The organism is Arthrobacter alpinus, assembly GCF_900105965.1.
GTDB classification, from domain to species: Bacteria; Actinomycetota; Actinomycetes; order Actinomycetales; family Micrococcaceae; genus Specibacter; species Specibacter alpinus.
In genome coordinates, this window is sequence record NZ_FNTV01000001.1 from 1,493,339 (window position 1) to 1,550,797 (window position 57,459).

General features: G+C 59.9%; 53 protein-coding genes, 1 tRNA gene and 1 pseudogene (2 of these 55 only partly in view). 21 read left to right on the forward strand and 34 right to left on the reverse strand.

Annotated features, from left to right (window positions below; all coding sequences use genetic code 11):
- From BLV41_RS07055 to BLV41_RS07110, 12 genes and pseudogenes are all read right to left on the reverse strand, one after another.
- On the reverse strand, nt 1–1,392 hold the 5' portion of the coding sequence (locus BLV41_RS07055) for a helix-turn-helix transcriptional regulator (RefSeq protein ID WP_170835436.1). The gene continues 669 nt to the left of window position 1, outside the view; the window shows 1,392 of its 2,061 coding nt (coding positions 1–1,392); its start codon is at nt 1,390–1,392; its stop codon lies beyond the left edge, outside the window.
- Between the two features lie 137 nt (nt 1,393–1,529).
- Nucleotides 1,530–1,925, reverse strand: coding sequence for an FKBP-type peptidyl-prolyl cis-trans isomerase (locus BLV41_RS07060; protein ID WP_074711160.1), 396 nt, complete (start codon nt 1,923–1,925; stop codon nt 1,530–1,532).
- Between the two features lie 22 nt (nt 1,926–1,947).
- Entirely contained in the window at nt 1,948–2,919 is a 972-nt protein-coding gene (locus BLV41_RS07065; RefSeq protein WP_074713160.1) for an FKBP-type peptidyl-prolyl cis-trans isomerase, read from the reverse strand.
- Between the two features lie 126 nt (nt 2,920–3,045).
- Nucleotides 3,046–4,419 (reverse strand): Pup--protein ligase, encoded by a 1,374-nt coding sequence (gene pafA / locus BLV41_RS07070; protein WP_074711161.1) that lies wholly within the window; start codon nt 4,417–4,419, stop codon nt 3,046–3,048.
- Between the two features lie 44 nt (nt 4,420–4,463).
- The gene (gene prcA, locus BLV41_RS07075) at nt 4,464–5,210 is read right to left on the reverse strand and encodes a proteasome subunit alpha (RefSeq protein ID WP_074711162.1); all 747 of its coding nucleotides are present in this window, start codon (nt 5,208–5,210) and stop codon (nt 4,464–4,466) included.
- A gap of 1 nt (nt 5,211) precedes the next feature.
- On the reverse strand, nt 5,212–6,027 hold the full coding sequence (gene prcB, locus BLV41_RS07080; protein WP_044575883.1) for a proteasome subunit beta: 816 nt from the start codon (nt 6,025–6,027) through the stop codon (nt 5,212–5,214).
- A gap of 6 nt (nt 6,028–6,033) precedes the next feature.
- Complete coding sequence (locus BLV41_RS07085; RefSeq protein WP_044575880.1) at nt 6,034–6,234, reverse strand: ubiquitin-like protein Pup; 201 nt, start codon at nt 6,232–6,234, stop codon at nt 6,034–6,036.
- Nucleotides 6,235–6,374: 140 nt separating this feature from the next.
- Entirely contained in the window at nt 6,375–7,973 is a 1,599-nt protein-coding gene (gene dop / locus BLV41_RS07090) for a depupylase/deamidase Dop (RefSeq protein ID WP_074711163.1), read from the reverse strand.
- A pseudogene (gene arc, locus BLV41_RS07095) lies at nt 7,970–9,649 on the reverse strand (proteasome ATPase); the annotation flags it as partial. The pseudogene arc and the gene dop, both read right to left, overlap by 4 nt.
- Before the next feature lie 171 nt (nt 9,650–9,820).
- Nucleotides 9,821–10,918, reverse strand: a complete 1,098-nt coding sequence (locus BLV41_RS07100) for a tRNA (adenine-N1)-methyltransferase (RefSeq protein WP_074711164.1) — start codon at nt 10,916–10,918, stop codon at nt 9,821–9,823.
- A gap of 131 nt (nt 10,919–11,049) precedes the next feature.
- Nucleotides 11,050–12,222: a site-2 protease family protein gene (locus tag BLV41_RS07105; protein ID WP_074711165.1), complete on the reverse strand. Its 1,173-nt coding sequence runs from the start codon at nt 12,220–12,222 to the stop codon at nt 11,050–11,052.
- A complete protein-coding gene (locus BLV41_RS07110; protein WP_074711166.1) occupies nt 12,219–12,953 on the reverse strand; it encodes an HAD family hydrolase in 735 nt (244 codons plus the stop codon). The genes BLV41_RS07105 and BLV41_RS07110 overlap by 4 nt, the downstream gene beginning before the upstream one ends.
- Before the next feature lie 106 nt (nt 12,954–13,059).
- Between BLV41_RS07110 and BLV41_RS07115 the strand changes: the two genes are divergently transcribed.
- Nucleotides 13,060–13,941, forward strand: coding sequence for a PAC2 family protein (locus tag BLV41_RS07115; RefSeq protein WP_074713161.1), 882 nt, complete (start codon nt 13,060–13,062; stop codon nt 13,939–13,941).
- A 46-nt stretch (nt 13,942–13,987) separates the two neighbouring features.
- Here BLV41_RS07115 and mshC read toward each other — a convergent pair whose 3' ends face one another.
- Nucleotides 13,988–15,322, reverse strand: coding sequence for a cysteine--1-D-myo-inosityl 2-amino-2-deoxy-alpha-D-glucopyranoside ligase (mshC, locus tag BLV41_RS07120; protein ID WP_074711167.1), 1,335 nt, complete (start codon nt 15,320–15,322; stop codon nt 13,988–13,990).
- A 71-nt stretch (nt 15,323–15,393) separates the two neighbouring features.
- Nucleotides 15,394–16,230, reverse strand: coding sequence for an undecaprenyl-diphosphate phosphatase (locus tag BLV41_RS07125; RefSeq protein ID WP_044575861.1), 837 nt, complete (start codon nt 16,228–16,230; stop codon nt 15,394–15,396).
- 91 nt (nt 16,231–16,321) lie between these two features.
- On the opposite strand from BLV41_RS07125, the gene BLV41_RS07130 reads away from it, so the two are divergent.
- Nucleotides 16,322–17,263, forward strand: coding sequence for an aldo/keto reductase (locus BLV41_RS07130; protein ID WP_074711168.1), 942 nt, complete (start codon nt 16,322–16,324; stop codon nt 17,261–17,263).
- Between the two features lie 101 nt (nt 17,264–17,364).
- Here the strand turns inward: BLV41_RS07130 and BLV41_RS07135 are convergent, their stop codons facing one another.
- On the reverse strand, nt 17,365–17,643 hold the full coding sequence (locus BLV41_RS07135) for a hypothetical protein (protein ID WP_074711169.1): 279 nt from the start codon (nt 17,641–17,643) through the stop codon (nt 17,365–17,367).
- A gap of 130 nt (nt 17,644–17,773) precedes the next feature.
- Between BLV41_RS07135 and BLV41_RS07140 the strand changes: the two genes are divergently transcribed.
- A complete protein-coding gene (locus tag BLV41_RS07140) occupies nt 17,774–18,013 on the forward strand; it encodes a DUF5703 family protein (protein WP_044575850.1) in 240 nt (79 codons plus the stop codon).
- Nucleotides 18,014–18,043: 30 nt separating this feature from the next.
- Here the strand turns inward: BLV41_RS07140 and BLV41_RS07145 are convergent, their stop codons facing one another.
- Both BLV41_RS07145 and BLV41_RS07150 read right to left on the reverse strand, forming a co-directional pair.
- Nucleotides 18,044–19,201 (reverse strand): acyl-CoA dehydrogenase family protein, encoded by a 1,158-nt coding sequence (locus tag BLV41_RS07145; protein WP_074711170.1) that lies wholly within the window; start codon nt 19,199–19,201, stop codon nt 18,044–18,046.
- A gap of 11 nt (nt 19,202–19,212) precedes the next feature.
- Entirely contained in the window at nt 19,213–20,517 is a 1,305-nt protein-coding gene (locus BLV41_RS07150) for a M20/M25/M40 family metallo-hydrolase (RefSeq protein WP_074711171.1), read from the reverse strand.
- Nucleotides 20,518–20,705: 188 nt separating this feature from the next.
- Between BLV41_RS07150 and BLV41_RS07155 the strand changes: the two genes are divergently transcribed.
- Nucleotides 20,706–20,788 (forward strand) — tRNA-Leu (locus BLV41_RS07155).
- A 246-nt stretch (nt 20,789–21,034) separates the two neighbouring features.
- On the forward strand, nt 21,035–21,823 hold the full coding sequence (locus BLV41_RS07160) for a DUF2786 domain-containing protein (RefSeq protein ID WP_139244242.1): 789 nt from the start codon (nt 21,035–21,037) through the stop codon (nt 21,821–21,823).
- A 105-nt stretch (nt 21,824–21,928) separates the two neighbouring features.
- Here BLV41_RS07160 and BLV41_RS07165 read toward each other — a convergent pair whose 3' ends face one another.
- The 3 genes from BLV41_RS07165 to BLV41_RS07175 are packed head-to-tail and all read right to left on the reverse strand — an operon-like array spanning nt 21,929 to nt 25,607.
- Entirely contained in the window at nt 21,929–22,834 is a 906-nt protein-coding gene (locus BLV41_RS07165; protein ID WP_074711173.1) for a MaoC/PaaZ C-terminal domain-containing protein, read from the reverse strand.
- Entirely contained in the window at nt 22,831–24,207 is a 1,377-nt protein-coding gene (locus BLV41_RS07170; RefSeq protein ID WP_074711174.1) for a 3-oxoacyl-ACP reductase, read from the reverse strand. The genes BLV41_RS07165 and BLV41_RS07170 overlap by 4 nt, the downstream gene beginning before the upstream one ends.
- A gap of 5 nt (nt 24,208–24,212) precedes the next feature.
- Nucleotides 24,213–25,607: an acetyl-CoA C-acetyltransferase gene (locus BLV41_RS07175; protein WP_083360639.1), complete on the reverse strand. Its 1,395-nt coding sequence runs from the start codon at nt 25,605–25,607 to the stop codon at nt 24,213–24,215.
- A 65-nt stretch (nt 25,608–25,672) separates the two neighbouring features.
- Between BLV41_RS07175 and BLV41_RS07180 the strand changes: the two genes are divergently transcribed.
- Both BLV41_RS07180 and BLV41_RS07185 read left to right on the forward strand, forming a co-directional pair.
- Entirely contained in the window at nt 25,673–26,428 is a 756-nt protein-coding gene (locus BLV41_RS07180) for a TetR/AcrR family transcriptional regulator (RefSeq protein ID WP_244516776.1), read from the forward strand.
- Between the two features lie 2 nt (nt 26,429–26,430).
- A complete protein-coding gene (locus BLV41_RS07185) occupies nt 26,431–28,506 on the forward strand; it encodes an acyl-CoA dehydrogenase family protein (RefSeq protein WP_074711175.1) in 2,076 nt (691 codons plus the stop codon).
- A gap of 69 nt (nt 28,507–28,575) precedes the next feature.
- Here the strand turns inward: BLV41_RS07185 and BLV41_RS07190 are convergent, their stop codons facing one another.
- Together BLV41_RS07190 and BLV41_RS07195 are read right to left on the reverse strand one after the other, a co-directional pair.
- Nucleotides 28,576–29,208, reverse strand: a complete 633-nt coding sequence (locus BLV41_RS07190) for a hypothetical protein (protein ID WP_244516777.1) — start codon at nt 29,206–29,208, stop codon at nt 28,576–28,578.
- A gap of 293 nt (nt 29,209–29,501) precedes the next feature.
- The gene (locus BLV41_RS07195) at nt 29,502–30,284 is read right to left on the reverse strand and encodes a DUF6318 family protein (RefSeq protein WP_074711176.1); all 783 of its coding nucleotides are present in this window, start codon (nt 30,282–30,284) and stop codon (nt 29,502–29,504) included.
- Between the two features lie 300 nt (nt 30,285–30,584).
- On the opposite strand from BLV41_RS07195, the gene BLV41_RS07200 reads away from it, so the two are divergent.
- A complete protein-coding gene (locus BLV41_RS07200) occupies nt 30,585–32,651 on the forward strand; it encodes an HNH endonuclease signature motif containing protein (RefSeq protein ID WP_083360641.1) in 2,067 nt (688 codons plus the stop codon).
- A gap of 120 nt (nt 32,652–32,771) precedes the next feature.
- Here BLV41_RS07200 and glgA read toward each other — a convergent pair whose 3' ends face one another.
- Nucleotides 32,772–33,974, reverse strand: coding sequence for a glycogen synthase (gene glgA / locus BLV41_RS07205; protein WP_074711178.1), 1,203 nt, complete (start codon nt 33,972–33,974; stop codon nt 32,772–32,774).
- A 106-nt stretch (nt 33,975–34,080) separates the two neighbouring features.
- On the opposite strand from glgA, the gene glgC reads away from it, so the two are divergent.
- The 5 genes from glgC to pepN all read left to right on the forward strand — a co-directional run bounded on the left by glgC (nt 34,081) and on the right by pepN (nt 41,202).
- Nucleotides 34,081–35,511 (forward strand): glucose-1-phosphate adenylyltransferase, encoded by a 1,431-nt coding sequence (gene glgC, locus BLV41_RS07210; protein ID WP_074711179.1) that lies wholly within the window; start codon nt 34,081–34,083, stop codon nt 35,509–35,511.
- Nucleotides 35,508–36,947, forward strand: coding sequence for an SDR family NAD(P)-dependent oxidoreductase (locus BLV41_RS07215; RefSeq protein WP_074711180.1), 1,440 nt, complete (start codon nt 35,508–35,510; stop codon nt 36,945–36,947). Before glgC ends, BLV41_RS07215 begins: the two co-directional genes overlap by 4 nt.
- A complete protein-coding gene (locus BLV41_RS07220; protein ID WP_280138580.1) occupies nt 36,941–37,993 on the forward strand; it encodes a YeiH family protein in 1,053 nt (350 codons plus the stop codon). Before BLV41_RS07215 ends, BLV41_RS07220 begins: the two co-directional genes overlap by 7 nt.
- Before the next feature lie 61 nt (nt 37,994–38,054).
- Entirely contained in the window at nt 38,055–38,525 is a 471-nt protein-coding gene (locus BLV41_RS07225) for a GNAT family N-acetyltransferase (protein WP_083360643.1), read from the forward strand.
- Between the two features lie 58 nt (nt 38,526–38,583).
- Nucleotides 38,584–41,202 carry an aminopeptidase N gene (pepN, locus tag BLV41_RS07230; protein WP_074713167.1) on the forward strand — a complete coding sequence of 873 codons (2,619 nt, stop codon included), beginning with the start codon at nt 38,584–38,586 and terminating at the stop codon, nt 41,200–41,202.
- Between the two features lie 94 nt (nt 41,203–41,296).
- Here pepN and lplAB read toward each other — a convergent pair whose 3' ends face one another.
- The 6 genes from lplAB to BLV41_RS07260 form a co-directional block, all read right to left on the reverse strand.
- The gene (gene lplAB, locus BLV41_RS07235; protein ID WP_083360644.1) at nt 41,297–42,358 is read right to left on the reverse strand and encodes a lipoate-protein ligase LplAB; all 1,062 of its coding nucleotides are present in this window, start codon (nt 42,356–42,358) and stop codon (nt 41,297–41,299) included.
- A 152-nt stretch (nt 42,359–42,510) separates the two neighbouring features.
- On the reverse strand, nt 42,511–42,765 hold the full coding sequence (locus BLV41_RS07240) for a type B 50S ribosomal protein L31 (RefSeq protein ID WP_044572184.1): 255 nt from the start codon (nt 42,763–42,765) through the stop codon (nt 42,511–42,513).
- 137 nt (nt 42,766–42,902) lie between these two features.
- A complete protein-coding gene (locus tag BLV41_RS07245) occupies nt 42,903–43,361 on the reverse strand; it encodes a peroxiredoxin (protein WP_074711181.1) in 459 nt (152 codons plus the stop codon).
- A gap of 9 nt (nt 43,362–43,370) precedes the next feature.
- Nucleotides 43,371–44,177: a TrmH family RNA methyltransferase gene (locus BLV41_RS07250; RefSeq protein WP_044572180.1), complete on the reverse strand. Its 807-nt coding sequence runs from the start codon at nt 44,175–44,177 to the stop codon at nt 43,371–43,373.
- Nucleotides 44,174–44,953, reverse strand: a complete 780-nt coding sequence (locus tag BLV41_RS07255; RefSeq protein ID WP_074711182.1) for a sulfite exporter TauE/SafE family protein — start codon at nt 44,951–44,953, stop codon at nt 44,174–44,176. The genes BLV41_RS07250 and BLV41_RS07255 overlap by 4 nt, the downstream gene beginning before the upstream one ends.
- Nucleotides 44,954–45,016: 63 nt before the next feature.
- Nucleotides 45,017–45,802 (reverse strand): ABC transporter ATP-binding protein, encoded by a 786-nt coding sequence (locus tag BLV41_RS07260; protein ID WP_074711183.1) that lies wholly within the window; start codon nt 45,800–45,802, stop codon nt 45,017–45,019.
- Nucleotides 45,803–45,916: 114 nt separating this feature from the next.
- Here BLV41_RS07260 and serB point away from each other — a divergent pair, with 114 nt between their 5' ends.
- Nucleotides 45,917–46,840 carry a phosphoserine phosphatase SerB gene (serB, locus tag BLV41_RS07265; protein WP_074711184.1) on the forward strand — a complete coding sequence of 308 codons (924 nt, stop codon included), beginning with the start codon at nt 45,917–45,919 and terminating at the stop codon, nt 46,838–46,840.
- Between the two features lie 84 nt (nt 46,841–46,924).
- Here the strand turns inward: serB and BLV41_RS07270 are convergent, their stop codons facing one another.
- Nucleotides 46,925–47,665, reverse strand: coding sequence for an SDR family oxidoreductase (locus tag BLV41_RS07270; protein WP_044572172.1), 741 nt, complete (start codon nt 47,663–47,665; stop codon nt 46,925–46,927).
- A gap of 126 nt (nt 47,666–47,791) precedes the next feature.
- A complete protein-coding gene (locus BLV41_RS07275) occupies nt 47,792–48,526 on the reverse strand; it encodes a beta-ketoacyl-ACP reductase (RefSeq protein ID WP_074711185.1) in 735 nt (244 codons plus the stop codon).
- A gap of 163 nt (nt 48,527–48,689) precedes the next feature.
- Here BLV41_RS07275 and BLV41_RS07280 point away from each other — a divergent pair, with 163 nt between their 5' ends.
- From BLV41_RS07280 to BLV41_RS07295, 4 genes are read left to right on the forward strand one after another with little or no spacing between them, the layout of a single operon-like run.
- Entirely contained in the window at nt 48,690–49,163 is a 474-nt protein-coding gene (locus BLV41_RS07280; protein WP_074711186.1) for a DUF3099 domain-containing protein, read from the forward strand.
- A complete protein-coding gene (locus BLV41_RS07285) occupies nt 49,150–49,413 on the forward strand; it encodes a hypothetical protein (protein WP_074711187.1) in 264 nt (87 codons plus the stop codon). The genes BLV41_RS07280 and BLV41_RS07285 overlap by 14 nt, the downstream gene beginning before the upstream one ends.
- A gap of 3 nt (nt 49,414–49,416) precedes the next feature.
- Nucleotides 49,417–50,310, forward strand: coding sequence for an SURF1 family cytochrome oxidase biogenesis protein (locus BLV41_RS07290; RefSeq protein ID WP_074711188.1), 894 nt, complete (start codon nt 49,417–49,419; stop codon nt 50,308–50,310).
- Between the two features lie 50 nt (nt 50,311–50,360).
- Nucleotides 50,361–50,858, forward strand: coding sequence for a YbaK/EbsC family protein (locus tag BLV41_RS07295; protein WP_074711189.1), 498 nt, complete (start codon nt 50,361–50,363; stop codon nt 50,856–50,858).
- Nucleotides 50,859–51,017: 159 nt separating this feature from the next.
- Here the strand turns inward: BLV41_RS07295 and abc-f are convergent, their stop codons facing one another.
- Entirely contained in the window at nt 51,018–52,616 is a 1,599-nt protein-coding gene (abc-f, locus tag BLV41_RS07300) for a ribosomal protection-like ABC-F family protein (RefSeq protein WP_044572161.1), read from the reverse strand.
- A 151-nt stretch (nt 52,617–52,767) separates the two neighbouring features.
- Here abc-f and BLV41_RS07305 point away from each other — a divergent pair, with 151 nt between their 5' ends.
- Genes BLV41_RS07305 through BLV41_RS07315 form a run of 3 tightly spaced genes read left to right on the forward strand, consistent with a single transcriptional unit; the run spans nt 52,768 to nt 54,805 of the window.
- Nucleotides 52,768–53,409: a biotin transporter BioY gene (locus BLV41_RS07305; RefSeq protein ID WP_083360645.1), complete on the forward strand. Its 642-nt coding sequence runs from the start codon at nt 52,768–52,770 to the stop codon at nt 53,407–53,409.
- Between the two features lie 56 nt (nt 53,410–53,465).
- A complete protein-coding gene (locus BLV41_RS07310; RefSeq protein ID WP_425284289.1) occupies nt 53,466–54,155 on the forward strand; it encodes an energy-coupling factor ABC transporter ATP-binding protein in 690 nt (229 codons plus the stop codon).
- The gene (locus BLV41_RS07315) at nt 54,155–54,805 is read left to right on the forward strand and encodes an energy-coupling factor transporter transmembrane component T family protein (protein ID WP_074711190.1); all 651 of its coding nucleotides are present in this window, start codon (nt 54,155–54,157) and stop codon (nt 54,803–54,805) included. Before BLV41_RS07310 ends, BLV41_RS07315 begins: the two co-directional genes overlap by 1 nt.
- Nucleotides 54,806–54,808: 3 nt before the next feature.
- On the opposite strand, the gene BLV41_RS07320 is transcribed toward BLV41_RS07315, so the two are convergent.
- Nucleotides 54,809–56,026 carry a thiolase family protein gene (locus BLV41_RS07320; protein ID WP_074711191.1) on the reverse strand — a complete coding sequence of 406 codons (1,218 nt, stop codon included), beginning with the start codon at nt 56,024–56,026 and terminating at the stop codon, nt 54,809–54,811.
- A protein-coding gene (locus BLV41_RS07325) for a class I adenylate-forming enzyme family protein (RefSeq protein ID WP_083360646.1) crosses the window boundary here: on the reverse strand, nt 56,007–57,459 show its 3' portion. It continues 47 nt past the right edge of the window; 1,453 of the gene's 1,500 nt are visible here — the last part of the coding sequence; its start codon lies off the right edge, out of view; it ends in the stop codon at nt 56,007–56,009. Before BLV41_RS07325 ends, BLV41_RS07320 begins: the two co-directional genes overlap by 20 nt.

Sequence of the window (57,459 nt, forward strand, 5' to 3'; positions counted from 1 at the left end):
CCGCGCTTGTTGACTGTCGGGGATGGCCGTGAGAGCTCGAAGCCCAATGAGCACGGAAGAAGCTTCCTCTTGCGTTAGTCGCAGCGGGCTGGCGAGCGTTTCGGCGTCACGGATGAAGACCTGACCGGCCTCGGTGGTGACATCCATGAGGTCACCGTGGTAGTAACCGGGCAGGCCGGTGACGTTGAGTGTGTCCTTGTCTTTGGCCCATTGTGCGGCCGTGATGGCAAATTCGGCCATGACTTCGGCTTCATCCACACCGGGATTAGCCACCAGGAAGGGAACCATGGACAGAAGCCTGATGAGCCTGTCCCGAGTGTCCTTTTTCTTGGCCGGGGACGGGGCCATTTTGGTCCCCCAGTTGAGATCATCCATGCCGTCGGTTGAAATCGCCGCTGCGGCGGCGGCGTGCAAACGCATAACGACTGCCTCACGAAGATCGGCTGGGTCTAGAACCAACGCCTGGTCACCTAGGGACGCAACGTCGTCGGCCATGAGTTCCGGTTCCCGGTAACTAACACGCAGCACATCCCACCCCGGCCGGCTCCAGGCTGAGCCTGTCTGGATTTCGGTCCCGCTGCGTCCGCGTAAGGCATGGGCCGCATCCTGGGGAACGGCAATCTGGGCGGTGTGCAGTTCTCCGGTTCCGAGCTTGTCCAACACGCTGGCAATGGTAAATCCGGCGGTCCTGACAAAGGTGTCAGTTGCATGAACCTGCACCTTGGAGGTGATGCGTGAGAGCCGGAAACTTCGCTGCTCGGACTTGCCCAGATCCCATGCCGCAAGGTACCACTGACCGTATTTGTTCCCTAGACCCAGTGGCTGCACTGTCCGCGGACTGCTCTGCGTTGAACCGGAACGGCGGTAATTGAACGTTACCGGGTGACTGCTGCGCAGTGCCGTCCACATGGGCTCGAAGGCTGGCTCCGCCGTGCGAATGCGCGACTGGGAGGTGGTTTCATCCTCGTACCAACCAGTTCCGGATCGCACCGCAATCTTGCGTAGTGCCGACTGTGCGGCGGCACCAAGAGTTGCCTCCACCCAAAGGTTGGCGGCAATGGACACAAGATTCATGGCGACCTGGTCGAGCCTGATTTCCGGCACCCGGTAGTCAACAGGATCAATCCTGTAAAGCACCTGTTCGGCGGCGTCGTCGCCTTGAACCTCGGATTGCCGGATGGGGATGCCCAGTTCCAGCAATGTCTTCTTGTCTCGCTCGAACATCCGCTCAAAGGCGGGCTGAACCTTGGCTTCCTCCGCGGCCGTGGCGGCGACGGCTGTGTAGCCGTTGATGTTTTCGCGGATGTATCCCTTGCTGCGTCCCAACCGGGTCCCGAGCAGGGCTATGACAAGGTTCAGGAGACGTTCGGTGGCATCAATTTTTGTGGACACATGGCCCACAGTACTAGCCAGCCGCCAAGTTGTTGATTCGAGCGCAGGTCTGTGAAGCCTTCGGCGAACGATCTCCGCTGTTAAAGAGTTTTGGCCTCCAAGCATGTGCTTGGAGGCCAAAACAAAAGTACTGCGTGTTAGCGAACTGCCACCAGGTCAACAACGAAGATCAAGGCCTCGTTTGGGCCGATTGCTCCACCGGCGCCACGTGAGCCATAGGCCAGTTCGGAGGGGATTTCCAGACGACGGCGGCCGCCCACCTTCATGCCCAACAGGCCCTGGTCCCAGCCCTGGATAACCTGGCCGATTCCGGCCTTGAAGTCCAGCGGAGTACCGCGGCCCCAGGAGGAGTCGAATTCTTCACCCGTGGAGAAGGCAACGCCCACATAGTGGGTGGATACCGTGCTGCCGCGAACTACCTCGGTGCCGGTGCCTTCGATGAGGTCTTCGATCACGAGTTCCGTGGGGACCTCGTGTGCCGGGAAGTCGATTTCCGGCTTGGTGCGGTCAAAGTTGCGTGCGCCAAAAGACATGGTGCTCCTTTAGTGGTTGTATCTAGCTCTTGGATTCAATCTTAACAACAAATACCAGTGCGCCGGCCGGCTTGCCCTGTGCAGCCGCATTTTCGCCATAAGCCAACTCCGACGGGATGCTCAGCTGCACGGTTGAGCCAACCTTCTGGCCGGCGAGTCCCTTGGTCCAGCCCGGGATAACGCCCTGGAGGCTGAAGGATGCTGCCTTTCCGCTGTCAAAAGTGGAATCGAACTGCTTGCCATCGGACCAGGTCCAGCCCGTGTACAGAGCGGAGATGGAATCGGATTCCTTCAGAACTTCGCCGGTGCCTTCCGTGAGAACCTGAACAGCCAAGCCAGCCGGCGGATCGTTCTTGGGGATGGTGACGCTGGGAACGCCCTTGTCATTGAACTTGGCTACCGGAAGCTTTCCGTCCTTCTCCAACGCCGCAACGTCGTCGGCGCTCATCAGGCTCGGAGCTGCCTTGACCGCGGTGACATGGAATACGCTGAGTTCAGCGGGGACAGCAGCCGCAGACGGCGCCGCGGTTGACCCCGTCACGGCCGGTGTTCCGGGAATTCCGTAGGCAATGTACGAACCAACTTTGGCGCTGGTGAAGGTGCTGTAGACCATGGGGAACTGTGTCTTGAAAGAGTCATTGAGCGTGATGGTGTTACTGGCGCCCGTGGTAAAAGTTTCTCCTGTGACGGTTCCGTCTTCGGCGTTGAGGGCCACCTGCTGGAAGGACACGATCTGGCCGTCCTTGATCTGTTCGCCATCCCCCTGGGACAGAACCTTCATTGACTCCGCAGCAATGGCGAGCGGCTTGTCAAAGGTGACAGTGGGCGCCTTGCCCTTGCCCTGATCCGCCACCTTGACCGAGGCCAAGGCTTCGGCGTTCGCCGGAGGAATTGAAACGGATGCAGAGTCCGTTGCGGAGGTATCACTTGGCCCTTGTGAACAAGCTGTCACAAGGAGCAGCAGGGGAAGTAGCAGTGCAAGTAGTCGGCGCACAAAATCACTTTCGATTGCGGGAGTATGAGGCAAATAATTCGCGGCCCATTCAGCATTGGGAAGCCGTGGGCCGCCTACAGCCTAACGAACGAATCTGTACGGAAGCTGTTGATTTGGTCGACAAGTTCAGTATGTGGACCCAAGGGAAGCTATGAGTTCATCCACGCGGGGGTCCTGGTTCTTGAACGGGTCCTTGCACAGAATCGTTTGGTGGGAGCGGTCGTTGAGCTTTAGGTGCACCCAATCAACTGTGTAGTCGCGTCCCGAATCGCGGGCGGCGCTGACGAATTTCCCTCTCAAATGAGCGCGTGTGGTAACTGGAGCGGTCCGTGTAGCGGCGGCAATATCCTCCGGTGTTACCACCGTGGCCGTCTGGCCGCGACGGGTCAACATATTAAAGAGACCCCGCTCGGGGGAAATATCGTGATAGCGCAGATCCAACTGGGCCACTTCCGGGGAGATCCATTCCAGATTGTGTCGCTCGGCATAGGCGCCCAGGAGCTTGGCTTTGATGGCCCAGTCAATCTCCGTGTCGATCCCCGAGTAGTTCTCGCTTTCGACCGCGTCCAAGGTGCGCTCCCAGAGGTCAAGGATCTGCGGCACCATGTCATGGTGTGCGCCATGGGAGCGAACAAAGTTACTGACTTTTTCAAGGTAGTGACGCTGGATGTCGATGGCTGTCATGGTCCGGCCGTCGGCCATTTTCAGTGGGTGCTTGCCCGTGATGTCATGCGAGATCTCACGGATGCTCCGAATGGGGTTTTCAAGGCGCATGTCGGCCATGATGGTTCCGGCTTCGATCATCCGCAGGATCAAGTCAACGCTTCCCACCTTGAGCATGGTGGTGGTTTCAGACATATTCGAGTCACCAACGATGACGTGCAAGCGGCGGTACAACTCAGCATCCGCATGGGGCTCGTCGCGTGTATTGATGATGGGTCGGGACCGGGTTGTGGCCGAAGAAACGCCCTCCCAGATGTGGTCGGCACGCTGTGAGAACGCGAACTTGCCGCCCTGGTGGGCTGGCAATACCCGTCCGGCACCTGAAATGAGCTGGCGGGTGACAAGGAACGGAATGAGGATATCGGCGAGCCTGTTGAACTCCCCCTTGCGGGTGATCAAGTAGTTTTCATGGCTGCCGTACGAGTTGCCGGCAGAATCAACGTTGTTCTTGAACAGGAAAATCTTTCCCGCATAGCCTTCGGCATGCAGGCGGCCCTGAGCTTCCTCGACGAGTTCCTGCAGGATCAGCTCCCCGGCCCGGTCGTGGGCGATCAGCTGGGCAATGCCATCACACTCAGCCGTAGCGTATTCCGGGTGGGACCCAACATCCAGGTACAGCCTGGAGCCGTTAGGCAGGAAAACGTTGGAGGACCGCCCCCAGCTGACAACCTTTCGGAAAAGGTACCTCGCTACTTCTTCAGGTGACAGCGGCCGCGAGCCAGGCGCCGAAAAAGTCACACCAAACTCAGTTTCAATGCCAAAAATCCGCCGGTCCACCAGTTACTTCTCCTTAGTTGTTTTCAGCATTGTGCATTCGGGTACTAGTTGTCTTGGGAGCCATGTTGATCGGGCGCCAGTTCTTGAGCCACTTGGGCATCTGTTAGCCTCCTGAACGCCCTGTGCGAACCACGCACGCGTGTAGCATTGCGGTCCAGGATGGCGACCTCAAGAAGCGGGGCTTCAAGAGGCACAGCAGCCGAAGATCCGGCAGCATCCTTCCGCGGCGATTCCAATGCGGTCACCGCCCAGCGCAGGGCCGCTCCAAGGCTGGCTCCGGGTGTCCAGACCGTCTCCAGGACCGCCTGAACCAGGTCGGCCTTTCCACCCATGGCGAGGAAGCCGGATTCATCGGAAATGGAGCCGTCAAAGTTGAGGCGGAAGATGTGGTCATCACCTTGCCGCTCCCCCACCTCGGCAACAGCAAGCTCCACCTCAAACGGTTTTTGTTCGGCCGTGAACACGGTCCCCAGGCTTTGAGCGTAGACACTGGCTAAGCCACGTGCCGTCACATCCACCCTGTCGTAGGAATATCCGCGTACATCCGCGTAGCGAACCCCCGCCTGGCGCAGGCTCTCAAATTCGTTGTATTTTCCAACGGCGGCAAAGGCGATTCGGTCATAAATTTCGCCGATCTTATGCAGTGTGGGCGAAGGGTTTTCGGCCACCAAGGCAATGCCGTCGAGGCAACTAAGCACCACAACTGATTTGCCCCGGGCAATCCCTTTACGGGCAAAATCGGCCCGGTCCTTCATGACTTGTTCGGGGGAAACGTAAAATTGCTGAGCCATGCTAAGCCTCCCTGCGCTCAATCGTGCGTCGCGTCACAATGGTCTCCACCACGGCGGCCAACGCGTCAGGAGCAACCCGGGTGGCGCCGTCGTGCGTCACCACATAGACCACCGGCCACAACTGGCGCACCAGGTCCGGACCTCCCGTGGCCGAGTCATCGTCTGAGGCATCAATGAGCGCCTCCACGCCAACGGCGACAGCCTCGGCGCTGCTGAGCTCGGGACGCCAGAGTTTTTTCAGGGCACCGCGTGCGAATACGGCGCCGGAACCCACACTGTGATGCTCGAGCTCCTCGTAACGCCCTCCCGTGACATCATAGGAGAACAAGCGTCCGGCCGGCTCACCAGGCTCAATTCCGGCAAACAAAGGCACCACCGCGAGTCCCTGCAACGCCATGGGCAGGTTGGCACGGATCATGGCGCCAAGCCGGTTCGCCTTGCCTTCAAGGCTGAGCAGCGTGCCTTCAATTTTTTCGTAATGTTCAAGTTCCACCTGGAAAAGCCGAACAATATCGATCGCCAAACCGGCTGTGCCGGCAATTCCCAGGACGGAATAGCGGTCCGCCGGGAAGACTTTCTCAATGTGCCGGTTGGCGATCATTGAACCCATGGTGGCGCGCCGGTCCCCTGCCATTAACACGCCCCCGGCAAACGTCAGGGCCACGATGGTGGTGCCGTGCGGGGTGGCGGGCATGGCCCCTGCCGGAAGGTGGGCGGCAAACGGCAACAGGCCCGGATGACTGCGGCTCACGTGGTCAAAGAACGACGACGAGCCAGCCGCATCCAGCGCCGGAAAGTCACTCCCGTGGGCCCCCATGGCTGCTTACTGTCCGCCCTTTTGGACGAACCCGCGGACGAACTCTTCTGCGTTGACTTCCAAAACGCCGTCGATCTCATCCAGCAGATCGTCAACTCCGGACGTGGAATCCTGCGCAGCAGCCGGGGCGGGAGTGGGAAGCGGCAGTTCTTCGACCTGCTCCTCTTCGGTTCGTGAGGAGACGTTCTTCTGTTCCTGTGAAGCCATGATGCAACCTTCTAACCTGGTTCTCAGATACCTGCACCGGTACCTGCTCCCATCCTGCCACGGACGCGCCCTGATTGTGCGTTGGGCGCGGTAATCGGCTGCCTAACCGTAATGCTCGCCGCCGACAAGAACGCCGTCTTTTAGTGAACGCGGGCCGGGCCCGCCAAGAGATGGTTTAGGAAATCCTGCAGGTCATTACTCTGATCGAAGAGCTTGGCGGTCAATGCCGCCGTTCCACGCAGGGGCTCCTTGGTGGACACGCGCTGCAGCCTGCGGAGCTCAGGCAACTCAAAAATGACCGAGTCCCAGCTGGCACCCACCACGTGCGCCCCAAATTCCTGGATGCAACGGCCCCGGAAATAGGCGCGAGTATCTGCTGGCGGCTGCTGGACGGCGTGGACAATCGATTCGTCGCTGACGACGCGCTGCATTCGGCCGTGCTGCAAAAGTTTGTAGTAGAGCCCCTTCTCGGGACGGATATCAGACCATTGCAGGTCAATAAGTCCAAGCCGGGGATCGTTCCATGCCAGGTCGTCCCTGCTTCGATACTGCTGCAGCAAATTCAGTTTTGCCACCCATTCCAGTTGGTTGGCAAGGCTCATGGGGTCGCTGCCCAGTGCGGAGAGAACCTCCTCCCATTTCGCCAGCAGCGCCGCCGTGTGTCCGTCCCCTCTTTCTGGATGGCTTGAGCCATTGGCTGTGGCGTGGGCCTGTGCGGCGTTGAGGTAGAGCCATTGCACATCGAGGGCGCTGATGCGTGTTCCATCGGCCAGCAGGTGGGTTTCTTGCAATTGCCAGTCATGGCTGACGCTGCGCAAGGTGGCTACGGGGTCGGCAAATCTCAGCACCGGCGCGGTGCCGTGTTCAATCATGTCCAGCACAATGGCGGTAGTGCCGAACTTGAGGTAGTTCGACACCTGGGCCAGGTTGGCGTCACCAATGATCACATGGAGGCGGCGATACTTCTCCGCCACGGCGTGGGGTTCGTCGCGGGTGTTGATGATGGGTCGGCGGATGGTGGTTTCCAGGCCTACCTCGGCCTCAAAGAAGTCAGCCCGCTGGCTGATTTGGAAGCCAGCGCCGGAGCCGTCTTGACCGATCCCGACCCGGCCGGCACCACACATGATGGCGCGAGTGACAAAGAATGGCGTCAACCCCGCCACAATATGCGCGAAGGGTACCGCGCGCGGCATGAGGTAGTTCTCATGGCTGCCGTATGAGACGGCTTTATTGTCCGTATTGTTCTTGTACAGATTAATCGCCGGGACGCCCGGTGTTGCGGAGATGCGGCGCACGGCGGCCAGCGCCACCAAGTCTCCGGCAGCATCCCAGCGAACGGCGTCGAGCGGGTTCGTCACCTCTGGCGAGGAGTATTCCGGATGGGCGTGGTCAACGTAGAGGCGCGCCCCATTTCCCAGCACCATGTTCATCAAAAGCGGGATCGAGGAGTCGCCACTTTCGCCGCCGTCGAGGGCAATCTGCGCAGCTGTGAGCTCGGTGTCCGTGAGCTGGCTGGGGTGCGCGTCGACCCGTGGCATGGACCAACCGCGGGCGTCAGCCAGCGGGTCTTCATCCGTGTAGTCCCATCGAGTCTCGCCACCAGCGGCCGCACGGTGATTGGTCTCCCGGGAGTACGCGTTCACAACCTGCGTGGACAACCACGTTGCATTGAAAGACGTGGTTGCCGGAGCATGGATGCCGTACTCGGTCTCGGCACCCATGACTCTTACAACACTCATAGATACTGTCCGGTGTTGGGCAGCGTTTCCAGTGTCTTGCCGGGCACTTGACCTTCTTTACTTTGCACAATGGTCCGAATGTAGGTGATGCGCTCACCCTTCTTGCCCGAAATGCGTGCCCAATCATCCGGGTTGGTGGTGTTGGGCATGTCTTCATGTTCACGGAACTCATCCACCACGGCGCGGAGCATGTGTTCAATCCGGATACCTTTTTCGCCGCTCGTCAACAGATCCTTGATGGCGTATTTCTTGGCACGGTCAACCACGTTTTGAATCACGGCGCCGGAGTTGAAGTCCTTGAAGTACAGCATCTCCGTGTCACCGTTGGCGTACGTCACCTCGAGATATTCGTTGGACTTGTCCGTTGCATACATCGCCTCAACGGTGCGCTGAATCATGGCATCAACAGTTTCCTGCAAATTGCCATGGTTTGCGGACAGGTCATCGGCATGGAACGGCAATGTGGTGGTGACGTACTTGGCGAAGATGTCCGCGGCCGCTTCGGCGTCCGGACGCTGAATCTTGACCTTTACGTCCAACCTGCCCGGACGAAGAATCGCCGGATCGATCATGTCCTCACGGTTGGATGCGCCAATGACAATCACGTTGTCAAGACGTTCGACGCCGTCAATCTCACTAAGGAGCTGGGGGACGATCGTGGTTTCAACGTCCGAGGATACGCCCGTGCCGCGGGTGCGGAACAAGGAATCCATCTCGTCAAAGAAAACCACCACGGCACTGCCATCGGATGCCTTTTCCCTGGCGCGGCTGAAGATCAACCGGATCTGCCGCTCGGTTTCACCCACGTACTTGTCCAGGAGCTCTGGACCCTTGATGTTCAGGAAGTAACTCTTCTGGTCCTTCACACCTGAGCGTTCAGCAGCTCGCTTGGCCAGCGAGTTGGCAACAGCCTTGGCGATGAGCGTTTTTCCACACCCCGGCGGACCGTAGAGCAGAATGCCCTTGGGTGGCTTTAGGCCATGTTCGCGGTACAGGTCCGGGTGCAGGAAGGGAAGCTCCACGGCGTCCCGAATTTGCTCAATTTGTGACGCCAGTCCGCCAATGTCGGAGTAGGAGATGTCCGGGACCTCCTCGAGGATCAGGTTCTCCACCTCCGAGCGCGGAATTTTTTCCAGGGCGTAGCCTGTGCGTCCGTCGACGCTCAGGGCATCACCAACCTTGACCAGCCCACCCTGGAGGACACTGGCGAGTCTAACCACACGCTCCTCATCGGCCCTGCCAATCACCAGAACTCGCTTTGACCCCAGCAGTTCCTTCACCGTGACCAACTCACCCACCTGTTCAATGCCCAGGGCGGCAATGATCGTGAACGATTCGTTCAGCAGGACTTCCTGCCCCACGCCGAGGTCATTCATCCGCAGCAATGGGCTGAGCCCTACCCGCATTTTGCGTCCGGACGCGTAGACGTCAACACTCTCGTGGGTCGCAGCTGTGCTGACACCGGTGGCTGTGCGGGCCGGGTTGAGCGTAAGGACGGTTCCAAAGCTGTAGGGAGGTTCGCCGTCGTTCTCCAACGCCGAACGCAGCTTCATAATCTCGCTCTTGGCAGTCTCCAACATGGCCACGAGCTTGGAGTTGTTCTGCGTGGCCGAGGCAAGCTGGCGGTCCAGATTGCGCGATTTATCACGCAGGACGTTGAGCTGGCGCTCGAGCACAGCCTGCTGCGCGGGGCCCGTGCTGTAACGGTCCCCGGCAGTACCGGGCACAGGGTTGACCGAGGGAGGTGCGACGCCGTCGCTCGCCTCATCGGGGGTGGAGTGCGTTGAGTCGTTCATGACCTTGTATCCTTCCGCAGCCGTGGCCTGCTGGTACTGCCGATCTTAGTGCTACTGGTCGCCGTTACCGTCGTGGCGGGCTTCCGTTTCCTCGGACTGTTCCTGGTTTCGCTTAGTCTGCACCGTAGAGGAGGCATCCCGGGCGGCGCGGCGCAATTTCTTGTCCGAAACCGAACGCTCGCCCACGGCCGCAGGTGTCCAGGCATCAAGATCTTCCTGGGCAAAATCGGTCTTGGATGCGCGGCGCTTGGGCGACATGCCCGTCACGCCATCGGCCAAACGGCGGGTCACCATGAGGAAACCGGTGTGGGCCACCATGCGGTGGTCCGGGCGTACTGCCAGGCCTTCGAGGTGCCAGCCGCGGACCATGGATTCCCAGGCGTCAGGCTCGGTGAAGCGACCATCGGCACGAATGGCCTCGGCGGTGCGGGACAGCTGGGTGACCGTTGCTACATAGTTGATCCAGACACCTCCGGGAGCCAGTACGGTGGCTACGGCGTCAAGGCATTCCCAGGGGGCAAGCATGTCAAGGACAACGCGGTCGATGCTGCCAGGTTCCTCCTGCGCAACAACCTGATCCTGGAAATCCCCGAGAGAGATCTTCCAAGCGGGGTGCGGTCCACCGAAAATGGTTTCTACGTTCCCACGGGCAATATCGGCAAATTCCTGACGGCGCTCAAAGGAGTGCAGGTACCCGTTGTCGCCAACTGCGCGCAGCAGCGAGATGGAAAGTGCACCGGAACCAACGCCGGCTTCTACAACACGGGAACCGGGGTAAATATCACCCATCGTGATGATCTGGCCGGCGTCCTTGGGGTACACCACGGCAGCACCACGGGGCATGGAGAGGACAAAGTCGGAGAGCAGGGGGCGCAGAGCCTGGTACTGCTGGCCAACATTGCTCTCGACCATGGAGCCTTCCGGGGCGCCAATGAGCAGATCGTGATTCAAGAAGCCCTTGTGCGTGTGGTAGGCCGTGCCCGGTGTCAGGGTGATGGTGTTCATGCGGCCGCGCTCGTCCGTGAGCTGCACTCGCTCCCCAGCCCTAAACGTTCCCCGGCGAGCTGCCGCCCCATGTGGTGCTGCGGAGTTGATGGCTGAAGTGGCTGCGCCGGGCGTTTTCTCGGCGTTGGAATCCTGGTGATTCATGGCTGGTCCTGTCGTTTTGGTACTCAAGATTATATGGACGGCCGGAACGTGTCCGCAGGTGGGAACGTTGGCCGCAATGGTTATTGCTTGTGGTCCGGTATGTCATGGACCGGTAAAAACTCAGTCGGCCATCAATGAAGAGGCTTGCCGGTAATGGCTGCAACCACTTTTGCTTGGCTCAGAAGCCCGGTGATCTTGCCTTCAAGGTTGATCACCGCATACTCACTGTCCGGAAGCTGTGACAGATACTGCACCAGCTCTGCCCCGGCTGCTACATCAGGCACATAGGCTCCCTGTGAGAGCTGGCGCGCCACCGCCGTGGCCGCAGTGCTGGCCGCAGACTCTGGCGGTACGTGCGCCAAGGCGTACTCATCGACCACAGCGGCGGGCCTGCCGTCGGGACCAAAAAGCACTATCGGCTCGTTGGGGTACTCGCCCCGCAGGGTCCAAAGCTGGGCCACGGTGCACGCACTTGACGCGCTCACGGCTGGAGTGGCCAAGGTACCGGCTGAAATCTCTGGAAGTCGCAGGCGGATGCCGGCACCCTTGATGGATGCAGTGGCTCCCATCCACAGAAATCCGGCCAACAGGATGACAATGAATGAGGTTGTGAAATCCGGAGTTGAGCCTGTCAGGTACGGTCCACCCAGTGCCACGGCGAGGATGATGATGACGATGACCCGCCCGGCCCAGCCTGCGGCCACCGTGCCCTTTTCCTGACTGCCCGTTGATTTCCAGACGATGGACTCCACCAAACGTCCCCCGTCGAGGGGCAGTCCTGGCAGCACGTTGAAGAAGCCGATGAGCAGGTTCGCCCAGATAAAGATATTTGCCAGCAACATGGCAATCGCCATGCCCAAGGAAACCGGTCCTGCCTCGGAGTTGGGCAGTCCCAACGTCACGAGCCAGCCCAACCCGGCGAGAACAAAGTTCGCGATTGGTCCGGCAAATGCCACGACGAGCGCCTTGCCCGGCGTTGCCTTGCTGAAATCAAACTCGGTGTGTCCACCCCACAGGTTCAAGACGATCTTGTGGGTTGTCCAACCAAACATCTTGGCCGCCACGGCGTGTGCCAGCTCGTGCATGAGCACCGAAAAAAGTAGCAGCAGCGCATAGGCGAAGGCCACGGCATAGGCCCCTGCGCCAAGAGTCGGGTAGATGTTTTGCAGCTGGGGTCCAAAAATCAAGACCGTGACCGTGGCGATGAGAAACCAGGAGTTGGCCAAAATAATGGGGGTGCCCCGCACCGAGCCGAGAACCAGCCCCTCGCGACGGGTCTTGGCGCCCTGGGCAGGACCGCTCACAGAGCAGCCCCGGCGGAACGGGAGTGGGCGGCGATAACGTCGGTGACGTCATCGCCGGTCTTCCCGGCAAGGGTTTCCCAGGTGGTCCAGCGGGCGTCCTCTGCCAGTTCAACGGCGTTCGGGATGGCGATCGTGGCTACACCTGAGGCAACTGCTGAAGCAACCCCTGGAACAGAATCTTCCAACGCGGCGCAATGGGCAGCGGTGATGGCCGGATCGTTTTCACGTAGCAGTTCAATGGCTGTGAGATACGGCTCGGGGTGGGGCTTGCCGTTCGTGACTTCATCACCGGTCACAAGGAATTCAAAGTACTCAGCCTCAAGGGAATTTACCACCTCGGTGGCGAGTGCGCGTTCGCTCATCGTCACCAACGCACAACGTACTCCCCGTCCGTGCAAGTCGGAGAGTAATTCTCGAGCTCCTGGCCGCCACGGAATCTCCCTGCGGATACAGGCAACAACCTCAGCGGACAGGTGATCGATGATCTCGCGCACCGAAAGTTTCACACCGGCACCTTGAAGAATTTTTGCGGAATCGCCAAGTGCGTTGCCCACCAAGGTGTGGGCCATGTCTTCATTCCAGTAACCGCCGTGGGCGGTAACAAGGGCAATTTCGGCGGCAATCCAGTAGGGCTCGGTGTCCACCAGGGTCCCGTCCATATCCCACAGGACGGCCTTGAGGACGGGGGTAGTCGAAGTCGCAGGGTTCACAGCGGAAGAAGGAGCAAGCATGCCACCAGTCTACGTGGAGTGAAAGGTGCAACCGTTTACCGGCCGCGGGCGCGCGTGGTGCATAGTGCCACACGCCAAGTCGCCGTAGTGTGGGACTGTGAGCAGAATCAATCAAGGAGAATCAGGAAAAACCGGGCCGTTGTTGCAACCGGCACCCGGCGAGGACCGGGTTACGGTCATGCTGGCCGCGTTCGAGGGCTGGAACGACGCCGGCGAAGCCGCCAGCGACGCGCTCAAATACCTCCACAGATTGTGGGACGCCAAGAGGGTTGCCGTCATTGAGCCCGATGAATACTACGACTTTCAATTCACCCGGCCTGAGGTACGGCTGACGTCCACAGGCGGCCGCAAGATTAAATGGCCAGTCACCAAGATTGCCAGGGCCGCAATTCCCGGAACCAACATAGATGTGGTGCTGGTCCACGGCATTGAGCCTTCATACCGCTGGCGCGCCTACACGGCCGAGATCCTCGCGAAGGCCGCAGCCTTGAATGTCAGCCACGTGGTGCTGGTAGGTTCGCTGCTGGCCGATGTTCCACACTCCCGCCCACTCCCCGTCACGGCAACGTGCGACGACGAGGAACTCGCCGCGAGCCTGGATTTGGAAGCCTCCCAGTATGAAGGCCCCATAGGGATTGTGGGCGTGTTGAACGAGGTGGCCCTGTTGGCCGGACTGCCCACCATTTCCCTGTGGGCGGCCGTGCCGCACTACGTTGCCCAGGCCCCCTCCCCCAAGGCTGAGCTTGCGCTGCTGAACAGGATCGAAGACTATCTTCATGTTCCGCTGTCAACAGATGAAATGGCCGACGACGCTCAGGCGTGGGAACGCGGCGTGAACGACCTCGCGGCGGGCGATCCCGAAATTGCCGCTTACGTCAAGCAATTGGAAGAAGCCAAGGACACGGCAGAGCTTCCGGAGGCCACAGGAGAATCGATCGCCACCGAGTTTGAACGGTATCTGCGCCGCCGCGGTCACGAACAGCCGTAGCCTCCGCTTGCATGTGTGGAGCCGCATCAGCGGCTCCACACATGTTCTACAGCTCGATGCCCAGCAAGGCCTCGACAGCGTCGGATACCAGGTCTGAGTCCCGCGCAGATACCTGCTCCGGCACACCGTCCACCACGGCGACGGGAACGTTGATTGACGCCGCCAATGCCGCCGTCAGTGACGCGGTGGCCCATGCGTCAATTGCTGCGACGGCGCGGGGTGCATCCAGATCCTGCGAAAGTGCCGATCGTAGTTCCGACAGCAACGGCTTGGCCGAACCTTCAGGGGCAACGTGTCGGGCTTTGCGCCAGCGCTCCAGGCGGTATTCGGAATCGTCCAACAATTCTTGGGTCCAGAACCAGTCGCTGCGGTAGTGGTGGGCGAGGATGGCCAACCGGATAGCGGCAGGCTCAACACCGGCTGCACGGAGCTTGGACACGAGGACTAGATTTCCGCGGGACTTGCTCATCTTTTCGCCGTCGAGGCCAACCATGCCCGTATGGGTGTAGTGGCGCGCCATCGTGGTGTCTTCCAACGCGAATGCGTGGCCGGCGCCCATTTCGTGGTGAGGGAACACCAGATCGCTGCCGCCGCCTTGCACCGTGAACGGCTTCGGCAGGAAGCGTTGGGCAATGACGGTGCACTCGATGTGCCAGCCCGGCCGGCCTTCGCCCAAGGAGGCACCTTCCCACGACGGTTCGCCATCGCGGGCAACCCGCCAGAGGAGGGCATCGAGTGGGTGGCGCTTGCCGGCCCGAAGGGGGTCTCCGCCGCGTTCGGCGAAGATGGGGACCATTTCTTCTTGGGTGAGACCGGAAATCTGTCCCAGCCACCAGGGCGCGTCGGGGCCGCTGACCTTAGCGGCAGACGAGGCGGCCTCCACGGAGAAGTAAATATCGCCGTCGGGCTCCCCTTCGCTGCCGACAACCGGGTAGGCAAGGCCTGCTGCGATGAGCTTTTCGACTTCGGGAACAATCCAGCTGATGGATTCGACGGCACCGATGTAGTGCTCGGGAGCAAGGACGTTCAGGGCTTCCATGTCAGCATGGAAGAGTTCGGTCTGGGCGATGGCCAGCTCTTGCCAGTCCACGCCGTCGCGAATGGCGCGCTCCAGCAATGGGTCATCAATGTCTGTGACATTTTGCACATAATTGACCGTGCGATCCTGGTCGCGCCAAGCGCGATTGAGAAGATCGAAGGCCACGTAGGTGGCTGCATGGCCCATGTGGGTGGCGTCGTAAGGGGTGATGCCACAAACGTAGAGGCTGGCCGGTTCTGTCTCCGGCAACAAAACTACGCGCTGGGCGGTAGTTTCATGCAGATGGATGGCCGGCATAACGCCTGGCAGCTGAGGGAGGGCATGGGACTTCCAAGTTTTCACAGAGCTAAGCCTAACGGGCGAGGGACCCGGAATGCGCGAAACGTGTTCCAGACCCCTCGACGCCCAGGACTTTACGGCGTGATCACATTGGTGCCGAGGAGAATATAGAGAAGGAGACCCAAGCCGATCCGGTACCAGACGAATGGCAGGAAACTCTTGGTGGAGATGAACTTCAGGAACCAGCCGATGATGAGGTAACCCACCACGAAGGCCACGACGGTAGCCAGGGCGGTCTCGCCGACTCCGAACTGCCCACCCGCGGATTCATGCCCGGACAGAATCTTGTAGAGCTCGAAAAAGCCACTGGCGAACACGGCTGGAATGGCTAGCAGAAAGGAGTAGCGGGCAGCCGATTCACGCGTGTATCCCATGAGGAGCCCTGCCGTAATGGTGCCTCCGGACCGCGACACACCGGGGATCAACGCAAGTGCTTGGGCGAATCCGAAGATGATGCCGTGTTTGAGGCTGAGATCTTTCAGTTCCCGCTTCTGGCTGGCCACGGTGTCGGCAACGGCCAAGATGAGGCCAAAGACGATCAATGTTGTGGCCACGATCCACAGATTGCGCAGGGTGGATTCAATGTGACTTTGGAAGACTACGCCCAGGATGGCAATGGGCACGCTGCCCAGGATCACCAGCCAGCCCATGCGTGCGTCGGGGTCGCTGCGCGGAATTCGTCCCCGTAGGGAGCCCCACCAGGCCTTGATGATGCGGACAATATCGCGCCAGAAAAAGACCAGCACGGCCGTCTCGGTGCCTAGCTGGCTGACAGCTGTAAAGGCTGCTCCAGGATCGGCGCCGGAAGGCAGGAATTTGCCGACAACAAAGAGATGGGCACTAGACGAAATCGGGAGGAATTCTGTCAAGCCCTGGACTAGGCCTAGGAAGGCTGCTTCAAACCAGTTCACGCGTTTTAGCCTAAAGCATGTCTGAGCCCGAACTTTCCAGAGGTGCCCGCGACGCGCATTGAGAGGCGGAAGTCACCGTAAGCTTGCAGCTATGGAACAACGATTCATGGGCACTAGCGGGCTGCGCGTGTCTGCCCTGACTCTGGGCACAATGACCTGGGGCAGTGAGACGGACGCCGAAACGGCGAGGGCGCAACTAAGAGATTTCGTAGACGCCGGCGGAACCACCTTGGACACCGCGGTGAGCTATGTGGAGGGACGCAGTGAAGCCATCTTGGGCGAACTGTTAGGAGATGTGGTGCCGCGCAGCGATGTGGTGCTGGTCTCCAAGGCCGGAATTAGCCACCGGCACGGCAAGCGCATGGTGGACACCTCGCGCCGCTCCATGCTGGCGGGGTTGGACGCATCACTGGCGAGGCTCGGGACCGATCACTTGGATCTGTGGCTGGCTAACATCTGGGATGAGAACGTTCCCCTGGAAGAGACGCTGGGTGCACTGGAATTTGCCGTTAGCAGCGGACGGGTTCGGTACGCGGGCGTGTCCAATTACAACGGCTGGCAATTGGCCCGGGCCGCGTCTCTTTGCGACGCCCCTATTGTGGCAAACCAGGTCGAGTATTCATTGTTGGCCCGGCGCGTGGAGCAGGAAGTAGTTGCCGCGGCCGAACACGTGGGTGCTGGCCTGTTGTGTTGGGCTCCGTTGGGCCGCGGCGCGTTGACCGGCAAATACCGCGGTCAGATTCCTGGTGATTCCAGGGGCGCAAGTTCCACGATGGGCGGTTACGTGGAGAAGTACCTCCAGGGTCGTCCTGCCCGCATCACAGAAGCACTTATTACGGCCGCCAAGGGTTTGGGACGTTCTCCTTTGGATGTTGCCCTGAGTTGGCTCCTTGAACACCACGGAGTTTCCGGAGCCGTTGTGGGTCCGCGAACCCAAGGGCAATTACAGGAAATCTTGACGTCCTCACTGGCACCCTTGCCGGAGCAAATTGTGACGGTGTTGGACGAAGTCTCTCACCTGAAAACCAACTAGGCACCTTGCGCGGCGGCCGCCAAGAGGCGGCTAGAACAGCAAAAGGTACGTCAGGCTCTCTTCAGGGGCCTGACGTACCTTCATTCGAAAGATACTAGTTATTACTGCTCGTTGGCAGCTTCAGATTCCTCATCCGATTCGATTTCGTCTTCGTCATCTTCGTCAATATCCTCGCCGTCCTCGCCGTAGATAACCAACGGGGTCACCTCGTCAAAGGCGTCAAACAAGGCTTCCTCGTAGGCCTCAAAAGCATCGATAATGCCCAGAAAAGTGGCTTCTACGATCGGGTCTTCTTCACCCCGGCGCGCGGAGGCGGCCACGAGGTGTTCTTCTAAGGCTGTGGTCAATGCACTCAGTGCTGCGCGGGGATCAATGCTCATGCGATTGACGGTACCAGTGTGCGTGCGAACTTGAAAGTCCTTTTGCGGTGCAGGTCCTCAGCAGGGCCGGCACGCGGTAGCTTTGGTAGTGAGCGCAGGGTTTGAAGGCCATTTGCAGAAGGGACAGTCAATGCGAGAAACGTTGAAACCGGCAGCGTCCGGCCGTGGGGCACCCATCCGGCAATTCGAGTATCTGGTCATCACTGTCAGTCCCGGTGAGTCCGTGCCAGGAGCCTACCAACGCCTTCGAGAACACGCAGAATACGGAAAATGGGAACTCGAACGCAGCACCTTGTACATGGGCGGCGAACGTAAATACCTCATGCGGCGCAAAGTCCTGCGTGTGGAGCGGACCCTGGACATCTACTAGAGCGGCCTCCGCAGATCGGTCTTACTTCATCTACGGTTCCAGCGGCCCCAGCCACGCCGAAGCGATAGTTGAGTGGGCCGATTCGTCATCGGACGGGTGGAACATTCCTGCCAGGACGTCACGGTACAACCGGCCCAGCTCATTGCCGGCAAAGTAACTCCCGCCGCCGCTGACGCGAATCATGAGGTCCACCACGGTGCGGGCCGTCTCGGTGGCACGGACCTTCAGTCCCACCAACTTGGGGAACCATTGCCCACCGTGATCCACCAACTCATCAATATCCCGCACCACCGATTCCAGCTGCGGGTAAAGCCCGTCCATGGCCATCGCAGCGTCGGCAATCCGCCATCTGATGTCCGGATCCTGCGCGTAGCTCTTGCCAGTCTTCTTGGACGTGCGTTTGTGAACGGTGGCCACACCAATCTGCAGCGCCCTTTCTCCCAGACCCGTGTACACGGCGGCCAGAAGCGACTCGAAGCAGGCAAAGATCGCAAAAATCAAGGGATCGGCATTAGGTCCCACGGGCAACTTTCGAAACACTCGATCAGCCGGCGCAATGGCGCCGTCTAAAACAGTGGTGTTCGATTGGCTTGCCCGCATCCCCAGGGTGTTCCAGTCGTCCTTGATGGAGTATCCGGGTGTTTCGCGCGTGATGAAGGCATGGACCAGCAGCGGGTCCTGCCCCGACGAGTCCTTGCCAAAGACGCCCAGCCGGGTCCAGGCCGGGGACAACGAAGTGAAAATCTTGGTTCCCGTAAAGGAATAGCTGCCACCGCCCAAGGGTTCGGCCACGGTGTTGGAATCAAACAGCACGGAGTCGTTTCCCGCTTCCGAGTTGCCGAAGGCAAAAACCTCACCCGCCACGGCCTCCGTCAAGACAAACCGCAGCGAGTCATCCCCGCGCTGCCCCAAGAGATGCGCGACACCGGTCCACACCAAATGCATGTTGATCGCCAAGGCTGTGGCCGGGGCCGCCGTCGCCAGCCTTCGCTGCGCGGCGGCCACCTGGGCCAGGCCAAAGCCGAGTCCGCCGTCGTCCGTGGAAGCAAACATGCGCAGGTACCCCTGGGACTTAAGCTCCTCGAGATCCTCAAAGAAGAACTCATTGCGCTCGTCATAGCCCTTGGCACGGGCCCGGAAACGCTCAAGCAACTCATCCGGGAGGAGCTCGCTCAATTCAACACTCATGACCCGAACCCTTAGTAGTTGCTCAACAAGCGGTCCAGGACGCGGACACCAAATTTCAGTGAGTCAACAGGTACACGCTCATCAACACCGTGGAACATTCCGGTGAAGTCCAGATCGGAGGGCAGCTGCAGCGGGGCGAATCCGTATCCTGTGATACCCAAACGGCTCAATGACTTATTGTCCGTGCCACCGGACAAGGTGTAGGGCAGGACTGTGGATCCCGGGTCCTCCGCATGAAGTGAATCGATCATCGCGTCCACGAGGTTGCCGGTGAAGGGTGTTTCAAGCGAAACATCGTTATGGATCGTGGAGATGTCGATTCCGTCGCCCGCAAGCTCGCGGACAAGCTCCAGAACCTGCTCGTGTTGGCCCGGGAGCGTCCGAATATCAATCATGGCCTCAGCCGTGCCCGGGATGACATTGGCTTTGTAGCCGCTCTTGAGATACGTGGGATTGGCTGTGTTCTGCAAGGTGGCGCCAACAAAACGGGACACGGTGCCGAGCTGGCTCAGCAGGGTGTCGGGGTTTGATTCGTCGAACTCAATTCCGGTCAGTTCGGAAACACCTTCAAGGAAGGCCCGAGTGGTGTCCGTGTACTCAATGGGCCACTCGTGATCGCCGATTCGAGTTACGGCGCGGGCCAGGCGGGTCACGGCGTTGTCCGTGTTGATGTGTGAACCGTGCCCTGCGCGTCCGTGAGCCGTCAGGCGAAGCCACGCCAACCCCTTTTCTGCGGTTTGCAGAAGGTAGGCGCGCTTGCCGTTGATGTCGGTGGAGAAGCCGCCCACCTCGGAGATGGCCTCGGTGGCGCCCTCAAAGAGATCGGGCCGGTTGTCGACGCTCCAGCGCGCACCGTAAGTGCCGCCGGCTTCCTCATCGGCGAAGAACCCGAAAATAATGTCCCGCTTGGGCCGCCGGCCTTCCCGTCCCATGGAGCGCATGACGGAGAGGATCATGGCGTCCATGTCCTTCATGTCCACGGCCCCGCGGCCCCAGATCAAGCCGTCACGTTCCTCCCCACCGAAGGGGTCAACACTCCAGTCACTGGCTTGGGCTGGAACCACGTCAAGATGGCCGTGCACAACGAGAGCCGGCAAGGAGGAGTCGGTGCCTTCAACCCGGGTGACAACATTGGCCCGGCCCGGGGCGGACTCATACAACTCCGGTGAGAATCCAACTTCAGAAATCAGTGCAGCGGTGTGCTCGGCGATCGCCCGCTCCCCCGGCCCCTCATTGTCTGCATAGTTGCTGGTGTCGAATCGGATGAGATCTGCACAGATACCGGCAACTTCGTCCTGTGGCCTGACGTTATTCACGGGAAACTCCTTTGTGGGATGACGTACAACCCACCCTACCTTTCGGGGTCTTTGACCGCCTTTGGGAGGTAAAGAATGTACCCCTTTGCCTCAATTTTTGTTTCTGGGAAAACTCGTGTATTGTTTTCATCGCTGCTGCGGCGGACAACGGTTCAACCGAAAGGAAGAATTGGTCCGCTGTGATCACTGCGCGAGTGGCGGAATGGCAGACGCGCCAGCTTGAGGTGCTGGTCCTGGAAACGGGGTGAGGGTTCAAGTCCCTTCTCGCGCACTGACAGACTCCCTGAGAACTTCGGTTCTCAGGGAGTCTTTTGTTTTTCCAAATATTTCTCTCCAATGAAATTCATTAAAATGTGATTGAAATCACCAAAGCCGAGATTCAAGGTTAGCTGCCAGAATGTCGGAGCCCCGCGCTACTCTACAAACCACAGCATGAAAGTATCATCACGTGGCGCTGGCCCGTTTTCTTCAGTTCACATCCCAGCATTCCAGTTTCACGGGTAAGGAGCACAGCGTCATGGATCCGAGCAGCGCGTCCACAACAGCACCCACTGCCCACAAAGCGAAGAAGACGCTCAGACTCATCACTGCACTGCTGGCGAAAGCAGAAAATACTCCTTTCCCCGCCGAAGCTCAAGCGTTCCAGGAACACGCCGAACGGCTCATGGTCCGCTACGGGATTGAACAGGCAATGATTGACGCCGAGGCTGGCAAGGCGGGCAAGCCGCAGGAACCCATGATCGAGGAACGGTTCGAACTCACGGGTGCCTACCGCGTAGGGCAGGCTCGTGGATTCACGGCCATTGCCTTGGCGTTCAGCACGGTCAGGGTTCTCCACGCAACCGGCAGCAGCAAAAAGATCCTGTACCTGATCGGGGCGGACTCTGATGTAGGGCAGATTGTGCGGCTCTTCAACTCCTTGCAGGTCCAACTCGCCGCTGCCATGCAGACATGGTGGCTGAACTACCCGTACAAGCCCTACCTTTCGACGCACGAAAAGACTCTGGAACGCCGGCAATTTCAGCTCGGCTTTCTCACCACCGTGGCCGATCGCATCGAGGCACTCTACAATCTCGAATCCGTCCAGGGCGCGTCAGGAAATGAGCTGGTCCTCACGGGGCGCCGGGAGCGGGCCGACGATCATGTTAGGCTCCTCCACCCGGCACTTCGCAATGCCCGCCCCCAAACAATCTCACAAGGATCAAGCACAGCGCACGCGGCTGGAAGCTACGCGGGCACCCAGGCCACCGTCAATAGTGAGGTTCAGGTAGCGGCCCGTCCCGCCCTGCCGGGCTGGCAACAGTGATCTGCGGGGTGGCCTGCACCTAAGAAGAATCCACGACCGACTAAGTCCAACGGCAAAAAGGGACGCTCCCGTAAGGAATCGTCCCTTTTCCCTGCCTGTTGGCACTCAGCTTGCCGAGACGGTTCCGCTGAAGAACTTCCTGGCGGTTCGCACATTCCAGGCGGTAAATGCCGAACTCAGCCAAACGCCGTCGTCCGTCCTGCGGTCCACAACTTCCAAGGAAACCGAAGCCGGAAGGAAAACTGGGGAATCGAAGGAGATGTCCCAAGCGAAAGATTCCGGTTTGGACTGCGGCACGGTAGCCAGGACACGAGATGCGGCATACATACCGTGGGCTATGGAGCGACGCATACCCAACGCCTTTGCAGTCAAGACACTGAGGTGGATCGGATTGAAATCACCCGAAACAGCAGCATAGGCCCTGCCTGTGTCGACGCCCAGCTTCCACTGTGCGGTGGGAGTCGGGGGCACAAAATCAAGCCGTTGCGCCGCAGCTGTTGGCTTGTCCAGACCGGGAAGGAACACTCCCTTGGCCAGATACGTCGAGACCCCACGCCACAAGAGTTCTGTGCCGTCAGCGCTGTGGATCTCGGCCACAATTTGCACCTGGGTGCCGCTGCGGTGCCCCGTCAGATCCCGCGCCCAAGCCCGCAAACAAAGCTCATCCGTAAAGAGCACCGGTGAAAAATGCTCCACCTGGTTGCGCAGGTGAATCATGCCAAGCAATGGCAGCGGAAAGTCATCCTGAACCATGACACTCATTCCCACGGGAAACACCAAGGCATGCAGGTAGCCCGAGGGCAATACATCGCGGGCTGGCTCACCCATGAGGTGAGCAAACTCCGTAACCTTCGCCAAGTCAGCCCGGACTCCGCGCACCTCAACTGCCCGTGATGGCAACGCCACCACGGGCGCACTGCGCAGGAGCCTGCCCTTGGCTGCACTTGCCGCCGCATTGACATAAAGCTTTGACAGTGAGGGCATCTCTGTCAACAACGTGGCGTCCGTCATTGCCCCACCAGGTTCTGGCCGCAGACGCGCAAGATATTTGCAGTCACTCCCGCCGCAGCCGGCTGGGCAAAGAAGGCAATGGCCTCGGCAACGTCAGTGGGCCGTCCGCCCTGTTGGAGGCTATTGAGCCGGCGGGCCACCTCCCGCGTGGCAAACGGGATCTTTGCCGTCATGTCCGTTTCGATAAAGCCGGGTGCGACGGCGTTGACCGTGCCACCGCGTTCGGCCAGCATCGGCGCGGTGGATCGCACCATGCCGATGACACCAGCCTTGGAAGCGGCGTAGTTGGTCTGCCCTCGATTACCGGCAATGCCACTGGTTGACGCCACGCTGATGATGCGTGGGTTCGTGACAAAGTCGTTGCTGGCCAAGAACGCCTCATTCATGCGCAGCTGAGAGGCAATGTTGACGGCGATGACCGAATCCCACTTGGCGTTGTCCATGTTGGCCAACAATTTATCACGCGTGATTCCCGCGTTGTGGACAACGATGTCGAGGCGGCCATAGCGCTGTCGTGCATGCTCCAGAATCCGCTGGCCCGCATCAACATTGGTGATGTCCAGCTGTAATGCGGTGCCCCGGATCTCGTTGGCAACAGCCGCGAGATGGTCCCCGGCCGCCGGAACGTCAACGGCGATGACGGTTGCCCCATCCCTTGCCAAGGTCCGGGCAATAGCCGCGCCAATTCCTCGCGCCGCTCCGGTGACGACGGCGACACTCCCCTGCAGCGGCTTTGCCCAATCAGGCTGTTCGGACAATCCTGCAGAAGAAGCCGTCAGGAATTGTCCGTCAACGAAGGCGGAACGGCCAGAGAGGAAAAATCGCAGTGTGGACACTGCACTGGGATCCGCGGCGGAGACTCCATTCGCCAAGAGGATGCCATTTGCTGTGGCTCCGGCCCGCAATTCCTTGGCAAGAGAACGCACAATCCCATCAATTCCGTTGCGCGCTGCCGCAATCGCGGGCGCATCGGCGGCCACGGCAGGACGGGAGATCGTCACAACTCGGGCGTTCTTGTTCAGGTCGCGCAATGCAGCGCCGATGGTAAGCATTGTTTCCGAGAGTTGCTCTGGATGACCTAGCTCATCGAGCACCGCCACAATAGCGCCGAGTTTTTCCTTCGGTGTTGCATGCCGGCGCACGTCTTGGTGCCAATCGAGCAGCACCTTGGCAACGCCGTCGGCCCCGGCACCTTGGCCAAGGACCAAGATGGGCCCGTCCACCAAGGGAGCCTGAGGGCTGTACCGGCGAAGGATGACGGGCTGGGGCAGGCCCAGCCGCTTGGCCAAATCCTTGCCGAAGCCCCGACTCACGAATTCCGTGTATTTGTCTGCCTTCTCGCGCAGGCCGGCAGCCGCATTTTGAGTTGTCATAGGGATTACCGTGCTTCCAGGATTGCCACGACGCCCTGGCCACCAGCGGCGCAGACCGAAATCAGGCCACGAGCCGGACGGCCGTCAACGTCACCGCGTTCATGGAGCATTTTGGCAAGTGTTGCAACCAGCCGGCCGCCCGTAGCGGCGAAGGGGTGGCCAGCAGCTAGAGAAGAGCCATTGACGTTGAGCTTCTGGCGATCGATGGAACCCAATGCTCCATCCAAACCCAGCCTGGTGGTACCAAATTCCTCGTCTTCCCATGCAGCCAGCGTGCTCAACACTGTGCCGGCGAAGGCTTCGTGGATCTCGAAGTAGTCGATGTCATCCAGCGTCAGGCCGTTGCGAGCCAACAACCGCGGAACCGCAAAAGCCGGTGCCATGAGCAGCCCGTCCTTGCCATGAACAAAGTCCACTGCCGCAGCCTCGCCGTCCAAAACCTCGGCAAGAATGGGCAGGTCACGTGCCTGTGCCCATTCCTCGGAGGCCAGCAGAACCGCAGACGCACCATCGGTCAAGGGGGTGGAATTGCCGGCAGTCATGGTGGCGTTGTCACCCAACGACTTACCAAACACAGGCTTGAGTGTGGCCAACTTTTCCAGGGATGTGTCAGCCCGAAGATTCGAGTCACGTGTCAGCCCGCGGAACGGCGTCACGAGGTCATCAAAGAAGTTGCGGTCGTAGGCGGCGGCCAGGTTCTTGTGGCTGGCCAAGGCGAGTTCGTCCTGGGCTTCGCGGCTGATCTTCCATTGCGCCGTGGTCAAGGCCTGGTGCTCACCCATGGACAATCCAGTTCGCGGCTCGCCGGTAGACGGCGCATCCGGGGTGAGGTCCTTAGGGCGGATGCGGCTGATGATCTTGGCCTTCTGGCCCACGGTCTTGGCCCGGTTCAGGTCCAGAAGGATGGCCCGCAGGCCCTCACTGACAGCAATCGGCGCGTCCGAGGCAGAGTCGACTCCACCAGCAATGGCCGACTCAATCTGACCCAGCTTGATCTTGTTGGAGAGCCCCACAACAGCTTCCAAGCCCGTGGCACAGGCCTGCTGCAAGTCATAGGCCGGAGCAGTGGCTGCCAGCGCCGAACCAAGGACGGCTTCGCGCGTGAGGTTGAAGTCCCTCGAATGCTTAAGGACGGCTCCGGCGGCGACTTCGCCGATTTCTTCATCCGCGAGGCCGAAACGGGCAACGAGACCATCCAGCGCGGCAGTCAGCATGTCCTGATTGGAGCAATGCGCATAGGCGCCACCGGATCGTGCGAAGGGAATGCGATTTCCACCAACAATGACGGCCTTGCGAATACCTGGGTTCTTAGGGGCGGCATTTGCTGTTGAAATTGGCTGCGTCAGAGTACCGGACTGATCGGATACGGATTCGTTGCCTGATGTTGTGGGGGTGGTCATGAAGCTCTCTCCTTCGGGAACGCCTTGTGTTACTGATACTCAGCGTACCTGATACGCTGAGTATCGTGAACACGTTACAACGAGAGTCGGCCACGCCAGTTCCTTCTTCCATGCCCGGCCAGCCGCTTGGCTCTCATGATGCCCCGCTAAGTGGTGGCCAACAGCCCAGCGAACCCACTGTGGACGGGCGTTCGGCGCGATGGGAAACCCACCGGGAGGAGCGACGTCGTGCCTTGATCAAAGCCGCACGACGCGCCATTCACAAGCTCGGCCCGGATGCATCCATGGAAGACATCGCCGCCACGGCAGGAACGTCAAAGTCTGTCTTCTACCGCTACTTTGGTGACAAATCGGGACTGCGGCAGGCTGTGGGCGCCGTCGTCATCCGGAACATGCAGGACACCATCGCGGCAGCTCGGAAAAATGCCACCCAGCCCAGGGAAGGCGTGACGGCAATGGTTGCCGCCTACCTTGAAATGGCGCAGACCTCACCGAACGTGTACTTTTTCTCGACCATCCCGGCCGACGGTGAAGGACGGCCATCTGGCGAACTCAGCGGATTCTTCGACTCCGTGACCAGCATGCTCACCGAGCCATTGCGCCATCTCTTGGGTGACCCTGAGTCCACACTGCTGGGATATTGGCCCACGGCCGCGATCGGCCTAGTCCGCACCACCGGTGAACTGTGGCTGCAGGCCCCGGACGATCCCGCAAAACCAGACTCCGCGGCAATGGCGCAACAGATTTCCGCTTGGCTATTCGACGGCGTGGGGCAGCTGCTCTCCGCCTCCCCCATTTCAACAACCGCAGCAGAAGGATAATCATGACCAATGTATTGACTCCGGTTTCTTCGGCAGCGCAACACGATGGCGCCACCGTTGACGTCGCCGCGTTGGGCGAACTCTTACTGGGCAAATGGTCCCAGGTCCGTTTGGCGGCCCGCGAGTTGGCAGGAAGGCCGGAACTCCACAAGGTTGAAGGGTTGAGCCACACGGAACACCGCCGTCGTGTTTTCGAGCAGCTCGGCATCTTGGTAAAGCAAAATGGCGTCCACCGTGCGTTCCCCACCCGGCTTGGCGGAAGTGACGACCATGGCGGCAACGTTGCTGGCTTTGAGGAACTAGTCCTCGCCGATCCTTCACTGCAGATCAAAGGTGGCGTTCAATGGGGCCTCTTCGGCTCTGCGGTTCTGCACCTTGGGACCGAGGAACACCAGAACAAATGGTTGCCGGGCATCATGAACCTGGATATCCCGGGCTGCTTTGCCATGACCGAGATCGGCCACGGCTCCGACGTAGCCTCGATTGCTACAACGGCCACCTACGATGAGGCAACGCAGGAGTTCGTCATCAACACTCCATTCCGCGCAGCGTGGAAGGAATTCATCGGCAATGCCGCCGTCGACGGGCTCGCTGCCGTGGTGTTTGCCCAACTCATCACGAGAGGCGTCAACCACGGTGTCCACGCACTCTACGTCGAGTTGCGCGACCCGGAAACCAAGGAATTCCGCCCTGGTATTCAAGGCCTTGATGACAACATCAAGGGTGGCCTGAACGGGATCGACAACGGCCGCCTTGCCTTTGATAACGTGCGCGTCCCACGAACGAATCTGCTCAACCGGTACGGCGATGTAGCCGCAGACGGCACCTATAGCTCCACAATTTCGAGCCCGGGACGCCGTTTTTTCACCATGCTCGGCACTTTGGTTCAGGGCAGAGTCTCCCTAAATGGTGCCGCCGTCGCCGCGTCCAAGGTGGCTTTGAAAATTGCCATTCAGTACGCCACCGAACGCCGGCAGTTCAACGCCGCCTCGGATATTGAGGAAGTTGTCTTGCTGGACTACCAGCGCCACCAACGCCGGTTACTCCCCCTCTTGGCCACCACCTACGCGGCTGCTTTCGCCCACGAGGAACTTCTTGTGAAGTTCGACGGCGTATTCTCCGGTGAGCATGACACCGACGAGGACCGCCAGGATCTGGAAACGCTGGCAGCAGCATTGAAGTCACTGACCACATGGCATGCTTTGGATACCCTGCAGGAATGCCGCGAGGCTTGCGGCGGATCCGGTTTCATGGTGGAGAACCGATTCACGTCACTTCGCGCCGATTTGGACGTTTACGCAACGTTTGAGGGCGACAACACGGTCCTGCTGCAACTTGTGGCCAAGCGGCTTCTGGCTGACTACAGCAAGGAGTTCAGCAACCTTGACTTCGGTGTCCTGGCACGGTTTGTGGTGGGGCAGGCGGCCGATCTGACCTTGAACAAGACAGGGCTGCGTCAAGTTGTTCAAGCCCTTGCCGACACAGGTTCTGCCCAGAAGTCAGCCAAGGCACTCAAGGACGAAGATACCCAGCGCCAATTGCTGGCAGACCGCGTCCAGACCATGGTGGCCGAGACTGCCAGCGCACTTAAGGAAGCCGCCAAACTACCCAAGCACAAGGGTGCGGCAATCTTCAATGACAACCAAAACGCTCTCATCGAGGCCGCCCGGGCGCACGCCGAACTCTTGCAATGGGAAGCATTCACCACCGCTTTGGCCCGGATCGAGGACGCAGGAACCAAGAGAATTCTGACCAAGCTGCGTGACATATTTGGTCTGGGCTTGATCGAAAAGCACCTGGATTGGTATCTGATGAATGGCCGCATCTCGATGCAGCGTGCACGCACCCTGGCGCCATACATCAATCGACTCCTCGCAAACATGCGCCCCCACGCCTTGAACCTTGTGGACGCATTTGGCTATGGGCCCGAACACCTTCGCGCCACCATCGCTTCCGGCATTGAGCGTGAGCGCCAAGACGAGGCCCGCGACTATTTCCGGAATCTTCGAGCCAGCTCAGATGGTCCTGTTGACGAAAAGATCCTGATTCAAAGGGCCAAGGCGTCCGCGAAAAAGTAGTCCCTCTTCGGTAATGTTCGACGGCGGCACCCTCATCCGGGTGTCGCCTTCGTGCGTTTCTGCGTTGGTTTAGCAGCCGGTGCCTTGTGGGTTTTGGATGCAGTTGTCGGCGTAGAGGTTGGTTTTTGCCCGCCAGACGGTGAGGGGTAGTGGCGGTGAGGCGATGTTGCCTTGGCCGGGGATGGGTAGTTGTGGTCCGTTGTTGACGGTGTAGCTGCCGTTGAAGTGGGTGGTGAGGTTGATGGTGAGGTGGCCGGTTTCGGTATAGATGTGGCTGGTTTGGGTTTGTTCGCCGATGCGGTCTTGGTGGAGGGGTGCTCCGTGGGTGGGGGTGGGGCCCCAGATGGTGCCGTCGCCGTAGTTCCAGGTGTAGGCGGTGGGTGTGGCGGTGATGGTGACTTGCTGGCCGAGCATGGTGAGGTTGAAGGTTTGGGTGGTGGCTTCGGCCCAGACGTTGGTTTCCTTGCCGCGGAGGGTGTGGGGGCCGGGTTGGCTGCCGATCGTGGCTGCGACGATGGGGCTGCGTTGAAACTCGTGAGCTATTGAAGCGGCTATTTCAGCCAGGATGTCACGAGGCTTCTCACCATGGATGCACTCGGGACCAGAATGAAAAGCCCAAACAGGTGGAGTCTTGGAGGCTTCTGCGACGTACCAGTAAACGACAGTGCCGGGCTTACCGTCAGGACTATCGATATTGGACATACATGACGGCATCACTTGGGCACATTCTTCGAATATCCTGCTGTCACCAGAGGTGCAAGCCACACGCGCATCGTAAATGAGTGGATCTGAAGTTCCTTGCGACGGTGACCGTCCGTACTCATCGTCAGTGCCCGGAATCGACACCCACCCGCTTGTCTCAATTCCTGAGTCAATCCACTCCGCGATAGGAGGATCATTCGCTTCCGCCACCGATGCGGACGCCACTCCACTTTGAAGAATTGTGGCAAGACTGACTGCCCCAATAATTCCACCCAAGCTGGGTTGTCGCCGACTCACGCCCCACTCCCCTGTAGGTGTTCCACCGTGATAGCAGTCCAACGGCCGGAACCATAGGTCGCAATAAGAATGTCAGCCACCGTTGGCTTCACGCCACGATCTTCAGCCAGCGTTTTATCGCCGCGGTAGTACTTAACATTTTGCTGCCTGACCATCAGCGTTACCTGGTAGTTTCCATCCGCGGCCGGAGTGAATGGAGTGTCTGAACTTAGGACATGCATCTGTCCCCCGACAATCCATCTGCCTTCCTCGTGCCATGGAACAACGGCCTCTTTCATGGCGTTGCATGTTCGACATCCGGGGTCGGTGATGGTCATCATGGGTTCGGGATCGCCTGTTTCGAAGGCGTAGCCCAGGGTGCTGTACCAGTATTCGGTGAAGGCGATCAGGCCTTCCTTGCTGAATTCTTGGGCTTTCGCCGGTAACACGGGTTTGGGTACATTTTCGGCTGGACCGGTATCGCTCGCGGGCTTGTAGACCGCGGCCGTGGGCGGCGGCACGGCCGTGGTCGTGGTGGGGGGTGTGGTTTCTCCTGCTGTGCCCGCCGGTGAGGTGACTCCTGGGCTCGGATCATCACCGGAACTGGTGCACCCAGACAGGACAAGCATCACGCTAAGGAACACCACCACCCCTGGAACCACCCACCCACGGCGCCCGCTTCGATACCCATACCCGTCGCCGTGCCGGTGCTGATGCCGGTCGCCGTGGTGGTGTTGGTGTGGCTGGCCCTGTCCCTGCATGGTTATGGCGTGTGTGGTTGTGGTGTTGCTGTCCATCATCACCGGCCCCCAGAGGTGCTGTAGGAGTAGCAGGCCTCCTCGTTGAGGCCCGCCGCGTGTGGCTTCCTTCCAAAATACACACAGCCACCAGATCCTGCCAGAACTTATCCACACCCCCGAACCACCACGGACCGAACCTTATCCAAACGGACAAGACACCCCACCACCACCCAGCAGGTCAGCAAGGGCTTATCGCTACGGGCGGGGTTGATTCCTCCACAGCCCCTCACCGGTGGATACTTGTGCAGCAATGGGCCAGGGGCTGGGATGAATGTCAGAGCCCTGTTTTAGAATATATGTATGAGTACAACGGCAAGACAGCCGGAACACCGTTCACCGGTGGGAGGCGATACACGGGTTGGTGAACACATTCATCAACTCCTCAATCTTGCCCACGCCCTCGTCCACGCCACCACCACATCCGCTGTTGGCGACACCACTGTTGGTGAGACTGCCACCACCGCCACGGCTGCTGCGGGTGGGGTGGTGTGTGGTGTTCAGCTGGGTGGGTTGAGTGATCAGGAATTAGTGGGCTGGGCTCAAGACCTAGAACATCTGGCCCGGTTCCAGCAAGCCCTCAACGTCCAGGCCGCAGCCGAAATAGCCCACCGCACCAGTGCCGGCCGCTACACGGCCCTCGGGACCCGAGGACCCAAGGAAATGCTCGTGCAATCACTACAGATCAGTACCGGTGAAGCCGCCCGCCGGCTCGGGCTAGCCGAGGCGATCCTACCCACGATCGATACCATCACCGGGACCCCGACCCCACCGACTCAACCCGTCCTGGGCCAAGCGTTCCTCACCGGAACAATCGGTCAAGAACAAGCCATCATGGTCTCTAAATTCGTCACCGACGCTCAAACCCTGCTCCACGACGGACGAATCAGCGCCACAACCCTGCACGAGGTCCAAAGCACCCTCGTCACCTCGGGACAAAACGAGAACCCAGACTTCCTACGCCGCATCGGTACCCGCGTCATGAGCCTTCTAGACCCCGATGGTCAACAACCCGGCCCCGCCGAACTCCGCGCTAAACAAGGCATCACCTTCCGCCAACCCCGCCGCGGACTCGTCGGCTTCAACGGCTACCTCACCCTAGAACAACACGAAACCATCATGACCATCATCAGCCGCTTCACAAACCCCAACCACCACAAAAACATCAACCCCACCACCACCACCAATGCAGGCGATACAGACACCACAGCTGCGGCAGACTCGGCGGGTCTGGCAGGTGGCGTGGGGAGGCTCCAGGAGCAGGAACTCACAGAACAAGCGACCTTATTCGAGGAACTCGCCGAATTCGCCACCCTGTTCACCCCCACCAACCCCACACCACCCGATCACTCCCCAACTCAATCCCCAGCTCAATCCCTGGGTGAATCCCCAGACGATTCCTCGGGTGCATCGGCGCCGAAAGCTTCTACCCAACCCCCGGAACCCCGAGAACCCATTGATCCCTCTGATCCCTCAGGTGCGTCAGGTTCTTTGGATCCCTCGGGGCCAGGCGATGCTGGGTGGGATCCGATCTGGGACGACACCGGACCCCTCACCCCACCAGAGGCCACCACCGCTCCACCCACCACCACAACCAACACTGGAACTGGCACAACGGATGGTGGGGTGCGGGTACCGCCCCCGGGCTCAGAAGAGATGGTCGCGGGTCTAGACCCGATCGATCCGAACAATACCGACCCGGCCGTGAAAGATGATCGGAGCTACGCGCAGAAACTCCTCGATGGCGTCATCGACTGCCTCAAACTCGCCGCCCGCACCGACACGCTCCCGCTCAACGGCGGACTGAAAGCTCAACTCATCATCACCACCCGCCAAGAAGACCTCGACCGCAACGACAACCAAGGCCTCGCCTTCACCGTTCACCACGGCCCCGTACCACTAACCCTGTTCGAGCAATCCCTGTGCGATCCCGACATCACCCGCATCACCCTGGGAACCGGTCAAGACATCCTCAACGCCGCCCGCACCGAACGACTCTTCACACCCGCCCAACGCAAACTCCTCCTCGCCCGCGATCTCGGCTGCACCTTCCCGGCCTGCACAGCATCAGCCCTCTGGTGCGAAGCCCACCACATCATCCCCTGGCACCAAGGAGGCGAAACCAACCTCAACAACGCAGCCCTGCTCTGCAGCCACCACCACACCATGATCCACACCACCGACTGGACCATGGAACTCATCCACGGCACCCCACACTTCACCCCACACTTCACCCCGCCCTACCTCATCGACCCCACCCAAACACCACGCCACAACACCTACCACCACGGCCTCCCCACACCCACCTACCCCACCACCTACAACCAAGGCTGGAACACCCAAAACAACACAAACACCACCAAACAATAAAAAACAACGGACCCCGATCCAAAGATCAAAGCCCGCTGTTCAACTAGTCAAATCATGCAGTTCAACTAGAATATGACATCTAAATGTCACATTTCATTTATGAATTTTTTACAAACACTATTAGTCCTGGGGAAGAACACTTTTGTAGACATCCAAAGTCTGATCAACAATGGATTCCCATGAAAAATGATCCGTGGCGCGTTGCCGACCCTTTTCACCCATGGAACGTGCCCGGGCGGGATCGTTAACCACCTCGATCATTGCCGCGGCAAAGTCAGCAACGAACTTATCCGGATCAAGAGGAGTCCCGGTTCCATCGGAAACCTGTTCAAGGGGAACCAGTAAACCAGTCTCACCGTGGGCTACCACTTCAGGAATACCGCCGGTAGCACTGGCAACAACAGCTGCACCGCAGGCCATAGCTTCCAGGTTCACAATTCCCAAGGGTTCATAAATGGACGGGCAAGCAAAGACAGTGGCGTGGCTGAGAACCTGAATCAGTTCGGCCCTGGGCAACATCCGTTCGATGACCACAACACCGTCACGCTCAGCCTTGAGACCCTCAATCAGGGCGTTGACCTCTGCACCCAAAGCTGGAGTATCGGCCGCACCGGCGCAAAGCACCAGCTGAACCTCGGGCGGCAGTGCTGCGGCGGCCTTCAACAGGTACGGCACACCCTTCTGACGCGTCACTCGACCAACCCAAACAACGCTGGGACGGTCCGGATCGATGCCAAGTGCTCGGACGGCGTCATCCTTCTCATCGCGCTGCCATGAGGCAACGTCGATCCCGTTGTGGATTACCTTGACCTTCTCGGGGTCCACATCCGGGTAGCTGCGCAGGATGTCCTGACGCATACCATCGGACACGGCAATAATGGCGGCTGCGCCTTCATAAGCAGTCTTCTCCACCCACGAGGAAACGGCATAGCCGCCGCCGAGCTGCTCGGCTTTCCAAGGGCGCAGCGGCTCCAAACTATGGGCGCTCAAGACGTGCGGAATGCCGTGCAGCAACGCCGCCATATGGCCGGCCATGTTTGCGTACCACGTATGTGAATGCACAAGGCTGGAGCCTGCGATCTCGGGAACTATCTGAAGATCAACGCCAAGAGTTTGCACAGCGGCGTTAGCGCCATCGAGTTCGGGCAGGTTTTCATACGAGCTGACCGTCGCTCCGTGAAAGTCCGCATCTCGAGGTTTGCCAAAGGCGTGAACCCTCAAATCGACCTTCGCTGCGAGGACACGGCTAAGCTCGGCAACATGGACACCGGCGCCTCCATAAATCTCGGGCGGAAATTCTTTCGTCACAATATCTATACGCACATACTCAAGGTAGTCTGTCCGGACGAAATTGTTCTAGTGTGAAGTTGTTGTGACCCGCACATGGCGCAACGAAGCGCATCTATACCAAGCTGTCGGAGGTTGGATCATGTCAGTAAAGAAAGTTCTGGCGATCGTATTAGCAGGCGGTGAGGGCAAACGGTTGATGCCCTTGACAGCAGACCGTGCAAAACCAGCCGTTCCCTTTGCGGGTTTTCGGTTGGTCGACTTTGCCTTGTCTAATTTGGCAAATTCTGGATATTTGAAGATTGTGGTGCTGACTCAATACAAGTCGCATAGTTTGGACCGTCATATTTCTGAGACATGGCGTATGTCAACACAGTTGGGGAATTACGTGGCCTCCGTACCCGCTCAGCAGCGGCGCGGAAAGAGCTGGTTCCTAGGCAGCGCAAACGCCATTTATCAGTCCATGAACCTTATTGTCGACGCCGAACCGGACATTGTTGTTGTGGTCGGCGCGGACCACGTGTACCGCATGGACTTTGAGCAGATGGTTCAAAGCCACATCGCGTCTGGCGCCCGCGCCACGGTAGCCGCCGTCCGCCAGCCGTTGGAAATGGCGGACCAGTTCGGTGTTATCGAGGTTGACGGCGAGGAAGTTGCCGGCGCAATTGGCGCCCACAAGATTTCCGCTTTTGTCGAGAAGCCCGAATCAACTCCGGGCCTGCCCGATGCCCCGAACCAGTTCCTGGCTTCCATGGGCAACTACGTCTTCGACGCCGATGCCCTCGTTGAGGCGCTTGAGAAGGACGCGGTCAAGGAAAACACGAAGAATGACATGGGTGGCGACATCATCCCGTACTTCGTAGACCGAAACGAAGCCTACGTCTATGACTTCTCCACCAATGACATCCCGGATGCAACAGATCGGGACCGTAACTACTGGCGTGACGTTGGGACGATCGATTCGTACTACGACGCCCACATGGACCTGATTTCCCCCGTGCCCGTCTTTAACCTGTACAACAGGGCTTGGCCGATCTTCACCCGTGGAACCACCTCACCGCCGGCGAAGTTCGTTCGTGGGGAGCACAACTCTGTTGGAGCCGCACTGGACTCCATTGTTGCCCCGGGTGTTGTGGTTTCCGGTGGCGTCGTGGAAAACTCGGTGCTTTCCAATGACGTCTTCGTTGCCACGGGTGCCCGTGTCCAGGACTCTGTCCTTATGGACAAGGTAAGCGTCGGCGCTGGCGCCGTCGTACGCAGGGCCATCATTGACAAGAACGTCAAAATTCCAGCCGGGGCCACCATTGGCCTTGATCCCGCACTGGATTTGGCTCGCGGCTTTGCCGTGACGGAGTCGGGATTGACCGTCTTGAGCAAGGGCCAAATTGTCCCGGTCCCGGATGAGGCCGAACGGGCCTTGTCGTTGGCGGCAGCTGCTGAAATTCCAGAAGCCCTTGCCCTTGCAGTCGGCAACGACGACATTGCTCAAGATACCCTCGACCAGGTCGTGGAAAACCAGATCATTGCCATTGGGTCGGCGGTGTCCGTCGAAGAGGCTAAAATTGCGAGGTGACTGCCCCTGACTTAACCCCCGAAGAAATCCAAAATTGCATCAAGGTTTTGGAAAGCATCCATGTCTATGACGAAGAACATCCCGACTATGTCCTGGTTCGCCGGGCAACAGGAAAGATGTTTAAAGCAGTCAAGCGATACCGCCGCAATGTAAAGCGCGACGCTATCAATGACGCAGACAAGGCCGTTCTTGCCAAAACAGCAACAGCGGCACCGGATCGCATCGACGATGAAACTCGGGGCAACAAGCTCAAGCCGTCAACCACAGGTGCTACGGCGGGAACGCTTCTGCGTTCCCGCCCCTGTTACATCTGCAAGCAGCACTACACGCAGGTGGATTCGTTTTACCACCAGTTGTGCCCGGAGTGCGCCGCCTTTAACCACTCCAAACGAGACGCCCGCACGGACCTGACCGGCAAACGTGCCTTGCTGACCGGTGGGCGCGCCAAGATTGGCATGTACATTGCTCTGCGTCTCCTGCGAGACGGGGCTCATACCACCATCACCACGCGATTCCCGAAGGACGCCGCCCGCCGGTTCGCGGCAATGGAAGACAGCGCTGATTGGCTCCACCGGCTGCGCATAGTTGGAATCGACCTCCGCGACCCCACTCAGGTGGTGGCCCTGACCGACTCACTTATTGAGGCCGGACCCATCGACATCATCATCAACAACGCCGCCCAGACGGTTCGTCGCTCGGGCAATGCCTACAAGCCGCTGGTCGACGCCGAGCTTGAGGAACTGCCCACCGATTCCCCCATGCCGGAGCTGGTGACTTTTGGTCACGCGCATGACAAGCACCCGCTGGCGCTGGCCACCCAGATGATGGACAAGCCCCAACTTGCGGGCGATGAAATCGCTGCCTTGGCCCTCTCAATGGGCTCCGCATCGTTGGAACGCATCGAGGCTGGAACTGCCATTGACGCCGGTGGCCTGGTCCCGGACCTGGCCACGATCAATAGCTGGACGCAGGTTGTCGACCAGGTTGATCCCCTGGAAATGCTGGAAGTTCAGCTCTGCAACGTCACCGCCCCTTTCTTGCTGGTTTCGCGCCTGCGACCGGCCATGAAGGCCTCGGATGCCAATCGCAAATACATCGTGAACGTTTCCGCCATGGAAGGCCAGTTCTCCCGCGCTTACAAGGGCCCCGGTCACCCACACACCAACATGGCCAAGGCAGCATTGAACATGCTGACACGCACCAGCGCCCAAGAAATGCTGGACGAAGACGGAATCCTGATGACAGCGGTGGACACAGGTTGGATTACCGATGAACGCCCGCACTTCACAAAGGTGCGTTTGGCCGAGGAGGGCTTCCATGCCCCCTTGGACCTGGTCGACGGCGCGGCCCGCGTTTACGACCCGATCGTGATGGGCGAGTCCGGAGAAGACCAATTCGGGGTATTCCTGAAGGACTACAAGCCCAGCCCGTGGTAAAGCCCGACGGCGCCAGCCCCGCCTTTGGCGCTAGGGTGCGAACCCTGGCGCCGGGCCTCGCCGCTGCCCTACTGGCGGTTGCCGTTTCTCTCATGGTCCATCGCTTGGTGCCGATGCTGCCTGCCATGACAGTCGCCGTCGTCCTTGGCATTGCGGCTGTGAACCTGCCTGGCAGTTCTGCCCTGTGCCAGGGTCCATGGCGGGCGGGGCTGAATTTTGCCGGCAAACACCTCATGCGGGTGGGCATTGTGTTCCTCGGCCTGAAGCTGAGCCTCAGCGACATTATGAATCTCGGCTGGGTCAGTGTGCTGCTGGTGGTAGCCGTGGTGGTGCTCAGTTTTGCCGGAACCTTGGCCTTGGGAAGGCTGTTTAGGCTCAGTGGAGACACACCGCTGTTGATCGCCACTGGCTTTTCCATCTGCGGGGCCTCGGCCATTGGGGCCATGGCAGCCGTGAAGGGAACCCGGCACGAAGATACCGTGCTCCCAGTTGCCCTCGTGACCCTGTGTGGCACACTCGCGATTGGCATCCTGCCGCTGCTGATGACCCCGTTGGGGCTATCTCCCCTGCAATTTGGCCAGTGGGTTGGCGCAGGCGTGCATGATGTGGGTCAGGTGGTGGCCACGGCACAGACGGCCGGAGCGGTTGCCTTGAGCGCCGCCGTGGTGGTCAAGTTGACGCGCGTGGTGCTGCTGGCTCCAATTGTTGGCGTTGCCGGTGCGATCGAACGCAAACGGCAAGCCCGCGCGCACCTGCTCACAAATGCGGGCACGGCCCCGAAGTTTCCGCCCTTGGTTCCCCTATTCGTAGTGGGATTTCTAGTCATGGCTGCACTGCGAAGCACCGGCTGGCTGGCTGACGGTGTCATCGAAGGCGGCGCGTTGATCCAGGACATTGCATTGGGTGCTGCCCTGTTTGGTCTCGGCTCCAGTGTGCGGGTGCGGGATCTATTGGAGACGGGTCTGCGCGCAACCGTTATGGCGTTGTGCTCGTGGGCCCTCATTGCCTCGTTGGCGTTCGGTGCCGTGCACCTCATGGCCGGCTAAACGCCGCACGGTCTCGTGCGATGTCGTAGATTCTGCAATAAAGGCATGGCATGATCGACCCATGGTGGAGATCCGACGGCTGCGCCCCGGCGACGAGACCGTGGCTGCCCAAATGATTGCGATGATGGCCGCCGTGTTTGAGGAGGGCCTCCAGGACCTCCCCGGCGGATACGTTCAGGAGCTTCTCAGCCGTGATTCCTTCTGGGCGATTGCGGCCTTTGACGGTAAGGAGGCGGTAGGTGGACTCACCGGACACACATTGCCCATGACCCGCTCCCCTTCGTCAGAGATACTTATCTACGATCTGGCGGTGCGGGAAGACCACCAACGGCGCGGCATCGCGGCCAGCCTGATACAGGAACTGCGCGCCGCCGCAGCATTGGAAGGCATCCACGAAATATTCGTCCCAGCTGACGACGCAGATGTGGGGGCACTAGCGTTCTACCGCGCGCAGGGCGCCACAGCGTCGCCGGTCACCCACTTCACATTTGGCACTCAGGCCGCCTCTCCCCGAAACCCAGGACGGCGTTGATCCTCCACCAGTGCCCATCGTGACGGAGGTTGGAACGGAACCATGATTGAATGAAATGGTGTCCAATTTTAATCTTTTGCGCAGCGAAGCAGCAGCCCGAAAAGCCCGCGTCAGTGTCCACCACTACGACGTCGACCTGGACCTGTGCCAGGCCGCCGACCTGAGCATTCCGGGATTTTCCAGCCGCACCATCATCAAATTTTCGGCCACCGGTACGGCCGGCACGTTTCTTGACTTCATTGGCCTGAGTGTCGAATCGGTTGAGCTCAACGGCGAACAACTCAATGTTGCGGACGTTGTTGACGCACAGCGGATCAACCTCCCCACCCTGGCTGCTGACAATGAGGTGACTGTTTGCGCCACGGCGGCCTACTCCAGCAGCGGCGAGGGTTTGCACCGCTTCGTAGATCCGGCAGACGGCCAAACCTACACCTACACACAGTACGAACCGGCCGATGCCCGCCGCGTCTTTGCAAACTTTGAACAGCCTGATCTCAAGGCTCCTTTCACCTTTCATGTCACGGCCAATAGCGACTGGGAAGTGGCCTCGAACCAATCGATCACCAACCGTGCCGAGCTGCCAGAAACCGGTGCGAGCCGCTGGGACTTCGCCACGACCGCACCTATTTCCACCTACATCACCACCATTCTGGCCGGCCCGTATTTCAAGGCTCAGGACCACTTCTCCATGGTTTTCGGTGACGAAAGCTCACACCCCGGCGAAACGCTCGAAATCCCCTTGGCGGCCTATTGCCGCGCGTCCTTGGCGCCGCACTTTGACACCGCTGAGATTTTCAAGGTCACCAAGGCCGGCCTGAAGTACTTCAACGAACTCTTCGATTTCCCCTATCCGTTCGGGAAATATGACCAGGCATTTGTTCCCGAGTACAACCTGGGTGCCATGGAAAACCCTGGACTTGTCACCTTTACCGAGGCTTACATTTACACGTCGCGCACCACCGATACGGCTTATCAACGGCGCGCCACCACCATCATGCACGAGATGGCACACATGTGGTTTGGTGACCTTGTCACCATGAGCTGGTGGGACGATCTGTGGCTGAAGGAGTCCTTCGCCGATTTCATGGGCAACTTGGCCGTTGCCGAGGCAACCCCCTGGGGTCCCAAGGCGTGGACCATGTTCGCCAGCCAGCGGAAGGCCTGGGCTTACACCCAGGACCAATTGCCCACAACGCATCCAATTACCGCAGATATTCCGGACCTCGAAGCCGCCAAGGCCAACTTTGACGGCATCACCTATGCCAAAGGTGCCTCAGCGCTGAAGCAACTGGTGGCCTATGTTGGGCAGGACGCCTTTGTTGCCGGATCTCGCGAGTACTTCAAGACTCACCAGTACTCCAATACCAAGCTCAACGACCTCCTGGCGCCTTTGAGCGCCGCGTCCGGCCGTGACCTGAGCGAGTGGGCCAAACTGTGGCTGCAAACCTCGGGCATGTCTACCCTGGCCCCGTCCATCAAAACGGCCGACGGCAAGATCGCCTCCTTGTCCATCCGCCAGGACGCCATAGACCCCATCACGGGTCTTGAGGCCCTGCGTCCACACCGGTTGACCGTGGGCATCTTCATGTACGACGCCGGATCTTTGGTTCGCACGCATTCGATCACTCTCGATGTGGCCGGGGAAGTGACGGAAGTGCCCCGTGCGGCGGGCCTGCCAACCCCCGATCTACTGCTGATCAACGACGAGGACCACAGCTACGCCAAAGTCAGGTTCGACGCCGGATCCCTCGCCACCGCGTTGACCGCGGTAAAGACCATTGCAGATCCACTTTCACGCAGCCTTGTCTGGTCCGCACTATGGAACGCCACCCGCGATGCCCTGTTGCCTGCTGAGCAATATCTCGCCGCCGTGGTGGACCAGGCTGGCGGAGACAGCGATATCAGCCTCCTGCAAACCCTGGCCGACAACGCCCTCGAGGCACTGAACTCTTATTGCCCCGCCGCGAACCGTCCCGCAGCCCGTGAGCGCTTGATTGCCGGTGTGACAACCCATCTGGCCAACGCGGTCCCGTCCAGCGACGAACAGCTGGTTTGGGCACGCACTTTGGCAAGGCTGGGACGGGGCACCGATTCCCTGATCAAGTTCAGCCGCGCGTTGCTGTCAGGCCGGGCTGTCCCGACTGGCTTGAGCGTTGACGGCAGCCTGCGCTGGCTGTTGTGGCAGCAGCTGGCCGCTCGAGGCGCCGCTACGAAGCAGGAATTGGATGCAGAGCTTGCGGCCAACACCACTGCCGAATACCGGGCAAGTCATTGCACGGCCATTGCAGCCCTGCCGGACGTGCAGCTCAAGAGCCTACGCTGGATGGAGATCGTAGAAGAGGAGACGCTGAGCAATCAACTCCTGGGTGCTACGATCGCCGGCTTCACCATGGCCGGCCCTGACTTGCTGGATCCTTACACAGAACCCTATTTCCAGGCCATCGAGAGAGTCTGGAACGGGCGCAGCCTGGAAATTGCCGGCCGGATTGTGCGGGGACTTTTCCCTGCGCATCAGGATCTGCTGCCAGGAACTGAACCCGAGCGTCATCCTGTGGTGGTCAGGACCGACGCGTGGCTTGGCAGCACTACGACGGCTGCTCATGGACTCCGCCGGATCGTGCTGGAACAGCGTGATCAGCTAGTCCGTGCACTGAGGGCCCAAGCGCAGCAGGCATAACATCAACGGCAGGCCTGCGTTGGAATAGGTGGAGCTTTAGCTATTCCAACGCAGGCCTGCCAACCACCGGCAATACGATGCTGCGGCTGCTCTCCTACGGGACGCGGTGCAGCCACTCCTGAGTGCCAAACTTGCTCTCAACCCTGCGTGCCGCCTCGCTCAGCTCCTCGTCCGTCAGGTGGGCCTGCGTGGCTCCGTAGCGATCGGCAAAGGTCTCGGACATGCGAGTCAAGATCTCTTGGCGGGTCATGCCGCTTTGGCGCCGGAGTGGATCCACACGCTTCTTAGCCGAGCGGGTGCCCTTGTCCGATAGCTTTTCCTTGCCGATGCGCAACACCTGAACCATTTTGTCGGCGTCAATGTCATAACTCATCGTGACGTGGTGGAGCATGGCCCCGTTACCCAAGCGCTTTTGTGCAGCGCCGCCGATCTTCCCTTGACTCGTGGCGATGTCGTTGAGGGGTACGTAGAAGGCCTCGATTCCCATGGATTCAAGGGCAGCCATGACCCAGGTGTCGAGGTATTTGTAAGAGTCTTCAAAGGTAAGTCCGTCCACCAAGGTCTGAGGCAGGTACAGGGAGTAGGTGATGCAATTGCCTGCCTCCATGAACATGGCGCCGCCACCGGTGATGCGACGAACCACGTTGATCCCGTATTTGTCGACGCCTGCCGGATCCACTTCATTGCGCACAGATTGGAAGCTGCCAATAACAACCGAGGGCTCTTCCCAGTCCCAAAAACGCAGTGTGGGGTTCCGCAGACCAGCGCCTACCTCTTCCGTGAGGACCTCATCGAGTGCCACGTTGATGGCCGTTGGGAGCACCGTGGGGGCGATGATGTCCCATTCGTGGTCCACCCAGCTGGAGGCCCGGGTTAGGGCCCGCCGCACGGCAATGGAAACAGCCTGGGCGGAGAAACCAAAGAGCACGGCATCACTGGGCAATGCGGCCGTGACGGCATCGGCGATGTCCGCGGCCGGGAGATCGGAGGAGAGCCCATTCAGCGCCGCATTGATCGCATCGAGGGCTTCATCGGGCTCAAGGAAGAAGTCTCCGCTAACACGGACACCTCCGAGCCTGCCATCGGTGACCGAACAGTCCACCACCACTAGTTTTCCGCCGTGGACCTTGTATTCACCATGTAGTTCAGAAGCCATACACCTATCTTCCCTACCCACTCCCCTACCTAGCAAACTCAGCCCCGATTCGGCCTGCGCGGGAAGATCAACAGGTCGCCAGCCAGAGCGAAAAAGCAGGGCCCGCACCAAAAGGTGCGGACCCTGCTTTGAGAAAGCGTTGGTAAGAAGTATTACTTCTTGCCAAAGCCGGCGAAGCGAGCGTTGAAGCGCTCCACGCGGCCGGCACTGTCCATGATGCGCTGCTTGCCCGTGTAGAACGGGTGTGACTCCGAGGAGATTTCGACGTCGATGACGGGGTAGGTGTTGCCATCTTCCCATTCAATGGTCTTGCTGGACGTCGCGGTGGAGCGCGTCAGGAACTTGGTGTCTGAAGCCAGGTCGTTGAAAACGATTGCTTCGTACTTCGGGTGAATGTTCTGCTTCACTGTAAACCTCAGAGTGTATCGTCTGGTTTTTGCCAGACTGATGAATGTAATGGTCACTAGGACCAGCTAGAAACTTTACCGGCTTGCGGCCATTTCGCCAAGCCGCGGCAGGATTCGCTGACCGCTCAAGGGCACCTTCAGGCCAGCGTTGCCAGGGCGGCCAGCGCCTGGTCGGCGTGCAACACCATATTCGTTTCACTTGAGACGGCGAACCGCAGGATTCCTTGGCTGTCCACAATGAACGTAGACCGCTTGATGGGGAGTGATTTTGCCAACAAACGACGCCGGACCCTGAACAAATCTGCCACCGCACCGTTGCGGTCACTCAAGAGAGGGTAGGTCAGCGAGTTTTTCGTAGCGAATTGGAGTTGCACGTCTTCGGCGTCGGTGCTGATACCAACGATCGAGGCCCCGGCGGCCGCAAACTCGGCCTGCAGGTCTCGGAAATGGCAGGCTTCAGTAGTACAGCCGCCGCTACCAGCGCGAGGATAAAAGAAAATCACCAGGGGTCCGTTGGCCGTCAATTCCGCTAACGTCCGCAGCGTGCCATGTTGATCTGGCAGGGCGAAATCAGGGACCTTTTCATCGAGTTTCATGGCCCCAGCCTAGCGGTCAAGGGCAGTGGCGAAGAAGGCCACGGCGCTGGCGGCAGCAACGTTGAGTGAGTCCACGCCAGCTTTCATGGGGATCATGACGGCATGGTCGGCTTGGGCCAATGTCCGTGCGCTGAGCCCATCCCCTTCAGTTCCCAAAATCAGCGCCAACTTTTCATCGTCTCGGGCCGCAAGCTGGGAGATCGTCAACGATTCCGGCACCAGGGCAAGTGCCGCCGTCGTAAATCCTGCCTCTCGGAGGAGGCCCATACCCTCAGGCCATTCAGGCAGACGAGCCCACGGGACCTGAAACACTGTGCCCATGCTGACCCGGATACTGCGCCGGTACAAAGGATCGGCGCAGCGAGGCGTCACGAGGACCGCATCCACACCCAACGCCGCTGCTGAGCGGAAGATCGCGCCAATATTGGTGTGATCAACAATGTCCTCCAGAACGGCAATTCGGCGCGCACCGGCAAGGAGCACTGGAATGTCGGCCGGGGCGGGACGGTGCATGGCCGCCATGGCACCACGATGGAGATTGAACCCGGTAATAGCTTCCAGAACCTCTGCGGTTCCTACATACGTTGGCACATGCTCGTACTCGGCCAGAATGCTCGCCAAATCAGGCAGCCAGCGCTCTATCATGAAGAACGATCGCGGTTCGTGGCCTGCGGCCAGCGCGCGGCGGATAACCTTCAGGCTCTCGGCAATGAACAATCCCTCGGCCGGTTCCTTGACCTTGCGCAACTGCACATCCGTCAAGGAAAGGTAATCGCTGACGCGCGGATCCGCCGCATCGTCGATATGGATAATCATGCCGCCACCAGTTTCTGAATCATGAAGAATAGTGCCACCAGACCAAGCAGCACAATGACGGTACGTAGAACCACGGGCGGCAGTTTGCGGCCAATGCGCGCACCCACAAATCCGCCGATCAAGGAGCTGACGGCGATCAAGCCCACAATGCTCCAAATGATCTTGTCCGGGGCGAAGAGCAGGTAAGAGATGGCTGCCACAATATTGACAGTCAGTGACAGGACGTTTTTCACGGCATTGGCGTTTTGGAGCGTCCCCCGCATATAGATGCCGAGGATCGCGACCAGCAGGACGCCCTGGGCGGCCACGAAGTAGCCACCGTAAACACCGGCAATGAAAACTAGCAGCACCATAACGAGATCGTGGGACCGTGCTGAAGGGGCACTTTCGCGGCGTTTCTTGATGGCCACCTGTAGCTTGGGCTGGAAGATAACCAGGGCCAGAGCCACAACAATCAAGATGGGCGCCACAAGGTGGAAAACCTCTTCGGGCAGGTGCAGAAGCAGATAGGCGCCGGTGACGCCACCGAGCAAGGAGGCCGGTACCAGCCGCGCCAGATTCCGACCCATGCCCTTCAGTTCCCGGCGATACCCCCAGGTTCCGGAGACTCCCCCGGCAATCAATCCCATGGCGTTGCTGACAACAGCCATGACCGGGGCAATGCCCAAAGCAATCAGGATCGGAAACGTAACAAGCGTTCCGGAGCCCACCACGGTGTTGATGGTTCCGGCCCACAGCCCGCCCAGCAGGACAAAGATTGATTCAAGCGCGTTCACGGTTGTAGCGGGATCCTAGCGAATGGGACGGAATTGGAACCTGGGGACGAACGAGTGCGCGTCCTAGTGGCGTGCGGTTGCCGTGTAACGTCCTGCGTTGTTGGAAACAGTCAGCGGGAGGCCGAAGGTGGTGCTCAAGTTTTCTTCGCTCATCACTGAGGCGATAGGGCCCTGGGCAACTACGGCACCGTCACGCAAAAGCAGCGCGTGAGTGAATCCGGGCGGGATTTCCTCGAGGTGGTGCGTTACCAATACCGTGCTTGGGGCCATGGGATCGGCTGCCAATTCGCTCAGTCGCTTGACCAGGCCTTCACGACCGGCGAGATCAAGTCCGGCGCCGGGCTCATCCAGCAGAAGAAGTTCAGGATCGCTCATCAAGGCGCGGGCGATTTGCACGCGCTTGCGTTCGCCGTCGCTCAAGGATGCGAAGGGGCGATTGAAGAAAGTGGAGACCCCCCATTCCTCCAAGAGGCCGAAGGCGCGGCGCTCGTCGTCGCGCTCGTAATCCTCACGCCAGCGCCCGGTAACGCCGTAGGAGGCTGTGACCACGACGTTCAAAACTTTTTCATTCCCAGGGATTTGGTGGGCAAGGTTCGCCGAGGCTACACCAATGCGTGGGCGGAGCTCGAAGACGTCAACGGCCCCGAGAACCTCATCCAAGATGCCCGCAACGCCGCGGGTGGGGTGCATGCGGGCACCCGCAATCTGCAGGAGGGTGCTCTTGCCGGCGCCGTTGGGCCCCAAAATGACCCAGCGCTCACCTTCGGCGACGCGCCAATCGACGTTATCCAACAGTGTTTTGGTGCCGCGGACCACGCTGACACCGGCCAATCCCAGAACTTCACTCATAAGTAATGACCCTATGACACGAGGGGCGGCAAGCGCTAACTGGGAGCACCTATCTTGAGCGGCGTTGAGCCACAATTTACGGGCGCAGGGGGTGCAACGGATAGAATTGACCCCATGCCCTCCACTTTTACAGCAGTCAGCTATGCCAAAACGCTCAGCCCAGCCGCCCTTGAAAGAGTCCGGACGGTACTGGCTGAACATGGCTACACGGTCACAGCCGAACGGAGCGAGAGCCATCCCGGTTTCGAGGCCGTCGTCCTTGAACTTGGCTCCCTCAATCCGGCTGGCACCACCAACGCCCAGGGCACCGCACGGCTCAGCCGCTTGCGGGCAGCACTTGCCGAGGCCGGCGCTGGTGAGCTGAGCACCGCCGTCGTCCCTGACTCGCTACGCCATGCAGAACGAAAGTTCATCATCATGGACGTTGATTCCACGCTCATCCAGCAAGAGGTCATTGAGCTCCTTGCAGCGCATGCCGGCACCGAGGCGGAGGTCACCCGGGTGACAGAGGCTGCCATGCGCGGCGAGCTGGATTTTGCCGAGAGCCTGCACCACCGGGTTGCAACACTTGCCGGACTGCCTGAAAGCGTGCTGGCCGAGGTGGGCGCCACGATCAAGCTGTCGGTGGGTGCCGAACGGCTTGTGGCACAGGCCAAAGCTGCCGGTCATGTGGTGGCGGCCGTCTCGGGCGGGTTCTCCCAAATCCTTGCCCCGCTGGCCCAGCGTCTGGGACTGGACTATTCCATGGCCAATGATCTTGAAATCGTTGACGGCCACCTCACCGGGAAAGTATCCGGGGCTGTTGTGGACCGTGCTGCAAAAGCCGTTCAATTGCGCCTTTGGAGTGCGGAGTCCGGAATCGCCAAGGAAGCCACGATGGCCATTGGAGATGGCGCCAACGATCTTGACATGATGGCCGCCGCAGCCCTTGGTGTGGCATTCAACGCGAAGCCTGCTGTCCGGGCGGTGGCCGATGCCCAGATCAACTTGCCCAACCTTGACGTGGCTTTGGCCTTGGCGGACATTCACGAGCCCTAAGCCAAAAACAACGAGCCCGGTTCCTGGTCCGCTAGTGCGGACGGAACCGGGCTCGTTGTTTATTGAGGCCTATTTGGTTGGGGCCTACTTAAAGGACTCAGCTCCGCCAACGTACTCGGTGTGTCCGGTGGGGACATCGGCCGTGGCCATCTTGGCGATCTCGGCAGCAAATTCAGAAACAGAGTAAAGGCGGCCGGCCTCGGCGCGGCGAGCCTCGATGGCGCCCGGGTTGGCCCGGTCCAGCAGGGTGGCCGTGACAGTTCCCTCGATCATGTCGGCGGAAACCACCACAAGGGAGATGTCCTCGAGCGCCAGGTTGGGGATCAAGGCGCGCAGTGCATCCTCGCCAGCACGCTTGCTCTTGGCGACAGGCAGGTACTCGGGCATGGTGGGCACGGTTTCAATGAAGTGCGCCTGGTGACTCGTGACGAAGACCACGCGTGAGCCGGCCGGCAGGACGGGCATTGCCGCGTTCAGCAGGTTGACCTGGGCATCACGGTTGAGCTGCAGGGCGTAGTCCGCTGCCATGCCGGATTCCATTCCGCCAGAGGCGTTCAGAACCACCAGGTCCAGCGAACCGAAGTTCTCCAGGGCGGCACTGACCAGGGCCTGTACGCCTTCCTGCGTGGTCAGGTCCGCCCCAATGGCCACGGCGCGGCCGCCAGCGGCGATAATCTCGGCCACAACTTTGTTGGCGCGCGGCGCCTTCTGGCGGTAGTTGACCACCACGGCAGCACCTTCGGCTGCAAGGAACTTGGCCACATCGGCGCCTACGCCGCGTGAAGAACCGGTGACAATGGCTGTCTTTCCGTCAAGCTTTCCCATAAAAATATCCTTAAGTTTCAACGGTTAATTCAGTAAGTCAGATGGTCAACGCCACCTGCGGAACCCTTCAAGCATCATATCGGTGCGGATCCGCACCGATATGGAAGGCTGCGTTCCTGCGTGGAGTTAGTGGCCCATTCCCAAACCGCCGTCAACGGGGATGACAGCACCTGAGATGTAGGAGGCCTCGTCGCTGGAAATCCAGCGGACAACGTTGGCTACTTCTTCGGCGGAGGCAAAGCGGGCTGCCGGAATCGTGGAGAGGTACTGCTTCTGGGTTTCCTCAGGCAGCGCGGCAGTCATGTCGGTGCTAATGAATCCGGGCGCCACCACGTTTGCCGTGATGCCGCGTGAACCGAGTTCACGGGTCAGGGAGCGGGCAATGCCAACCAGGCCGGCCTTGGAAGCTGCATAGTTGATCTGGCCCGGTGAGCCGTACAGCCCCACCACGGAGGAGATCAGAACAACACGTCCCTTGCGCTTGCGGATCATGCCCTTGGATGCGCGCTTGATCACACGGAAGGCGCCGGTCAGGTTGGTGTCAACCACGGAGGTGAAATCGTCTTCGCTCATGCGCAGCAACAACGTGTCCTTGGTGATGCCGGCATTGGCCACCAGTACATCGACGGGACCGTGGGCGGCTTCCACCTCGGTAAACGCTGCATCGATGGACGCGGCGTCGGTGACGTCGGCCTGAACGCCAAGGATTCCCTCGGGCAGCTCAGACGGGCTCCTGTACGTCACGGCAACTTTGTCACCATTGGCCAAAAAGGCCTGTGCAATGGCCAAACCAATGCCTCGATTACCGCCGGTAACCAAGACACTGCGGCCCTGGCTCTCTTCGCCTGCCGGTGCACTCATGTATTCCTCCGTAGAAATCAAACATAGAAAACAAACTCATAAAACTGACACAGATACATCAACTCTAGTTAACGAATCCTACGGTGAAAGGGCCAACACCACACAGTTGACTTTTGGTTGTGTACAGCTGCGGTGACAGAATGGAGGTGTCCCTTGGAGGGTGATGAAAGAGCAATCAGCTACGCCGAAGTTCGGTGCCGGCCGGCGCAGCAAGTACAGTCATGGCGCGTCAGCCACCGAAGTTCCCACGATTACCAACGCCGTACCGGCCCACAGCGATGAGATGCGTCAGCGCATGGTCAAATATGCCGTCACCATGGGAATCCGCATGGTGTGCATAGGCGCCATCTTCCTCTTTGACGGCTGGTACCGACTTATTCCCGTGATTGGCGCGGTCTTGCTCCCGTGGGTGGCTGTGGTCATCGCCAACGGTGCCGCAGACGTCAATCATCAAGAAACGGTAGACCTGCTCGACGCCGCTCCCCTCAATGAGGTTGCTGGCGGTTCCGCGCCAATGGACGACGCCGAGAGCCAGCAAGGCGACATCCTTACGGGAGAAATCGTCCCCGACGAAGAGGACACAGCCGGCGACACCGGACCAGACCAACCCGGACAGGAACACCATGAACATCTTTGATCTGCTGCCCGGTGACCCGAATGCCACACCCAAACCTTCAGACGCCTCCGTTCCTGCCATCTGCTCACGCAAGGGGTGCCGCGAGATTGCAACCATGAAGCTGTTATGGAACAACCCGAAGATTCACACGCCGGAGCGCCGTAAAACCTGGTTGGCCTGCAGCGAGCATGTGGCCTGGCTTGAAGATTATTTGCAGAGCCGTTCACTGTGGAAAGAAACCCTGCCCATGAGCCCTAAGGATTCCGCCTAGTTTATGAAGACCTATAAGTTCCTCTTCTCCAGTAGGTGGCTGGGCTACTTCGCACTGGCACTCGTCTTTGCCATGGCCTGTGTGGCCTTGGGAAATTGGCAAATGAACCGGCGCAATGCTGTTGTGGAAAATATCACCAAAATTCAGCAAAACTATTCGGGAACCATTGTTGATTACAACGACGTTGCCGGCAACTTTGATGATCTGGACCTGGCCAAGGAATGGACCCAGGTGCGCATGGTGGGCAACTACATCACGGACGACCAGCGGATTGTCCGCAACCGCCCGCTCAACGGGGCTCCCGGCTATGAGGTCCTGGTCCCCTTCAAGCTCAGCAATGGCGAAACCGTCATCATTGACCGTGGATGGCTACCCATTGGCAACAAGGAAGCGGGCCATCCAGACATCATTCCCCAGCCCGAATCTGGCGTAATTGAAGTAGTTGCCCGGCTCAAGCCCCCCGAACCAAAACTTGATCGCGGTGCACCAGTTGGCCAATTGGCTTCGATTGAGCTCAATGACTATGCGGCGCAACTGGGCTATCCCGTCAAGACAGGTGCGTACGGCCAACTTGCCACGGAGAGTCCTGCAGCCGCCAGCAATCCCGTGGCATTCCCGGCCCCATCCATCGATGAAGGCTCACACCTGAGCTACGCGATGCAATGGATTGCCTTTGGCGTTTTGGCCTTCTTTGGATTTGGTTACGCCGCAAGAATGCAGCGAAGAAACGATGAATTTGATGCCCTGGAGGCCGAGGAATCGGGCATTCCCGTCGAAGAGCTTTACGGCAGGGGATCAGCCTTCCATCCTCGGAAGCATCCCAAGGTCCGCAAGCCAGGAGCACGTCCCACCGCCGAAGAAGCCGAGGACGCCATCCTGGACGCCCAAGGGCTGTAGGCCAGGCCCTGCCCCCTTCTTGGACTGCAAGGCTGTCGTAAACTTGGCGTGTGACTGATCAAAATACTGCCGAATCATTCGTTGCTGATCCTATTGTTGAGAATGTGCGGGCTTCCCTGGCAGCCGCTGGACTGGCGGACACCGTCTTGCTCGTCCCCGAATCCGTAGCGACAGCGGCCGCAGCGGCGGCCGCCCTCGGCTGCGACGTCGGCGCCATCGCCAACAGCCTGATTTTTGAGTGCGACGGCGCTCCCTTGCTGATCCTGGCCAGCGGAGCCGCAAAGGTCGACGTGAAAATGGTTGCGCGCCAGCATGGCCTGCCCAAAATTAGTCGGGCCGATCCGGATTTTGTCCTCAAGCACGCTGGCCAGCCTGTTGGCGGAGTGGCACCCTTGGGCCATCCGGCTCCCCTGAGAGCATTCTTGGACACCGATCTTGCGCAATACCCCGTGTTGTGGGCGGGCGCCGGCAGTCACCAGGCCATGCTGTCCCTGAGCTACCAACAACTTCTGGCCATTACGGCAGCAACAGAAACTGCCGTGCGCTGAGGCCAGCACACGGCAGTTTCTGTTAGTACGGGTTGGGCCCACACGCCCGAGGGTCCCGCCGCGAGCTTGCGAGCCGTTGAAGTGCGTGGTTGGGCCCACACGCCCGAGGGGCCCCAACAACAGACGCGCCAGCGGCTGTCGTTGGGGAGGGCGTGGGGACTAGGCCATGGTGATCAGGTCAAGGTAGTCCGGGCTCCACAGGTCCTCGTCGCCGTCGGGCAACAGCACGACTCGCTCGGGGTCCAGTGCCGCTACCGCACCCTCATCGTGGCTGACCAGGACAACAGCGCCTGTGTAGTTCTTCAGGGCCCCCAGAATTTCCGCACGGCTGGCGGGGTCCAGGTTGTTGGTGGGCTCATCCAGGAGCAACACGTTGGCACTCGAGGCAACGATCGTGGCCAATGCCAGACGTGTCTTCTCGCCACCAGACAGAACGCCGGCAGGCTTGTTGACGTCGTCTCCGGAAAACAGGAATGAGCCAAGGATTCCGCGGACTTCGGCGTCGTTCATGTCGCCAGCAGAGGCGCGCATGTTTTCAAGAACCGTCCGTGAGACATCCAGGGTGTCGTGTTCCTGGGCGTAGTAGCCAATCTTCACGCCGTGGCCGTGAATGATTTTGCCGGTGTCGGGCTTGGAAACGCCTGCGAGCATGCGCAAGAGGGTTGTCTTGCCGGCACCGTTGAGGCCAAGGATGACAACCTTGGACCCTCGGTCAATCGCCAGGCTGACATCCACGAAAATTTCCAGGGAGCCATAAGACTTGCTGAGCCCTTCGGCCATCAGCGGGGTCTTGCCACACGGCGACGGATCGGGGAAGCGCAGGGCTGCCACCTTGTCCTGGGCCCGGACTTCTTCAAGTCCTGCCAGCAGGCGTTCGGCGCGCTTGGCCATGTTCTGCGCGGCAACAGCCTTGGTGGCCTTGGCCCGCATCTTGTTGGCCTGCTCCATCAGGACGCCGGCCTTCTTTTCAGCGTTGGCCCGTTCCCGGCGTCGTGCGCGTTCATCGGTTTCCCGCTGCGCAAGATACTTCTTGTAGCCAAGGTTGTACTGGTCAATCGTGGCCCGGTTGGCGTCCAGGTGGTAAACCTTGTTCACGGTCGCATCGAGGAGTTCCACGTCGTGGCTAATCACGATCAAACCGCCATTGTGGCTCTTAAGGAAGTCCCGCAGCCAGGCCACGGAATCTGCGTCAAGGTGGTTGGTGGGCTCATCCAACAGCATGGTCTGAGCACCGGAAAACAGGATGCGGGCCAGTTCCACACGTCGGCGCTGACCACCGGAGAGTGTCTTCAACGGTTGGTTAAGAATGCGCTCAGGCAAGGCAAGGTTTGAGGAAATTGCCGCTGCCTCGGCCTCGGCGGCGTAACCACCGTTGGCCAGGAACTCAGCCTCAAGCCGGTCGTAGCGGCGCATGGCCTTGTCCCGGATGTTGTTGTCCTCGCTGGCCATGTCACTTTCGGCCTTGCGCAACTTGGTGATGACCTTGTCCAGGTCACGTGCCGCGAGGATTCTGTCCCTGGCAAGTTGTTCCATGTCCGGGGTCCGCGGATCCTGAGGCAGGTAACCAATCTCGCCCGTGCGGGTGACCTTGCCACCGGCGGGGAGACCCTCGCCGGCGAGCACGCGGGTCAGCGTGGTCTTGCCGGCTCCGTTGCGGCCCACAAGTCCGATCTTGTCACCGGAGTCGATGCGGAATGATACTTCGTCCATGAGCAGGCGCGCTCCAGCACGTAACTCAAGGTCTTGGACCGATATCAACGTAGTAACCTTTCACGTAAGTGGGTATATGCCGCGAAACGTTTCTCTGCCGATTCTTCAGGAGACGAACGTTGAACAACCTAGCCAGTCTAACGAGGATCCGGGGTGGGGAAAATCCGGTCTCGGAAAAACTTCAGTGAAAGCAGCAATAATGACTTCCTCACGATCGGTGGATGAGACGTTGACAACATCATCACAGCCGGCTGACAACGCAATAAACGTCTCTTCGCGCCGCCAGCGCTGGGGCGCCATGGACCTGTCCCTCATCGCAGTTTTTGCCGCATTGATGGCTGCTTCGATCGCCGTGCCGGGTATTAATATTGGGCCCACTGGCGTTGCCATCACCTTGCAGACACTCGTCGTGGCCCTCTGCGGACTGGTTCTGGGATTTGGCCGTGGCACCGCCGCTGTGGGGCTTTACGTACTGCTTGGCCTGATTGGCTTGCCAATTTTCAGCGGTTTCCGGGCAGGTCCGGCCGTCTTGGCAAGCCCATCCGCTGGCTACATTGTCGGCTTCATCTTCGGTGTTGCCGTGATCGGCCTATTGGCAGGTTTCGCCGTCCGGAGCCGCTGGCGAACAGCAGCTCTTTTCGCTGCGGCCATGGCCGGCACGGTGGTCACCCATGCCTGCGGCATTGTGGGATTCATCATGAAGGGCATGAGCCTGCCCACCGCCATGATTGCCGACGTTGTGTACTTGCCGGGTGACATCCTCAAGAATGTCTTGGCCGTCGTGATCGCATTGAGCCTGCATCGCGCATTCCCTGACTTGTTGGTGCGCCGCCGCAAGTGAGCACCTTAGCAAAACGCATTCCCGTGCGATCCAATCCCATCTCCAACAAAATTGTCCTGGCGCAGGCTGCGGTCGCAGTGGCTCCGGCCGATCCGCGATGGCAGCAGGCTCGGGAAATTCTCGCCCCGCTCTCGCTCACGCTCACCGAACAGCGGATCGCCGTCATCGGGGCCAATGGTTCCGGAAAGTCCACGCTACTGCGCCTCTTGAACGGTTTGGTGGTCCCGTCGTCGGGCACCGTGCATGTCAACGGACACGGGACACACAATGAGGTTTCCGCGGTACGGCGCAGTGTCGGTTTTGTGTTCACGGATCCACTGTCGCAGCTCGTGATGCCGACACCGCAGGAAGATGTGGAGTTGTCCCTCCGCAGGCAAAAACTTGGCAAGGCCGCTCGCAGGGAAAAGGCTCGGGACCTCCTGGCCGACTTTGGTTTGGATCACTTGGCCGAAAGCAGCATTTATGAGCTTTCCGGCGGTGAGCGCCAGCTCACCGCCCTTGCCACCGTGCTTGCCGTGGACCCGGAGATTCTTGTCTTGGATGAGCCCTCCACACTTCTGGATTTACGCAACACCAGGAAGCTTATGGAACGCTTGGATGCGCTCCCCCAGCAGGTCATCATGTCCACCCATGACCTTTCCCTGGCCGCTACGTTCGAGCGGATTCTCGTCATTGACCAGGGCAAGGTCGCCTACGACGGCGACGCCGCCACCGGGATTGCCCTATACCGTGAGCTGGCCGGGTAGTGCGCGGACATGCGTTCCTCGTTGCTGGTTTTGTTCCCGGCACGTCCCTCATTCACCGACTGCCGCTTGCCGTAAAGGCCGCACTGCTGCTGCTGGTGGCAGTTCTCTGTCTGGGTTCACCGCTAGTCTCTGTGCGGGTTGGCGTAGTCACCACCACGGCAACGCTTGTGGCCGTCGTGGTGGCCCATTTTCTGACAGGGCTTGGCTGGCACCGGTTGTGGCGCGCGGTGCGCATCATGCTGGTTTTTCTCGTCCTGATTGCCGCATACCAATGGTGGCAGCATGGTGTGCCCACAGCGTGGCAAGTCATCGCCGCCATCGTTGCAACCGTGCTGGCCTCTAATGTTCTCACAGCGTCAACCCCGGTCGATGAGCTGCTGGACGGGCTTGCGGCCCTCGTCAAGCCTCTCGAGCGCTTTGGCGCAGACCCCGAACGATTTTCCTTGACCGTAGCCCTGATGTTGCGCAGCATCCCCTACGTGATTGGCGCATTCTCAGATGTCCGCGATGCCGCCAGGGCCAGAGGCCTGGAGCGGAACCTTGTGGCCCGTTCGCTCCCGGTTGTCATCGCCACCGTTGCCTATGCCCGGGCTACGGGAGACGCTTTGGCTGCCCGGGGATTGGGCGATCCAGATCCCGACCCGCAGTAGCAGCTAGAGCTGCATCCATTGGAAGTGTGCTGAGATTCCTATGCCGCCGGCCATGCTGATCATGGCCATCGCATCAGTGCCGGGCTCCGCCCCGCGCCGTGCCCGGGCCAACAACCTCGTCACCAAAACCGCTCCCGACGCCCCGTACGGGTGCCCCAAGGCCAGCGCCCCGCCGTCGTGGTTGAAGAGATTCGGGTCCAGCTCGAGTAGATCGGCCGTCGCAAGGACTTGGGCGGCAAAGGCCTCGTTGTATTCGAGCATGCTGTTGCGTAGCTCCCCCGTGGTCATACCCGTTCGGGCCATGAGGTCACGTGTTGAATGCGCCGCAGCCACACCCAGAAGATTGGGGTCATTGCCTGTCACTGCGCTGTCGCGGAAGACCAGGCCGACGGCGGAACCTCCCGGAACCACTCCACCCTTGGCTGCCTCAACCTGGGAAGCGAGCGTCCTGGCGCGGGCGAGCGTGGTGACCGCGACGACAGCCGCACCATCACTGTAAGGGCAGGAGTTGCCAGCCGTGACGGTGCCGCCGGGCACAAAGGCGGCGGGGAATCGAGCCAAGAGCTCCGGGGTGAGGTGTCCGCGTGGCCCCTGATCGGCTTCGACGCCCGCAAAAGGAGTGAGTTCTTGCGTGAAGTGGCCATTTCGGGCGGCAGCCGTGGCTCGAGCATGGCTCTGCAAAGCGTATGAATCTTGCCGCGCCCTGCTAATGCCGTAGTACGTGGCGACATTTTCCGCAGCTTCGCCGGCGTCGGGGTCGCCTGTCTCATATGGCGCGAATTGGGCCCGCTCAAAGAATTCAAGCTCACCGTCAGGGCCACGGTAGGCCCGTGCCGGGGCGGTGCTGATGCTTTCTGCGCCTCCCGCCAAATACAATTCGCCTGCCCCGGCTTGAACAAGCCGACAGGCCAGGACAATGGCTTCTAGTCCCGAGCCGCACTGACGGTCCACCGTTAGCCCAGGTATCTGCTCCGGCAACCCAGCCGTCAATGCTGCCAGCCGGGCCACATTGCCGCCACCCCCCGTGGCATTGCCGATAATGACATCAGCGATACTCTCCCCGGCGATGCCGGGTTCACGCATAATATCCGCGATGGCCGCTGCCGCAAGTTGGTGCGCTCGATAATTCTTGTAGGGTCCTCCGGCCTTTGCCGTTGGCAGGCGCTTTGCCGCGATAATCACGGGAGTGGTTTCGGGTGGGCTAGCGAATGCGCGTGGCACGGGAGTCCCCTTCCTTGATCCATTGAGTCAGCACTATGCGGCTGATCTTGCCGCTACCGGTCAGCGGCAAGTCGCTGAGCTGATAAAACTGTTGGGGGCGCTGGGCTGCTGGTAGTGATGAGGCTGCTCGCCGGACCTCAGCAAGTGGAAAGTGTTCCGTGAGCGGTGCGTAAATCCCGGCGATGAGGACTTGGCCGCGCCGCTCATCCGGTAGGCCCGCCACAACAGCCGTACACGGGACGGGGACCTCCCCATCAGTTCCAATAGTGGCCCCTCGCACCGGCGGCTCACTCTTCAACGCTGCTGAAAGGACCCGCTCCACGTGGTGTGGGTATACGTTGGTTCCCGAGACAATGACCATGTCACTGGCTCGTCCGGACAAATTCAGCCGCCCCTCGGCGTCCAAGAATCCTTGGTCCCGCACGGTGGACCACAGTGCCGCATTATGACCGGCCGGCAGACCGGAACCAGCGAATGTTTGGGAGGTAAAGGCCATCCCGTCGTCACCCCAGGCGTATCCATCGCAGGCGTAGGGTCCCTTCACCCAGACATCGCCCGATTGCCCGGGTTCCAGTTCTTCCCCCGCGTCATCCCTGATGGAGATTTGCACGCCGGGGAAAGCCGTCCCCACACCTTGTGCGTCCTGGTTGAGGTCTGGCTTTTGCATCGAGGTGGCCGCGACAAACCCTAGCTCGGCAGCACCATAATATTGCTGAATGTCAGCATTGGGCGCCCACGATCGGGCTAGCGCCAGCGTCGCATCCGGCAGGTCCGAGCCAGCACAGACAATCGAACGAAGCTCCTGCCCGGTTTGCCCCGTTGCAAGGCCGCGGCTGGCGATCAAGCCCAGGACCGTGGGCACAAGAACCAGACGGTCCACGTTGTGCTCAGTCATGGCCTGCAATGCAGCATCTGGACTGAAGTGCGGAAGCGCCACGAAGCCACCTCCGGCAAAGAGCGACTCCGACAAGGCATAGAGGTTCATGCTGGCAGCCATGGGCCCCGGGGCCAGGGTGACCGATTCCGGTCCAAGGTGAAAGTACTCAACGCTTTGCACAAACGACTCATGCCAGGACGCCGCATTGCGCACAAAGGCTTTCGGAACGCCGCTGGTTCCAGAGGAGAGCCCCAGGAGGAACGGGGGTGCCGCCGCTGCTCCCCTGTCCAGGGTCATTTGCCGTGCAGACCAATCTGCGGCCGCTTGTCGCAGCTGCGCCCGCAAACCCTGGGGCCATTGCGCGTCCAGGACCATGGCGGTCCTGCCCTCGAGGACTGCAGCGCAGAAAGCCACGGCAAGTTCGGTGCTGCTGGGTACCTCGATGATGGCAAGGCTGTCCGTGCCGGAGGCGTTTGGCTGCGTTTGGGCGCCCCCGAGGAGCTGACCGTACGTTAGCCGGCTCTCCCCCACCACGACGGCGTTGCGGTCCCCGTGG

Excerpts from the sequence above, each read along its gene's own strand:
- BLV41_RS07060 (WP_074711160.1), bottom strand. The coding sequence starts at position 1,925 with ATGTCTTTTGGCGCACGCAACTTTGACCGCACCAAGCCGGAAATCGAC.
- prcA (WP_074711162.1), bottom strand. The coding sequence starts at position 5,210 with ATGGCTCAGCAATTTTACGTTTCCCCCGAACAAGTCATGAAGGACCGG.
- prcB (WP_044575883.1), bottom strand. The coding sequence starts at position 6,027 with ATGGGGGCCCACGGGAGTGACTTTCCGGCGCTGGATGCGGCTGGCTCG.
- BLV41_RS07085 (WP_044575880.1), bottom strand. The coding sequence starts at position 6,234 with ATGGCTTCACAGGAACAGAAGAACGTCTCCTCACGAACCGAAGAGGAG.
- dop (WP_074711163.1), bottom strand. The coding sequence starts at position 7,973 with ATGAGTGTTGTAAGAGTCATGGGTGCCGAGACCGAGTACGGCATCCAT.
- BLV41_RS07100 (WP_074711164.1), bottom strand. The coding sequence starts at position 10,918 with ATGAATCACCAGGATTCCAACGCCGAGAAAACGCCCGGCGCAGCCACT.
- BLV41_RS07110 (WP_074711166.1), bottom strand. The coding sequence starts at position 12,953 with ATGCTTGCTCCTTCTTCCGCTGTGAACCCTGCGACTTCGACTACCCCC.
- BLV41_RS07130 (WP_074711168.1), top strand. The coding sequence starts at position 16,322 with ATGGAACAACGATTCATGGGCACTAGCGGGCTGCGCGTGTCTGCCCTG.
- BLV41_RS07135 (WP_074711169.1), bottom strand. The coding sequence starts at position 17,643 with ATGAGCATTGATCCCCGCGCAGCACTGAGTGCATTGACCACAGCCTTA.
- BLV41_RS07140 (WP_044575850.1), top strand. The coding sequence starts at position 17,774 with ATGCGAGAAACGTTGAAACCGGCAGCGTCCGGCCGTGGGGCACCCATC.
- BLV41_RS07145 (WP_074711170.1), bottom strand. The coding sequence starts at position 19,201 with ATGAGTGTTGAATTGAGCGAGCTCCTCCCGGATGAGTTGCTTGAGCGT.
- BLV41_RS07160 (WP_139244242.1), top strand. The coding sequence starts at position 21,035 with ATGGATCCGAGCAGCGCGTCCACAACAGCACCCACTGCCCACAAAGCG.
- BLV41_RS07165 (WP_074711173.1), bottom strand. The coding sequence starts at position 22,834 with ATGACGGACGCCACGTTGTTGACAGAGATGCCCTCACTGTCAAAGCTT.
- BLV41_RS07170 (WP_074711174.1), bottom strand. The coding sequence starts at position 24,207 with ATGACAACTCAAAATGCGGCTGCCGGCCTGCGCGAGAAGGCAGACAAA.
- BLV41_RS07175 (WP_083360639.1), bottom strand. The coding sequence starts at position 25,607 with ATGACCACCCCCACAACATCAGGCAACGAATCCGTATCCGATCAGTCC.
- BLV41_RS07185 (WP_074711175.1), top strand. The coding sequence starts at position 26,431 with ATGACCAATGTATTGACTCCGGTTTCTTCGGCAGCGCAACACGATGGC.
- BLV41_RS07190 (WP_244516777.1), bottom strand. The coding sequence starts at position 29,208 with ATGTCCAATATCGATAGTCCTGACGGTAAGCCCGGCACTGTCGTTTAC.
- BLV41_RS07195 (WP_074711176.1), bottom strand. The coding sequence starts at position 30,284 with ATGATGGACAGCAACACCACAACCACACACGCCATAACCATGCAGGGA.
- BLV41_RS07200 (WP_083360641.1), top strand. The coding sequence starts at position 30,585 with ATGAGTACAACGGCAAGACAGCCGGAACACCGTTCACCGGTGGGAGGC.
- glgC (WP_074711179.1), top strand. The coding sequence starts at position 34,081 with ATGTCAGTAAAGAAAGTTCTGGCGATCGTATTAGCAGGCGGTGAGGGC.
- BLV41_RS07225 (WP_083360643.1), top strand. The coding sequence starts at position 38,055 with ATGGTGGAGATCCGACGGCTGCGCCCCGGCGACGAGACCGTGGCTGCC.
- lplAB (WP_083360644.1), bottom strand. The coding sequence starts at position 42,358 with ATGGCTTCTGAACTACATGGTGAATACAAGGTCCACGGCGGAAAACTA.
- BLV41_RS07245 (WP_074711181.1), bottom strand. The coding sequence starts at position 43,361 with ATGAAACTCGATGAAAAGGTCCCTGATTTCGCCCTGCCAGATCAACAT.
- BLV41_RS07250 (WP_044572180.1), bottom strand. The coding sequence starts at position 44,177 with ATGATTATCCATATCGACGATGCGGCGGATCCGCGCGTCAGCGATTAC.
- BLV41_RS07260 (WP_074711183.1), bottom strand. The coding sequence starts at position 45,802 with ATGAGTGAAGTTCTGGGATTGGCCGGTGTCAGCGTGGTCCGCGGCACC.
- serB (WP_074711184.1), top strand. The coding sequence starts at position 45,917 with ATGCCCTCCACTTTTACAGCAGTCAGCTATGCCAAAACGCTCAGCCCA.
- BLV41_RS07270 (WP_044572172.1), bottom strand. The coding sequence starts at position 47,665 with ATGGGAAAGCTTGACGGAAAGACAGCCATTGTCACCGGTTCTTCACGC.
- BLV41_RS07275 (WP_074711185.1), bottom strand. The coding sequence starts at position 48,526 with ATGAGTGCACCGGCAGGCGAAGAGAGCCAGGGCCGCAGTGTCTTGGTT.
- BLV41_RS07280 (WP_074711186.1), top strand. The coding sequence starts at position 48,690 with ATGAAAGAGCAATCAGCTACGCCGAAGTTCGGTGCCGGCCGGCGCAGC.
- BLV41_RS07285 (WP_074711187.1), top strand. The coding sequence starts at position 49,150 with ATGAACATCTTTGATCTGCTGCCCGGTGACCCGAATGCCACACCCAAA.
- BLV41_RS07290 (WP_074711188.1), top strand. The coding sequence starts at position 49,417 with ATGAAGACCTATAAGTTCCTCTTCTCCAGTAGGTGGCTGGGCTACTTC.
- BLV41_RS07305 (WP_083360645.1), top strand. The coding sequence starts at position 52,768 with ATGACTTCCTCACGATCGGTGGATGAGACGTTGACAACATCATCACAG.